General features: G+C 63.1%; 50 protein-coding genes, 1 tRNA gene and 2 pseudogenes (2 of these 53 cut by a window edge). 22 read left to right on the plus strand and 31 right to left on the minus strand.

Annotation, left to right across the window (positions count from 1 at the left end):
• From tauA to LOY69_RS01365, 4 genes are all read right to left on the minus strand, one after another.
• Positions 1–275: the 5' end (the start) of a taurine ABC transporter substrate-binding protein gene (gene tauA, locus LOY69_RS01350; RefSeq protein ID WP_123391789.1), read on the minus strand. It extends 703 nt beyond the left edge of the window; the window shows 275 of its 978 coding nt (coding positions 1–275); the start codon lies at positions 273–275; its stop codon lies off the left edge, out of view.
• Between the two features lie 278 nt (positions 276–553).
• Positions 554–2,137 carry a glutamate--cysteine ligase gene (gshA, locus tag LOY69_RS01355; RefSeq protein ID WP_265074040.1) on the minus strand — a complete coding sequence of 528 codons (1,584 nt, stop codon included), beginning with the start codon at positions 2,135–2,137 and terminating at the stop codon, positions 554–556.
• Between the two features lie 215 nt (positions 2,138–2,352).
• Complete coding sequence (locus tag LOY69_RS01360) at positions 2,353–2,736, minus strand: PaaI family thioesterase (RefSeq protein ID WP_011058654.1); 384 nt, start codon at positions 2,734–2,736, stop codon at positions 2,353–2,355.
• Positions 2,736–5,060, minus strand: coding sequence for a Tex family protein (locus tag LOY69_RS01365; protein WP_102882182.1), 2,325 nt, complete (start codon positions 5,058–5,060; stop codon positions 2,736–2,738). Before LOY69_RS01365 ends, LOY69_RS01360 begins: the two co-directional genes overlap by 1 nt.
• Before the next feature lie 360 nt (positions 5,061–5,420).
• Here LOY69_RS01365 and ompR point away from each other — a divergent pair, with 360 nt between their 5' ends.
• Positions 5,421–6,161, plus strand: coding sequence for a two-component system response regulator OmpR (ompR, locus tag LOY69_RS01370; RefSeq protein ID WP_016966992.1), 741 nt, complete (start codon positions 5,421–5,423; stop codon positions 6,159–6,161).
• 105 nt (positions 6,162–6,266) lie between these two features.
• On the plus strand, positions 6,267–7,580 hold the full coding sequence (locus LOY69_RS01375; protein ID WP_016966991.1) for an ATP-binding protein: 1,314 nt from the start codon (positions 6,267–6,269) through the stop codon (positions 7,578–7,580).
• Between the two features lie 129 nt (positions 7,581–7,709).
• Here LOY69_RS01375 and rimK read toward each other — a convergent pair whose 3' ends face one another.
• The 3 genes from rimK to LOY69_RS01390 are packed head-to-tail and all read right to left on the minus strand — an operon-like array spanning position 7,710 to position 9,891.
• Positions 7,710–8,615 carry a 30S ribosomal protein S6--L-glutamate ligase gene (rimK, locus tag LOY69_RS01380; protein ID WP_007931744.1) on the minus strand — a complete coding sequence of 302 codons (906 nt, stop codon included), beginning with the start codon at positions 8,613–8,615 and terminating at the stop codon, positions 7,710–7,712.
• Positions 8,612–9,076 carry an ATP-dependent zinc protease gene (locus LOY69_RS01385; RefSeq protein WP_370505884.1) on the minus strand — a complete coding sequence of 155 codons (465 nt, stop codon included), beginning with the start codon at positions 9,074–9,076 and terminating at the stop codon, positions 8,612–8,614. The genes rimK and LOY69_RS01385 overlap by 4 nt, the downstream gene beginning before the upstream one ends.
• A gap of 35 nt (positions 9,077–9,111) precedes the next feature.
• Positions 9,112–9,891: an EAL domain-containing protein gene (locus LOY69_RS01390; protein WP_265074041.1), complete on the minus strand. Its 780-nt coding sequence runs from the start codon at positions 9,889–9,891 to the stop codon at positions 9,112–9,114.
• 115 nt (positions 9,892–10,006) lie between these two features.
• Here LOY69_RS01390 and LOY69_RS01395 point away from each other — a divergent pair, with 115 nt between their 5' ends.
• A complete protein-coding gene (locus tag LOY69_RS01395; RefSeq protein ID WP_265074042.1) occupies positions 10,007–10,411 on the plus strand; it encodes an RNA-binding S4 domain-containing protein in 405 nt (134 codons plus the stop codon).
• Between the two features lie 75 nt (positions 10,412–10,486).
• Here the strand turns inward: LOY69_RS01395 and LOY69_RS01400 are convergent, their stop codons facing one another.
• Entirely contained in the window at positions 10,487–11,299 is an 813-nt protein-coding gene (locus tag LOY69_RS01400) for a phosphatase PAP2 family protein (RefSeq protein WP_265074043.1), read from the minus strand.
• A 99-nt stretch (positions 11,300–11,398) separates the two neighbouring features.
• Here LOY69_RS01400 and hslO point away from each other — a divergent pair, with 99 nt between their 5' ends.
• A complete protein-coding gene (gene hslO / locus LOY69_RS01405) occupies positions 11,399–12,301 on the plus strand; it encodes an Hsp33 family molecular chaperone HslO (protein WP_102882179.1) in 903 nt (300 codons plus the stop codon).
• Positions 12,302–12,480: 179 nt separating this feature from the next.
• Positions 12,481–14,025 carry a phosphoenolpyruvate carboxykinase gene (locus LOY69_RS01410; RefSeq protein WP_060837041.1) on the plus strand — a complete coding sequence of 515 codons (1,545 nt, stop codon included), beginning with the start codon at positions 12,481–12,483 and terminating at the stop codon, positions 14,023–14,025.
• A 62-nt stretch (positions 14,026–14,087) separates the two neighbouring features.
• On the opposite strand, the gene LOY69_RS01415 is transcribed toward LOY69_RS01410, so the two are convergent.
• The 3 genes and pseudogenes from LOY69_RS01415 to LOY69_RS01425 all read right to left on the minus strand — a co-directional run bounded on the left by LOY69_RS01415 (position 14,088) and on the right by LOY69_RS01425 (position 15,664).
• Positions 14,088–14,942 (minus strand): DMT family transporter, encoded by an 855-nt coding sequence (locus LOY69_RS01415; protein ID WP_170002099.1) that lies wholly within the window; start codon positions 14,940–14,942, stop codon positions 14,088–14,090.
• A gap of 62 nt (positions 14,943–15,004) precedes the next feature.
• A pseudogene (locus LOY69_RS01420) lies at positions 15,005–15,310 on the minus strand (HipA domain-containing protein); the annotation flags it as partial.
• Positions 15,311–15,664 carry a DUF1493 family protein gene (locus LOY69_RS01425; RefSeq protein WP_110651152.1) on the minus strand — a complete coding sequence of 118 codons (354 nt, stop codon included), beginning with the start codon at positions 15,662–15,664 and terminating at the stop codon, positions 15,311–15,313. It abuts the pseudogene before it with no gap.
• A gap of 233 nt (positions 15,665–15,897) precedes the next feature.
• Between LOY69_RS01425 and LOY69_RS01430 the strand changes: the two genes are divergently transcribed.
• From LOY69_RS01430 to LOY69_RS01445, 4 genes are all read left to right on the plus strand, one after another.
• Positions 15,898–17,070, plus strand: coding sequence for a YfaP family protein (locus tag LOY69_RS01430; RefSeq protein ID WP_265074044.1), 1,173 nt, complete (start codon positions 15,898–15,900; stop codon positions 17,068–17,070).
• A 67-nt stretch (positions 17,071–17,137) separates the two neighbouring features.
• Entirely contained in the window at positions 17,138–18,268 is a 1,131-nt protein-coding gene (locus LOY69_RS01435; protein WP_265074045.1) for a polysaccharide deacetylase family protein, read from the plus strand.
• A gap of 171 nt (positions 18,269–18,439) precedes the next feature.
• Positions 18,440–20,374, plus strand: a complete 1,935-nt coding sequence (locus tag LOY69_RS01440; protein WP_123391778.1) for an ATP-dependent DNA helicase RecQ — start codon at positions 18,440–18,442, stop codon at positions 20,372–20,374.
• Between the two features lie 112 nt (positions 20,375–20,486).
• A complete protein-coding gene (locus tag LOY69_RS01445) occupies positions 20,487–20,921 on the plus strand; it encodes an acyl-CoA thioesterase (protein ID WP_102862668.1) in 435 nt (144 codons plus the stop codon).
• Between the two features lie 179 nt (positions 20,922–21,100).
• Here LOY69_RS01445 and LOY69_RS01450 read toward each other — a convergent pair whose 3' ends face one another.
• From LOY69_RS01450 to LOY69_RS01465, 4 genes and pseudogenes are all read right to left on the minus strand, one after another.
• The gene (locus LOY69_RS01450; RefSeq protein WP_102862669.1) at positions 21,101–21,574 is read right to left on the minus strand and encodes a YMGG-like glycine zipper-containing protein; all 474 of its coding nucleotides are present in this window, start codon (positions 21,572–21,574) and stop codon (positions 21,101–21,103) included.
• A gap of 299 nt (positions 21,575–21,873) precedes the next feature.
• Positions 21,874–24,222, minus strand: coding sequence for an FdhF/YdeP family oxidoreductase (locus LOY69_RS01455; RefSeq protein WP_265074046.1), 2,349 nt, complete (start codon positions 24,220–24,222; stop codon positions 21,874–21,876).
• Between the two features lie 4 nt (positions 24,223–24,226).
• A pseudogene (locus LOY69_RS01460) lies at positions 24,227–24,319 on the minus strand (sulfurtransferase FdhD); the annotation flags it as partial.
• A 181-nt stretch (positions 24,320–24,500) separates the two neighbouring features.
• Positions 24,501–25,388 carry a LysR family transcriptional regulator gene (locus LOY69_RS01465; protein ID WP_265074047.1) on the minus strand — a complete coding sequence of 296 codons (888 nt, stop codon included), beginning with the start codon at positions 25,386–25,388 and terminating at the stop codon, positions 24,501–24,503.
• Positions 25,389–25,524: 136 nt separating this feature from the next.
• Here LOY69_RS01465 and lysM point away from each other — a divergent pair, with 136 nt between their 5' ends.
• The gene (gene lysM / locus LOY69_RS01470) at positions 25,525–25,965 is read left to right on the plus strand and encodes a peptidoglycan-binding protein LysM (RefSeq protein WP_102862672.1); all 441 of its coding nucleotides are present in this window, start codon (positions 25,525–25,527) and stop codon (positions 25,963–25,965) included.
• Positions 25,966–26,036: 71 nt separating this feature from the next.
• Here the strand turns inward: lysM and yrfG are convergent, their stop codons facing one another.
• Positions 26,037–26,699, minus strand: coding sequence for a GMP/IMP nucleotidase (gene yrfG, locus LOY69_RS01475; RefSeq protein ID WP_265074048.1), 663 nt, complete (start codon positions 26,697–26,699; stop codon positions 26,037–26,039).
• Positions 26,700–26,764: 65 nt separating this feature from the next.
• On the opposite strand from yrfG, the gene nudE reads away from it, so the two are divergent.
• Together nudE and cysQ are read left to right on the plus strand one after the other, a co-directional pair.
• Entirely contained in the window at positions 26,765–27,331 is a 567-nt protein-coding gene (gene nudE, locus LOY69_RS01480; RefSeq protein ID WP_102862674.1) for an ADP compounds hydrolase NudE, read from the plus strand.
• A gap of 11 nt (positions 27,332–27,342) precedes the next feature.
• A complete protein-coding gene (gene cysQ / locus LOY69_RS01485; RefSeq protein ID WP_265074867.1) occupies positions 27,343–28,170 on the plus strand; it encodes a 3'(2'),5'-bisphosphate nucleotidase CysQ in 828 nt (275 codons plus the stop codon).
• Positions 28,171–28,312: 142 nt separating this feature from the next.
• Here cysQ and LOY69_RS01490 read toward each other — a convergent pair whose 3' ends face one another.
• From LOY69_RS01490 to rfbB, 7 genes are all read right to left on the minus strand, one after another.
• A complete protein-coding gene (locus LOY69_RS01490; RefSeq protein WP_110651137.1) occupies positions 28,313–28,768 on the minus strand; it encodes a thioesterase domain-containing protein in 456 nt (151 codons plus the stop codon).
• A gap of 37 nt (positions 28,769–28,805) precedes the next feature.
• Entirely contained in the window at positions 28,806–30,212 is a 1,407-nt protein-coding gene (locus LOY69_RS01495; protein WP_102882167.1) for a sigma-54-dependent transcriptional regulator, read from the minus strand.
• Positions 30,213–30,286: 74 nt separating this feature from the next.
• Positions 30,287–32,095: a sensor histidine kinase gene (locus LOY69_RS01500; protein ID WP_102862677.1), complete on the minus strand. Its 1,809-nt coding sequence runs from the start codon at positions 32,093–32,095 to the stop codon at positions 30,287–30,289.
• A 34-nt stretch (positions 32,096–32,129) separates the two neighbouring features.
• Entirely contained in the window at positions 32,130–33,011 is an 882-nt protein-coding gene (gene rfbD / locus LOY69_RS01505; RefSeq protein ID WP_265074049.1) for a dTDP-4-dehydrorhamnose reductase, read from the minus strand.
• Complete coding sequence (gene rfbC / locus LOY69_RS01510; RefSeq protein WP_102862679.1) at positions 33,008–33,553, minus strand: dTDP-4-dehydrorhamnose 3,5-epimerase; 546 nt, start codon at positions 33,551–33,553, stop codon at positions 33,008–33,010. The genes rfbD and rfbC overlap by 4 nt, the downstream gene beginning before the upstream one ends.
• A complete protein-coding gene (gene rfbA, locus LOY69_RS01515) occupies positions 33,550–34,425 on the minus strand; it encodes a glucose-1-phosphate thymidylyltransferase RfbA (RefSeq protein ID WP_102882165.1) in 876 nt (291 codons plus the stop codon). Before rfbA ends, rfbC begins: the two co-directional genes overlap by 4 nt.
• A complete protein-coding gene (rfbB, locus tag LOY69_RS01520) occupies positions 34,422–35,504 on the minus strand; it encodes a dTDP-glucose 4,6-dehydratase (protein ID WP_102882164.1) in 1,083 nt (360 codons plus the stop codon). Before rfbB ends, rfbA begins: the two co-directional genes overlap by 4 nt.
• 241 nt (positions 35,505–35,745) lie before the next feature.
• On the opposite strand from rfbB, the gene LOY69_RS01525 reads away from it, so the two are divergent.
• The 4 genes from LOY69_RS01525 (at position 35,746) to LOY69_RS01540 (ending at position 41,372) form a co-directional block, all read left to right on the plus strand.
• Positions 35,746–38,664 carry an aminotransferase gene (locus LOY69_RS01525; protein ID WP_265074050.1) on the plus strand — a complete coding sequence of 973 codons (2,919 nt, stop codon included), beginning with the start codon at positions 35,746–35,748 and terminating at the stop codon, positions 38,662–38,664.
• 269 nt (positions 38,665–38,933) lie between these two features.
• Positions 38,934–39,812, plus strand: a complete 879-nt coding sequence (gene aguB / locus LOY69_RS01530; protein WP_265074051.1) for an N-carbamoylputrescine amidase — start codon at positions 38,934–38,936, stop codon at positions 39,810–39,812.
• 5 nt (positions 39,813–39,817) lie between these two features.
• Positions 39,818–40,924, plus strand: a complete 1,107-nt coding sequence (gene aguA, locus LOY69_RS01535; protein WP_102862684.1) for an agmatine deiminase — start codon at positions 39,818–39,820, stop codon at positions 40,922–40,924.
• Positions 40,925–41,171: 247 nt separating this feature from the next.
• Entirely contained in the window at positions 41,172–41,372 is a 201-nt protein-coding gene (locus LOY69_RS01540; RefSeq protein WP_102862685.1) for a hypothetical protein, read from the plus strand.
• A gap of 59 nt (positions 41,373–41,431) precedes the next feature.
• Here LOY69_RS01540 and LOY69_RS01545 read toward each other — a convergent pair whose 3' ends face one another.
• The gene (locus LOY69_RS01545) at positions 41,432–43,531 is read right to left on the minus strand and encodes a TonB-dependent receptor (RefSeq protein ID WP_213664568.1); all 2,100 of its coding nucleotides are present in this window, start codon (positions 43,529–43,531) and stop codon (positions 41,432–41,434) included.
• Positions 43,532–43,793: 262 nt separating this feature from the next.
• On the opposite strand from LOY69_RS01545, the gene LOY69_RS01550 reads away from it, so the two are divergent.
• From LOY69_RS01550 to LOY69_RS01560, 3 genes are all read left to right on the plus strand, one after another.
• The gene (locus tag LOY69_RS01550; RefSeq protein WP_265074052.1) at positions 43,794–44,489 is read left to right on the plus strand and encodes a DsbA family protein; all 696 of its coding nucleotides are present in this window, start codon (positions 43,794–43,796) and stop codon (positions 44,487–44,489) included.
• 27 nt (positions 44,490–44,516) lie between these two features.
• Positions 44,517–44,906, plus strand: coding sequence for a nuclear transport factor 2 family protein (locus tag LOY69_RS01555; protein WP_060842195.1), 390 nt, complete (start codon positions 44,517–44,519; stop codon positions 44,904–44,906).
• Between the two features lie 240 nt (positions 44,907–45,146).
• The gene (locus LOY69_RS01560) at positions 45,147–46,430 is read left to right on the plus strand and encodes an OprD family porin (protein WP_102882160.1); all 1,284 of its coding nucleotides are present in this window, start codon (positions 45,147–45,149) and stop codon (positions 46,428–46,430) included.
• An 80-nt stretch (positions 46,431–46,510) separates the two neighbouring features.
• Here LOY69_RS01560 and LOY69_RS01565 read toward each other — a convergent pair whose 3' ends face one another.
• Positions 46,511–47,359, minus strand: coding sequence for a hypothetical protein (locus LOY69_RS01565; RefSeq protein ID WP_102882159.1), 849 nt, complete (start codon positions 47,357–47,359; stop codon positions 46,511–46,513).
• Positions 47,360–47,398: 39 nt separating this feature from the next.
• Here LOY69_RS01565 and LOY69_RS01570 point away from each other — a divergent pair, with 39 nt between their 5' ends.
• A complete protein-coding gene (locus LOY69_RS01570; RefSeq protein ID WP_265074053.1) occupies positions 47,399–48,160 on the plus strand; it encodes a hypothetical protein in 762 nt (253 codons plus the stop codon).
• A 5-nt stretch (positions 48,161–48,165) separates the two neighbouring features.
• The gene (locus LOY69_RS01575) at positions 48,166–48,861 is read left to right on the plus strand and encodes a tetratricopeptide repeat protein (protein WP_265074054.1); all 696 of its coding nucleotides are present in this window, start codon (positions 48,166–48,168) and stop codon (positions 48,859–48,861) included.
• Positions 48,862–48,931: 70 nt separating this feature from the next.
• Here LOY69_RS01575 and LOY69_RS01580 read toward each other — a convergent pair whose 3' ends face one another.
• The 3 genes from LOY69_RS01580 to LOY69_RS01590 form a co-directional block, all read right to left on the minus strand.
• Positions 48,932–50,062, minus strand: a complete 1,131-nt coding sequence (locus LOY69_RS01580) for a lysozyme inhibitor LprI family protein (RefSeq protein WP_170002019.1) — start codon at positions 50,060–50,062, stop codon at positions 48,932–48,934.
• A 31-nt stretch (positions 50,063–50,093) separates the two neighbouring features.
• Positions 50,094–50,480 (minus strand): c-type cytochrome, encoded by a 387-nt coding sequence (locus LOY69_RS01585; RefSeq protein ID WP_110595342.1) that lies wholly within the window; start codon positions 50,478–50,480, stop codon positions 50,094–50,096.
• A 424-nt stretch (positions 50,481–50,904) separates the two neighbouring features.
• Positions 50,905–50,980 (minus strand) — tRNA-Thr (locus LOY69_RS01590).
• Positions 50,981–51,235: 255 nt separating this feature from the next.
• Between LOY69_RS01590 and LOY69_RS01595 the strand changes: the two genes are divergently transcribed.
• Entirely contained in the window at positions 51,236–51,583 is a 348-nt protein-coding gene (locus LOY69_RS01595; protein ID WP_265074055.1) for a hypothetical protein, read from the plus strand.
• A gap of 40 nt (positions 51,584–51,623) precedes the next feature.
• Here LOY69_RS01595 and LOY69_RS01600 read toward each other — a convergent pair whose 3' ends face one another.
• The 3 genes in view from LOY69_RS01600 to LOY69_RS01610 are tightly spaced (each overlapping or abutting the next) and all read right to left on the minus strand, a layout consistent with a single transcriptional unit that may run on beyond the window.
• Positions 51,624–51,845: a formate dehydrogenase subunit delta gene (locus tag LOY69_RS01600; protein WP_265074056.1), complete on the minus strand. Its 222-nt coding sequence runs from the start codon at positions 51,843–51,845 to the stop codon at positions 51,624–51,626.
• Positions 51,842–54,739 carry a formate dehydrogenase subunit alpha gene (fdhF, locus tag LOY69_RS01605; protein WP_265074057.1) on the minus strand — a complete coding sequence of 966 codons (2,898 nt, stop codon included), beginning with the start codon at positions 54,737–54,739 and terminating at the stop codon, positions 51,842–51,844. The genes LOY69_RS01600 and fdhF overlap by 4 nt, the downstream gene beginning before the upstream one ends.
• Positions 54,736–56,113, minus strand: partial view of an NADH-ubiquinone oxidoreductase-F iron-sulfur binding region domain-containing protein gene (locus LOY69_RS01610; RefSeq protein ID WP_265074058.1) — the 3' portion only. It continues 182 nt past the right edge of the window; only the last 1,378 of its 1,560 coding nucleotides appear in the window; its start codon lies beyond the right edge, outside the window; it ends in the stop codon at positions 54,736–54,738. Before LOY69_RS01610 ends, fdhF begins: the two co-directional genes overlap by 4 nt.

Raw genomic sequence — 56,113 nt, forward strand, 5'->3', positions numbered from 1 at the left:
TTGCGGGTGATGGCGGCGGTCAGCGGGCTGGAGCCCAGGTAGCCGATCTGCACATCGCCGGAAGCGATGGCGGCGATGACGTCGGCGCCGTTGTCGAATTTGCGCCAGTTGATCTTGGCCTGGGTGGCTTTTTCATAGCTGCCGTCGGCTTGCGCGACCTTGGCCGGGTCGACGGTGGTCTGGTAGGCGACGGTGACGTCGGCCGCCTGGGCAAAGAAACTCGCAGCGGCCAGGGACGCGGCCGCCAGGAGGCGAAGGGGGAAATGCAGTTTCATGGGGTGCTCCTCATAGGCGGCCGGTGATCGGCGTGGGAGGAGACTAAATGATCTAAGAATGCAGAAATAAATAACTTATTTGCATTAGCTTATGAGGTGAAATTCGTGGCCGTAGCCAGACAAGTGTTACGGCGAGGGCGCCGGCTCTCGCCGGGCTGCAACGCGGCCCCCAGCTCAGGCCACGCGCTTATGCAGGAATACCCGGTCGCCAGGTTTGGGAGGGGCTGCGCCGCGGACGGCCGGCCGGCCTAGCGGGAGCAGGCGCCCTCGCCATGGCCCTAGTTGCTGATGGCCAGGATGCTGGCCTGGTAGGCGCCGACGAACACGTCGAAATCACCCACTTCGTTTTGCTCAAGCTCGGTCTGCTGTTCCAGGGATTTGCGCGCCGCGTCTTCGAAGGCGGCTTGCTCTTCCTTGCTCAGGGCCTGGCTGCGGAAGTGCTCGGCATGCACCTGGCTCTGGCGCAGGGAGAATTGGCTGAAGCTCTCCTTGTGCTCGCTCATGGCCGCCAGCACCTGGGCCGATGGGGTCAGGGACGAATCCTTGACCTTGGCCAGCTGGGCGTCCAGGGCCTTGCTGTGCACGTTGCTGCCGTGGCTCTGGTCGAGCAGGGCAGCCAGTGGCGCGATCTGCTCCAGCAGTTCGGCGGCCCATTCCTTCATCTCCACCGGCTGGCCCTGGCGTTGCAGTTGCAGGCCCGGACGCCGGCCTTCCTTGACCACGGCGAGGAAGTTGGAGGTGGCGTTGCCGCACTCGTTGTTCTCGAGCAGCGGGCTGTCGTTGAGCGCGCAGTACAGCAGGAAGGCGTCGAGGAAGCGGGCTTCCTGCAGGTCGATGCCCAGGGGCAGGAACGGGTTGATGTCCAGGCAACGCACTTCGACGTACTGGATGCCCCGGGCCATCAGCGCCTGGATCGGCCGCTCACCGGTGTAGGTCACGCGTTTGGGGCGGATGTTGGAGTAGTACTCGTTTTCGATCTGCAGGATGTTGGTGTTCAGTTGCACCCACTCGCCATCCTTGTGGGTGCCGACCGCCACGTAAGGCGCGTAGGGCGTGGCCACGGCCTTGCGCAGGCTGTCGGTGTAGCTGTTCAGATCGTTGTAGCAAGGGGTCAGGCCGGCCTGGGCCTGGCTCTGGTAGCCCAGGTCGCTCATGCGCAGGCTGGTGGCGTAGGGCAGGTACAGGGTCTCGGCGTCCAGCTGTTCCAGCTGGTGCGAGCGGCCGCGCAGGAAGCCCGCGTCCAGGGCCGGCGAAGCACCGAACAGGTACATCAACAGCCAGCTGTAGCGACGGAAATTGCGGATCAGCGCGATATAGGCCGAAGACTGGTAGTCCCGGTCGCTGCCGACGAAGCCTTCGGCTTGCTTGAGCAGCGGCCACAGCTGTTCCGGCAGGGAAAAGTTGTAGTGGATCCCGGCAATGCACTGCATGGTCTTGCCGTAGCGCAGGGCCAGGCCCTTGCGGTACACGTACTTGAGCTGGCCGATGTTGGAGGTGCCGTAGTAGGCGATCGGGATGTCTTCCTCGGCCGGCAACGGGCACGGCATCGATGGACTCCACAGGTACTCGTTGCCGAGCTTGCTGTAGGCGAAACGATGAATCTTGTCGAGGCTGGCCAGGGTGTCCGCCGGGTCCGTGAGGGCCGGGGTGATGAACTCCAGCAGCGACTCGGAATAGTCGGTGGTGATCTGTTCGTTGGTCAGCGCGGAACCCAGTTCTTCCGGGTGCGGGGTCTGTGCCAGGCGGCCTTCGCCGGTAACACGCAGGCATTCACGTTCGATACCGTGCAGGCACTGCTCGAGCAGGGAGAGGTTAGCGCGCTCGCCGAGCAGAGCCAGGCGGCGGTTGAGAAGTTCGCTCAAGTTGGATTCCTTCACGCGTCAGTCGCCCCAATATGGGGGTGGGCAGGACGGTCTACAAGGGTGAAGTTAAAACTGGCGTTTTCGCCTGGTTTTTGAGTCAAGCCGACTCGCTTGAAAACGCCAATCCTTCATCCCTGAATCTGGCTTTAGCGCAGGCAAAAAACTCCGACGCCGCTTTCGCAGCGCCGAAATTAACCCAAATTCATGACAGGGAGCTATAGGACGGCGAAGGTGCCTTGTGCTTTTGCGACCAGTTTGTCGCCCTGGATCACGTCCGCTTCCACCACCAGGGTACGGCGGCCGGGGTGGATCACCTTGGCCCGGCACAGCACTTCACCCTCGGCCACGGCGCGGATGTAGTTGATCTTGCACTCGATGGTGGCGCTCTGCTGGTCAAAGCCGTGGGTGCTGGAACAGGCCAGCCCCATGGCAATGTCCACCAGGCTGAAGATCGCCCCGCCGTGCAGCTTTTGCCCGCGATTGCGCAGCTGCGGGGTCAGCTCCAGGGCGACGTCCGCCTCGCCGGTTTCCAGGCGTTGCAGACGGCAGCCGAGTAATTGGCTGAAGGCGCTTTCGGTCAGGCCGGCAGGGATCTGCATCAGCGTTTCTTCAACTGCTTGGCGTTGGCGAACAGCGAGGCCATGGCGTTGTTGCTCGGAGCGGCCGCGGTGGTTTCCTTGCGTGGTGCGTTGCCCTGGGAGGAGCGCGGCGCCGAGCCTGGACGGGAACCGCGAGCGCCGTCGATCTTCTCGCCCGGGGTGTCGCTCATGCGCATCGACAGGCCCACGCGTTTACGCGGAATGTCGACTTCCATGACTTTCACTTTCACCACGTCGCCGGCCTTCACCGCCTCACGCGGGTCCTTGATGAACTTCTCCGACAGCGCCGAGATGTGCACCAGGCCGTCCTGGTGCACGCCGATGTCGACGAAGGCGCCGAAGTTGGTGACGTTGGTCACTACGCCTTCGAGGATCATCCCCAGTTGCAGGTCCTTGAGGTCTTCCACGCCATCCTGGAACTCGGCGGTCTTGAACTCCGGGCGCGGGTCGCGGCCGGGCTTGTCCAGTTCCTGGAGGATGTCGGTGACGGTGGGCAGACCGAAGGTTTCGTCGGTGAATTTCTTCGGGTCCAGGCGCTTGAGGAAGCCGCTGTCGCCGATCAGCGAACGGATGTCACGGCCGGTGTCGGCGGCGATGCGCTGCACCAGCGGGTAGGCTTCCGGGTGGACCGCCGAGGCGTCCAGCGGGTTGTCGCCGTTCATGACGCGCAAGAAGCCGGCGGCCTGCTCGAAGGTTTTCTCACCCAGGCGCGCGACCTTTTTCAGCGCGGCTCGAGTCTTGAAGGCACCGTGTTCGTCGCGGTGGCTGACGATGTTCTGCGCCAGGGTCGCATTCAGGCCGGAGATCCGCGCCAGCAGGGCCACGGAAGCGGTGTTGACGTCGACGCCAACGGCGTTCACGCAGTCCTCGACCACGGCGTCCAGGCCGCGGGCCAGTTTCAGTTGCGACACGTCGTGCTGGTACTGGCCGACACCGATGGATTTCGGATCGATCTTCACCAGTTCCGCCAGGGGGTCCTGCAGGCGGCGGGCGATGGATACGGCGCCACGGATCGACACGTCCAGGTCCGGGAACTCCTTGGCCGCCAGCTCCGAGGCCGAGTACACCGATGCACCGGCTTCGGACACCATGACCTTGGTCATCTTCATGGCCGGGTATTTTTTGATCAGTTCGGCGGCCAGCTTGTCGGTCTCGCGGCTGGCGGTGCCGTTGCCGATGGCGATCAGGTCCACCGAGTGCTTGGCGCACAGCGCGGCCAGGATGCCCAGGGTCTGGTCCCACTTGTTGTGCGGCACGTGCGGGTAGACGGTGGCGTGATCCAGCAGCTTGCCGGTGGCATCCACCACCGCCACTTTGCAGCCGGTGCGCAGGCCCGGGTCCAGGCCCAGGGTGGCGCGCGGGCCGGCCGGAGCGGCCAGCAGCAGGTCGTGCAGGTTGTGGGCGAAGACGTTGATCGCCTCGGTTTCCGCGTTGTCGCGCAACTCGCCCAGCAGGTCGGTTTCCAGGTGGGTGTAGAGCTTGACCTTCCAGGTCCAGCGCACCACTTCACCCAGCCATTTGTCGGCGGGGCGGTTCTGGTTCTGGATGCCCACGTGCTGGCCGATCATGCCTTCGCAGGGGTGCATGGTGCCCGGCAGTTCGTCACCGACTTTCAGCGCGGAGCTGAGAATGCCTTCGTTGCGGCCACGGAAAATCGCCAGGGCGCGGTGCGACGGCATGCTTTTCAGCGGTTCGTCGTGTTCGAAGTAGTCGCGGAACTTGGCGCCTTCCTCTTCCTTGCCGGCGACCACGCGGGCGCTGAGGGTGGCTTCCTGCTTGAGGAAGTTGCGCAGCTTGTCCAGCAAACCCGCGTCTTCGGCGAAGCGCTCCATGAGGATGTACTTGGCGCCTTCCAGGGCGGCCTTGACGTCGGCCACGCCTTTGTCGGCGTTGACGAAGCGGGCGGCTTCGGCTTCCGGAGTCAGGCTTGGGTCGTTGAACAGGCCGTCCGCCAGCTCGCCGAGGCCGGCTTCCAGGGCGATCTGGCCCTTGGTGCGGCGCTTCTGCTTATAAGGCAGGTACAGGTCTTCGAGGCGGGTCTTGGTGTCGGCCAGCTTGATGTCGCGAGCCAGCTCCGGGGTCAGCTTGCCCTGCTCTTCGATGCTGGCGAGGATGCTGATCCGCCGTTCGTCGAGCTCTCGCAGGTAGCGCAGGCGCTCTTCCAGATGACGCAGTTGAGTGTCATCGAGGCTGCCGGTGACCTCTTTCCGGTAACGGGCGATGAAGGGCACGGTGGAGCCTTCATCCAATAGAGCGACGGCCGCTTCGACCTGTTGTGGGCGTACGCCGAGTTCCTCGGCAATGCGGCTGTTGATGCTGTCCATAAAACCACCTGACAAATGTGTGAAAGCAGGCCCGCGGGCACGAAAATAAGGCCCGGCGAGTCTGGTTGAGCGGCCTGGCCCGCGCCGCCACCTGGATCAAAAGGCTGGCTGTTGACCCGTGAAATCGAAAAAATACTGCCGGCCCAGGCAAATAAAAAAACTGGCCGCAGGCGTACTGATCAGATATTGCCCAACACAAAAGGCGGCGCATTATACCCAGCGTTACGGTCTTCGGGGTGATGGCCAGCCTCAGGCCGACAGCGGGTTTGCTGGCGATAGAGGAAAAATCTGCTAACAATGCACACGGTGCGTATAACGGCAGCTACGCCATAATGCGCACCGAGATTAGAGGAGCATCCAATGAGCAGCACTGCACAAACTGCTGAAGGCGAAAAAATTCTTATTGTTGACGACGATCCGGGGCTGAGCAGCCTGCTGGAGCGTTTTTTCGTCAGCAAGGGCTACCGTGCCCGCGCGGTGCCGAACACTGAGCAAATGGACCGTCTGTTGGGTCGCGAAGTGTTCAACCTGGTGGTCCTCGACCTGATGCTGCCCGGCGAAGATGGCCTGACCGCCTGCCGCCGACTGCGCAGTGCCAACAACCAGATTCCGATCATCATGCTCACCGCCAAGGGCGATGAGCTGAGCCGCATCAAGGGCCTGGAGCTGGGTGCCGACGATTACCTGGCCAAGCCGTTCAACCCTGACGAACTGATGGCCCGGGTCAAGGCCGTGCTGCGTCGTCAGTCGGCTCCTGTGCCGGGTGCGCCGGGCAGCGAAGACGAAAGCGTGACCTTCGGTGACTACGAACTGTCCCTGGCCACTCGCGAACTCAAGCGTGGCGATGAAGTGCACATGCTTACCACCGGTGAGTTCGCGGTACTCAAGGCCCTGGTGATGAACGCCCGCCAGCCGCTGACCCGCGACAAACTGATGAACCTGGCCCGTGGCCGCGAGTGGGATGCCCTGGAGCGTTCCATCGACGTGCAGATCTCCCGCCTGCGGCGGATGATCGAGCCCGATCCTTCCAAACCGCGCTATATCCAGACCGTCTGGGGCGTGGGTTATGTCTTCGTGCCGGATGGCACCGCGACCAAGTGATAGGTGATTTGTAGGAGCGAACGCCCGGGCCGGTAACGACCCGGGCGTTCGCATTCTGCCACTCCGCGAGCGCGAGCCGCTCCTGCAAAGTGTGTATTGGCTGTTATGAAAACCCCGCTGTGGTTCCCCCAGAGTTTCTTCTCCCGCACCCTGTGGCTGGTGCTGATCGTGGTGCTGTTTTCCAAGGCATTGACCCTGGTTTATCTGTTGATGAACGAGGACGTGCTGGTGGACCGGCAATACAGCCACGGCGTGGCCCTGACCCTGCGCGCCTATTGGGCCGCCGACGAATCCAACCGCGACCAGATCGCCGAAGCCGCAGGGCTGATCAAGGTGGTGGGCAGCGGTGTGCCGGCCGGCGAGCAACACTGGCCTTACAGCGAGATCTACCAGCGGCAGATGCAGGCCGAGTTGGGCGCCGATACCGAAGTGCGTCTGCGCATGCATGCACCTCCGGCGCTTTGGGTCAGAGCCCCGAGCCTGGGGGATGGCTGGCTCAAGGTGCCGCTGTATCCGCATCCGCTGCGGGGGCAAAAGATCTGGAGCGTGCTGGGCTGGTTCCTGGCCATCGGCCTGTTATCCACCGCCTCGGCGTGGATCTTCGTCAGCCAGCTCAACCAACCGCTCAAGCGCCTCGTCTACGCCGCCCGGCAACTGGGTCAGGGGCGCAGCGTGCGCCTGCCGATCAGCGATACACCGAGCGAGATGACCGAGGTGTACCGCGCCTTCAACCAGATGGCCGAGGATGTGGAGCAGGCGGGGCGTGAACGGGAGCTGATGTTGGCGGGGGTGTCCCACGACCTGCGCACGCCGCTGACCCGCTTGCGCCTGTCGCTGGAGTTGATGGGCGCGCACACCGACCTGACCGACGACATGGTGCGGGATATCGAGGACATGGACGCCATTCTCGATCAATTCCTGGCCTTCATCCGCGACGGCCGCGACGAGTCGGTGGAAGAGGTGGACTTGAGCGATCTGGTGCGTGAGGTGGCCGCGCCCTACAACCAGAACCAGGAACGGGTGCACCTGCGCCTGGAGCCGATCCAGCCGTTCCCGCTGCGTCGGGTATCGATGAAGCGTCTGCTCAACAACCTGATTGGCAACGCCTTGAATCACGCGGGAACGGATGTCGAAGTGGCGGCCTATGTGTCCGGTGACACCAATGCGCCTTATGTGGTGCTGAGTGTGATGGACCGCGGCGCGGGGATCGATCCGTCCGAACTGGAGGCGATCTTCAACCCCTTCACCCGTGGCGACCGTGCCCGGGGTGGCAAGGGCACTGGCCTGGGCCTGGCCATCGTCAAGCGGATTGCCGCCATGCACGGCGGCAACGTCGAACTGCGCAACCGTCCCGATGGCGGCCTGGAAGCGCGAGTGCGCTTGCCTTTGGGCTTGTTGCTGCCACGCGATGCGGACTGAACACCTGTAGCCGCTGCCGCAGGCTGCGATAAGGGCCGAAGGCCCTTGCGCGGCCCGCAAGCGCGACTGCTGCGCAGCCGGCCACAGCCTGCGGCAGTGGCTACAGGGGCCGCCGATCGAGCGTACCCCTTAGCCTTTACCCTTGGTCCGGGTCATGTTCGGCCCGCCATTTTTCTCGATGTGTTCGATGATGATCCCTGCCACATTCTTGCCGGTGGTGGTCTCGATGCCTTCCAGGCCTGGCGAGGAATTGACTTCCATCACCAGCGGCCCGTGATTGGAGCGCAGGATATCCACCCCCGCCACGCTCAGGCCCATGACCTTGGCCGCCCGTAGCGCGGTCATGCGTTCTTCCGGGGTGATCTTGATCAGGCTGGCGCTGCCGCCACGATGAAGGTTGGAGCGGAACTCCCCCGGCTTGGCCTGGCGCTTCATCGCCGCGATCACCTTGTCCCCCACCACGAAGCAGCGAATGTCGGCGCCGCCGGCTTCCTTGATGTATTCCTGGACCATGATGTTCTGCTTCAGGCCCATGAAGGCCTCGATCACCGATTCCGCCGCAGTGGCGGTTTCACACAGCACCACGCCGATGCCCTGGGTGCCTTCCAGTACCTTGATCACCAGGGGCGCGCCGTTGACCATTTCGATCAGGTCGGGAATGTCGTCCGGCGAGTGGGCAAAGCCGGTCACTGGCAGGCCGATGCCGCGCCGCGACAGCAACTGCAGCGAGCGCAGTTTGTCCCGGGAGCGGGCGATGGCCACCGACTCGTTGAGCGGGAAGACTCCCATCATTTCGAACTGGCGCAGCACCGCGCAGCCATAGAAGGTCACCGAGGCACCAATCCGCGGGATCACCGCATCGAAGCCTTCCAGGGGCTTGCCGCGGTAGTGGATCTGCGGCTTGTGGCTGGCGATGTTCATGTAGGCGCGCAGGGTGTCGACCACTACCATTTCATGGCCACGCTCGGTGCCGGCTTCGACCAGACGACGAGTGGAATACAGACGCGGGTTACGCGACAGCACAGCGATCTTCATGCAACACCTGTGGCAGAGGTAGTGGATACCGGGAACACCGGTTTGTCTTGTACGTATTTGATGCCCGGATTGACCACCAACTGGCCGTCGATCAGCGCCTTGGAACCCAGCAGCAGGCGATAGCGCATGGCCTTGCGGCAGGCGAGGGTGAATTCCACCCGCCACACGCGATCGCCCAGGGCCAGGGTGGTGCTGATCACATAGCGCACCTGAGCCTGGCCGTTGGAGCTTTTAATGGTTTTCATCGCCACCAGCGGCGCTTCGCAACGCCGGTGACGCAACTGCACCACACTGCCCAAGTGGGCATTGAAACGCACCCACTGTTCACCGTCGCGTTCGAAGGGCTCGATCTCGGTGGCATGCAGGCTGGAGGTACTGGCCCCGGTATCGATCTTGGCGCGCAGGCCGGCCACTCCCAGATCAGGAAGCGCCACCCACTCGCGCAGACCGACAACGGTCAAATGGTCAAAAGTCTTCAAATAGGGGAAATCCGCAATTAGCTTTTCCAGGCCGCGACCGGAACCTCGGCCAGGGCTTTGAATGCAGGTTTGGCGAACCAGTAACCCTGCATCAGATAAATTCCACAGTCGCTGAGAAAGTCCCGTTCACCAGCGCTTTCAATGCCTTCGGCAATGACTGTAACGCCCAACTCCGCACAGATTGTGACAATCCCACGAACGATCGTCTGGCGTACGCGATCCTGGTCGACATCGCGAATCAGCGCCATGTCGAGCTTGATCAGGTCGGGTTGGAAATTCGCCAGCAAGTTCAGCCCCGAGTACCCCGCGCCGAAGTCATCGATGGCGGTCTTGAAGCCGAATTCGCGGTATTCACGCAGAATATGGGTCAAATGGCGACTGTTATCTACGTGCTGGCTTTCCAGGGTTTCGAAAATCAGCCGGTCCAGGGGAAAGTGCTGGGCGCGGGCGGCTTCCAGGGTGCTGCGGATGCACAGTTCCGGGCGGTACACGGCGTTGGGCATGAAGTTGATCGACAGGTGGCTTTGCATCCCCATCTGCGCGGCCGTGGTGATGGCCAGGGTCCGGCAGCGCTGGTCGAAACGATAGCGGTTGCTGTCGTCGACCTGGTCCAGCACGGTGTGGGCGCCTTCGCCATTGACCCCGCGCACCAGGGCTTCATGGGCAAAGATCGAGCGGTCGCGCAGATCGACTATGGGTTGATAGGCGAAGGAAAAATCGAAGCCCAGTGGCGGGCTTTTTTGGCAGCCTTCGCAGCGGTTGTCCGGCGAGGTCAGGGAAGTGGGGAAATCAGTCACGGGGACTCCTCGCGTGTCAGGACGCAACCTGGGTTATTTTAGGTGAGTGGCAGGATTTATGAGAGCCCGTAGGCGGGCCGTACAGTTGCGACATTTTTCAGCAAGAGGAATTCCAGTGGCGCACAAGCAGGAAGAAGAGGACAAGGTTCGTCTGGATAAATGGCTGTGGGCGGCGCGCTTCTACAAGACTCGCGCCCTGGCCAAGGCGGCTATTGAAAGCGGCAAGGTGCATCACCGTGGTGAGCGCTGCAAGCCGGGCAAGGAGCCGCGGGTAGGCGACGAGTATCAGATTCGCGCCGGCTTCGACGAGCGCACCGTGGTGGTCCAGGCACTTTCCATCGTCCGTCGTGGCGCTCCCGAGGCACAGACGCTCTACACGGAAACCGAAGCCAGCATCGCCAAGCGTGAAACCGCAGCGGCCCAGCGCAAGGCTGGCGCCCTGGGGGTCAGCACGGAAGGCAAACCGAGCAAGAAGCAGCGCCGTGATCTGTTCAAGTTCCACGGCAGCAGCCACGAGTGAAAGCGTAGGAGCCGGCTTGCCGGCGAAGGCGTCCTCAAGGGGCCATTCGCCGGCAAGCCGGCTCCTGCAGGTCTATCAGCGCAGCAGGCTGCTGGAGCGGACCACACTCATGCGCGAGAGCACCGGCATCCGGGTCATCAGCTTGAATAGCGGGTGTGTCAGGCGCAGCAGGAAGTTCGACATCCGCGCCGCATACGGCGTGTAGTAGCCCCAGCCCAGGGCCAGCACTGCCAGCAGCGCGCCGCCGATGTAGTCGTCCTGGCCCCAGTGCGCGCCCGCCACCAGGCGCGGCATCATGAACAGCAGGGTCAGGCCCCAGACGATCAGGAACTGGCCGACGCTGCGGCTGAACATGCCCATGAATAAGCCCCAGATCAGCAGCACCGAAGCGTGGTCGCCGGGGAAGCTCTGGCTGGAGCGGTCCTTGAGTTCCCAGGTCTTTTCCCAGCCGGGGAAGTAGTCGCTCATGTGCACGGCGCCTTCGAGCACCATGGACGGGCTGTTGTGTTGCCAGTTCATCAGCGCCACCAGCTTGGAAAACAGCGCGCGAATCACCACCATAAGAATCAGGATCGACAGGAAGCCGAAAAACGCCCGGCGCACGTCCACCGCCTTGAACACCCAATCACCGCGAATCAGCAGGCCGAGCATGATCAGCCCCACCACGATATCGAAGGGGCGCAGGCTGGCCACGGCCCAGATGTGCAGCCAGGTGGAGTTTGTTGCAAGGGGAGTGTTGAGGTGACGGAACAGCCACTCGTCGAACATCAGGCAGTACATCTGCCCGGTTGGCCACAACCAGAATCCCAGCAGGGCCAAAGGGAGTAAATTGCACAGAACCAGCTTGCCGAGGTTCCACCTTGCTTGGAACAAACCCGGATTGTTCATAAAATATCTCCAATCACCGCAAAAACTGCACCTTCATGGTGCAAAACCGCAATTTTCGGTGCTTGTAACCTTTTTGTCATCATTCAGATACCCAGACCTATGACTGATTTGCCGGATACCGACTTCACTCAACGCTTCATCTTTGATGAGAGCGACGCCCGCGGCGAGCTGGTGGCGCTGGAGCGCAGTTACGCTGAAGTCCTCGCCAAACATTCCTATCCCGAGCCGGTGGCACAACTGCTCGGCGAGCTGATGGCGGCGGCATCGTTGCTGGTTGGCACCTTGAAGTTCGATGGCTTGCTGATTCTCCAGGCCCGCTCCGAAGGCCCGGTGCCGTTGCTGATGATCGAGTGCTCCAGCAACCGCGAGATCCGCGGCCTGGCCCGCTACGACGCGTCGCAGATCGCCCCTGACGCAACCCTTGCCGACATGATGCCCAACGGCGTCCTGGCCCTGACCGTGGACCCGACCCAGGGCCAGCGTTACCAAGGCATCGTCGACCTGGACGGCGCCACCCTGGCCGAATGCTTCACCAACTACTTCGTCATGTCGCAGCAGACCGGCACCCGTTTCTGGCTCTACGCCGACGGCCGCAATGCCCGCGGCCTGCTCCTGCAACAACTGCCTGCCGACCGCCTGCGCGATCCGGAAGAGCGCGAAGCCAACTGGCAGCACCTCACCGCCCTGGCCAGCACCCTGACCGCCGATGAACTGCTGAGTCTGGACAACGAAACCGTGCTGCACCGCCTGTACCACGAAGAAGCCGTGCGCCTGTTCGACGTGCAACCGCTGCGCTTCCGCTGCAGCTGCTCCCGCGAGCGTTCGGGCAACGCGCTGGTCAGCCTGGGGCTCGAAGATGCTCAGGAGCTGGTGGTGGAACATGGCGGCAGCATCGAGATCGATTGCCAGTTCTGCAACGAGCGTTATCTGTTCGATGCCGCCGATATCACGCAATTGTTTGCCGGTGCGGGCGTCGACACGCCGTCAGATACTCGTCACTAAAACGGTTCAGCGCAGGTAAATCACCTGGCAAACGCCGGAATTACGCCGTACTGACGGGAGGACCCTACTATTTTTGGGCTTTTCTGGCATAATCCGGCGCACTTTTTTCGCGGTAGTAGTGCGCGAGTTTCTACTACAAAACGTTTGGAGCACTCGGCCACTGGCCGACGGGGAACCTCATGACGCAAGCCAATAACGCCGTGTACACCGATCTGAGTGTGGATGATCTGGTCAAAGAAGCCCTGAACCGCGGTGAGGGCGAACTGGCCGATACCGGCGCTCTGGTGGTTCGCACCGGTCATCGTACCGGCCGTTCGCCAGTGGACCGTTTCATCGTTGAAGAGCCCACCACCCAGGACGCTATCGCCTGGGGCCCGATCAACCGCAAGTTCCCGGCGGCCAAGTTCGACGCCCTGTGGGACCGCGTTGAAGCCTACCTGGGCGAGCGCGAGCGTTTTGTTTCCCACGTGCATGTAGGTTCCGATCCGGCGCACTACCTGCCAGTGAAAATGACCACCGAGACTGCCTGGCACAACCTGTTCGGTCGTTGCCTGTTCATCAACCCCGAGCAGTACAACGCCGGTGGCAAGGACGAGTGGCAGATCCTCAACGCGCCAAACTTCGTTTGCGAGCCTGAGCGCGACGGCACCAACTCCGATGGCACCGTGATCCTCAACTTCGCGGCCAAGAAAGTGCTGATCGCCGGCATGCGCTACGCCGGTGAAATGAAGAAAGCCCTATTCTCCGTGCAGAACTTCCTGCTGCCAGCTGCCGACGTGCTGCCGATGCACTGCGCCGCCAACATGGGCGAAGACGGCGACGTGACCCTGTTCTTCGGTCTGTCGGGCACCGGCAAAACCACCCTGTCGGCCGACGAAAGCCGTTACCTGATCGGTGACGACGAACACGGCTGGGGCGTGGGCGTGGTGTTCAACATCGAAGGCGGTTGCTATGCCAAGTGCATCGACCTGTCGGAAAAGAACGAGCCGGTGATCTGGAAAGCCATCCAGCACGGCGCCGTACTGGAAAACGTGGTGATCGACCCGGTCACCAAGAAAGCCGACTACGCCGACGACAGCCTGACCCAGAACAGCCGCGCCGCTTACCCGCGCGAGCTGATCGAAAAACGCGCACCGAAGAACCTCGGTGGCGAGCCTAATGCCGTGATCTTCCTGACCTGCGACCTGACCGGCGTACTGCCACCGGTGTCGATCCTCAGCGAAGAACAAGCCGCCTACCACTTCCTGTCCGGCTACACCGCTCTGGTGGGCTCGACTGAAATGGGTTCGGGCTCGGGCATCAAGTCGACCTTCTCCACCTGCTTCGGCGCCCCGTTCTTCCCGCGTCCGGCCGGCGAATACGCCGAGCTGCTGATCAAGCGCATCCGCGGCTTCGGCTCCAAGGTCTACCTGGTCAACACCGGCTGGACCGGCGGTGGCTACGGCGTGGGCAAACGCTTCAACATCCCCACCACCCGTGGCGTGATTGCAGCGATCCAGAGCGGCGCGCTGATCGGTGCCGAGACCGAGCACCTGGACATCGTCAACCTGGACGTACCGAAAGCCGTACCGGGCGTCGAAACCGGCCTGCTCAACCCACGCAACACCTGGGCTGACAAAGCGGCCTACGACGAAGCCGCCAAAGCACTGGCCGGCCTGTTCATCGAGAACTTCAAGAAGTTCGACGTGAGCGACGCGATCAAGGCTGCCGGTCCGAAGCTGTAAGCCTCGACCTGCCATGAAAAAGCCGCCCTTCGGGGCGGCTTTTTTGTGGGCTACAGAAAGCCTCACGTCTTCAGGTGCAACACCAACGCCCCGAGCAACACCAGCACCACGCCGGTCACTTGCACCGCCGTCAGCCGCTCCTTGAAGAACACATAGCCCAGCACCGCAGCGATGCCGCCGGACAGGGTGCTGATCACCGTCACCACCGACACTGAGCCGCTCATGGCGCCCCAGGAAAAGGCGAAGAAGGCGCCCAGGTTCATCAGGCTGGTGGAGGCCAGCAGGCCGCAGTTCTTCAGCGGCGGGATCTTCAGCCCGTCCACGACTTTGAGCACCATCAGTAGCATCACGCCGCTGCCCACCGCGTAGCCCAGCCAGAGCATGCTGATCGGCCCCAGTTGCGGCAGGGTGTAGCGGCCCTGCAGCCAGAAGCTGGTGCCGTACAGAACGGCCGAGAGCAGGGCGAAGAAGATCGAGCGGCCGGCGGCGGTGCTGTGGGGCAGTTTGCTGTCCGAGTGCAGGCTGGAAAGGATGACGCCGATCACGCACAACAGGATGCACATGAGTTGCAGCAGGCTGATCTGTTCGCCGCTGGCCCAGGACAGCAGGGTGGTGACCACGCCGTAGGAGGTCACCAATGGGGCGACGATGGAGGCTTTGCCCAGGGCGAAGGCCTTGCCCAGGGCCAGGGCGCCGGAGACGGTAAAGGCCGCGGCGAGCACGCCCATCAGCCAGACTTGCGCGGGCGCGGCCAGGGCCTTGTAGAGGATGGCGGGAAAGATCACCAGCAGCAGGCTCATCAGGATGAACCCCAGGCTCTGGCTGAAGAACACTGCCCGTTTCACGCCCACGGCGCGGACGTTGAGCCCCACGAGAAAATCGGTGCCGCCCCACAGGAGGGCGGCGAGCAAGCCCATCAATACGTCCACTGACTGTCCTTGTCGATTGACGGGTTGGCGGAGCCCAACGGCCGTGCTGTTTACTGCTGCGCGAGTCGAAACGCCGGGGCCATGCGTTCTTGTTCACGCCGGGACAGCCCCAGGGCCTGGGCCAGGGTGGGCCATTGGCGAACCACGCTCTGGCAGTGTTCGATGATGCCTTCTGCCTCTGCACGGCCGAGGCGGAAATATGCCGCTACTTCCCGTGCCAGTTCAAGGTCCAGTGCATTGTCGGCTTCGCTGATGTTGAGTTTCAGCCCGCTGGCGTGGGCGCAGGGGTTCATGTCGTAGGCCGGGGACAGGCGCCAGCTGCGCCCGGGTTCGAGCATGAAGCCATGGTTGCGCAGTTAGAGCGCTTCCAGCACCTGGGTGTCCCAGCGCTGTTGCCTGATCGCCTGGTACAGCATGCCGATGGTCAGCGGCACCTTGTCGCCCCGGCCCTTGGCCCGGCGTTTCTGAAATGGGTCGAAGCCTTCTGGCTGGAAGTAGCGATAGCTGTCGAAGTCGACAAAATCGATCACGAACTGCTCTTCCAGGGCCTGCAGCAAATGCCGGGCGTCGGCGCCGTCGCAGCCCAGGTCGAGGTTGATGGCGGTGCTCAGGCGCAGGGTCTTGCGCTCGGGCAGGCCGATTTCTTCATGCAGCAACTGCAGCAGTTGGCGCATGGTGGCGTCGTCGGGAAAGCCGGGGGCCAGTTGCATGATCGGAGTTCACTTGCGGCGTTTGAGAAGGTGGAGTGTACGGTGATTCTCCGGCTGAGTTGCAAGTCACCAAGTGGTTGCGCCAGCGGGCCATTTCGAGAGATCGGCACTGTTTTTTTGCCCGGTATTTCCCTGGTTGGACCGAGCATTGGCGGGCAAAACTGTGTATGGTTCGCCGCTGGCTGGTGGGCCGGGGCAGAGGCCCGGTCATCCTTATCTACAGGGATTTTGTTATGGCTTTTTTTCGCCTTGCGGCGCTGTTGTGGCTAGGGATGCTGGCGAGCTCGGTACAAGCTCAGGCGCTGTCGATCCAGGTGCTGGATGCGCTGGCCAAGGGCGCGCCGCTGGCCGATGCCCAGGTGCAGGTGCAACAGGGCGCGACTCAGGTTGCAGGCAGCACCGATGCCCAGGGCCGGGTCACTCTGACGGCCCAGGTGACCGATTCGCCGGCCAGTGAGTTGCTGATCCGTAAAACCGGCTACGCCGACCTGCGGGCCAAGTGCCCGTGCCAGGGGTTGAATTACGCCCTGAGTCCGCTGCTGGACAACCCGGAAAGCCTGCGAATAGTGCTGAGCTGGAGCGAGCCGGGGGAGGACCTCGATGCCCATCTGAGTTATCCCCACAAGCTGTTGTACTTCGCCACCGGCAAGGGGCCCGGAGCTCGCCTGGAATCGGACAGCAGTGACAGCAGCCGCCCGGAAACCATCACCATCGACCAGCGTGTGCCGGGCGACGCCTACGTCTTTGCCGTGCACGACTTCACCAACAGCACCAGCTACGAAGCGTTGCGCCTGGGCCGCAGCCAGGCGCGGGTCTTTGTCTATAAAGGCGCTGCGCTGATCCGCAGCTACCGCGTGCCGCAGAACCGCAAGGGCAATCTGTGGGTGGTGTTTCGCCTGACCGCCGATGGCCGCCTGCATGATATCGATCGGCTGCTGTTAGGCAGCGAGGAGCCGGAATCGGTCATGAGCGTGCTCGACCCGCTGCTGGAAAATGCCAAGTCCATCGATGAAGTGGTGGGCGCGGACTTCGGGCCGGTGGATGCCAAGAGCCTCAACCTTAAAGGCGAGGAGTCCTACCGCAAGGGCGATTTCGGCGGAGCGCGGATCCTCTACAGCGAAGCCATCGAGCTCGACCCGGGCTTTGCCCAGGCCTACAGCAACCTGGCCCTGGCCAATCGCAAGAACAGCCGCCCCGACGACGCCATAGCCGCGGACCGCAAGGCCATCGCCCTGGCCAGTGGCCCGGCCGCATCGACCATTCGCGCCAGTGCCTACTACGACATGGCGCGCATCTATGAAGACGCCGGGCAGTTGGCCATGGCGCTTGAGCACTACCACAAAGCCCGGGAACAAAAGGCCAACCCGGTGTATGACAAGGCCATTGAGCGGCTGCAAAACCGCTGATCACACAGGCAGAAGTTATCTCCACAACGCGCCGACAGTGGCGCGTTGTGCATTTATGGAGGTTGGTATGCGAATTGGTGTTCTCCCCTGGCTGCTGGCGCTGTGTCTGTCCAGCGGCGTGGCCCGGGCGGCCGGGCCGCAGGTGTTCGCCACCATCGACCGCAGTGGCTGGCCGAATGCCCTGACCAGCACGGCGGAATTCGACACCGCCTCACGGGGCGAGATTCTGATGTTCGGCAAAGCGCTGCTGGCCAGCGAAGCCTTGGACGAACAAGCCTTGAAGCAGCGGCTAGGAGTCAGGCAACTGGATCTGAAGTCAGTGAATCAGGTGCGCCAGCGCTTCTGGGAGTTGCTGTTGAACAACTACCGCTTGGCCAGCCGGGACTGTGAAGGGACGCCGTTCTGCCTCCCTGTACGCAATCTCGGTGAGCTGCGGCAACTGGTGGCCAGTTTTACCGGGGAGAGTAAATCCACTTATGGGGCGTGGGCCGAGGCCAGCACCCGGTTTCATCAGCTGTACCTGAACGAGCAACTGCGCCTGGCGGCGCTGTTCCCCATCGTCAGCAGCGAGATCCAGCGCATGGGGCCGACGGAACGCCTGGGGGACGAGCTGGTGGACCGGGAGTTTCTGCTGACCTTCGATGACGGGCCGAGCCTGCGGGGTGGGCATACCGATCAACTGATCGATGTGCTGCGATCCAAGGATCTGCATAGCCTGTTCTTTGTTCTGGGGGACTCGTTTCAGGCGCGCCTGAGTCAATCTTCGGCAGGGCAGATGCGCCAGTTGTACGATGGCCAGTGTGTGGGCGTACACGGTTGGGAACACAAGTCCCACGCCTCGTGGAGCGAGTGGCAGCATTCGGTGATCCACAGCGCAAACCTGGCCAACCGCACTCTGGCGGATGAATACCAGCCGCTGTTTCGTCCGCCCTATGGGCAGCGACGCGCTGACAGTGCCGACTTCTTCAAGGCCCAGGGGCTGCAACTGATGCTGTGGAACATCGACTCCCAGGACTGGAGCAAAAAGGTCAGCGCCGCAGCCGCAGCCCAGCGGGTGCAGACCCTGATGCTGCTCTGGCGGCGCGGCATCATCCTGTTCCATGACACCCACGCCAAGGCCGCCCAGGCGGTGCCGGCACTGCTTGAGGCCAATCGGCACAATGGTGTGCGATGGCTGGACTGCCGAACCTTGCGCTAGGCTCAGGCTCCCTATCGTCGGTAAGCCGACTCCTGGGTAGGAGCCGGCTTACCGGTGAAAGTGCTCCCGCCCGGTATCATCCGGTATCTGTTTTCCTGCGACCTTTTCTCGAACCGCCGACCTGTGCCACTAGTCTTCAAGGACAGGTCAGCGGTCAAAGGAGTGACCCTTATGCACAGCACCCTCGAACAGGTCTTCGGTTATCCACAGTTTCGTCCGGGTCAGGAGGCCGCTGTCAGTGCGGTGCTGGCTGGGCGCTCGGCGGCGGCGATCTTTCCCACCGGCTCCGGCAAGTCCCTGTGCTACCAATTGCCGGCCTTGCTGCTGCCGCACCTGACTCTGGTGGTCTCGCCGCTGCTGGCGTTGATGCAGGATCAGTTGGCCTTTCTCCAGCGTCATGGCATTGCCGCCGCCAGCATTGATTCGGCCCAGAGCCGCGATGCAGCCAATGACGTCATGGCCCGGGCCCGCTCCGGTGAACTGAAGATCCTGATGATCTCGGTGGAGCGTTTGAAGAACGAGCGCTTCCGCAATTTCTTGCAGCAGGTGCCCATCTCCCTGCTGGTGGTGGACGAGGCTCACTGCATCTCCGAATGGGGCCACAACTTCCGTCCCGACTACCTGAAACTGCCGGACTACCAGCGCCAGTTCAACATTCCCCAGGCCCTGCTGCTGACGGCCACGGCGACGCCCAAGGTGATCGCCGACATGCAGGCCAAGTTCGCCATTGATGCTGCCGACGTGGTGACCACCGGCTTCTACCGGCCCAACCTCAACCTGCTGGTGGAACCGGTGCGCGGCGCGGACAAGCGCCGGCGCCTGGTGCAGTGGATGGGTGAACGGGCCGGGCAGCCAAGCATTGTCTACGTGACCCTGCAAAAGACCGCCGAACAGATCGCCGAGCACTTGAGCCGCCAGGGTATCGCCGCCGAGGCCTACCACGCCGGTCTGCCCCACGAGCAACGCGAGTCGATCCAGCGCCGGTTCATGGAGGGGCGCAGCAACTGTATCGTCGCCACCATCGCCTTCGGCATGGGCATCGACAAGAGCGACATCCGTAACGTGGTGCACTTCGATCTGCCCAAGTCCATCGAGAACTACAGCCAGGAAATCGGCCGCGCCGGGCGCGACGGCCAGCCTTCGGACTGCCTGGTGCTGGCCAACCGCGACAGCCTCAACGTGCTGGAGAATTTCGTTTACGGCGACACCCCGGAGCTGAGCGGCATCCGTTGCGTGCTGGATGAGTTGCAGGCGTCGGCGCCGGAAGGGCAGTGGGAGTTCCTGCTCGGGCCCCTGGCGGACCAGAGCAACATCCGCCAGTTGCCGCTCAAGACCCTGTTGGTGCAGTTGGAACTGCGGGGCTTGATCGCCCCACGCTATGCCTACTTCGCCGAGTACCGCTTCAAGTTGCTGCTGGAACCCGAGGCCTTGCTGGCGCGTTTCGAAGGCGAGCGCCGGGACTTTGTCCAGGCCATCATCAACACCTCCAGCCGGGCCAGGACCTGGGCCACGGTGAATTTCGACGCGCTCTACGAGCAGTACCAGGCGCCGCGCAACCGGGTGGTCAAGGCCCTGGATTATTTCCAGGAGAAGGGTTGGGTGGAGCTGGAAAGCAAGCAGATGACCGAGGTCTACAGCCTGCTGCAAACCGACTTCGATGCCGCTGCCTTGAGCACGGATCTGCATGCTTATTTCACCCGGCACGAGGGCAGCGAAATAGCGCGGATTCACGCCATGCTCGACCTGTTCGCCACCGAGCAGTGCCTTGGGCAACGCCTGGCGCAGTATTTTGGTGACGATCAGGCGCCCCAGCGTTGTGGGCATTGCTCGGTCTGTCACGGCCAGGTGGCACGACTGCCGGAGCCACCCGCGTTGCCCGCGCTTGTGGATAAAAACTTCAACGGGTTGTGCGGCGATTTTATCCACAGGCATCAGCAGCACACCGGCGATGTGCCGGGAGCAGAGCGGCTGACGCGTTTTCTCTGCGGCATCAGCGTGCCTTTGTTCACCAAGCTCAAGGCCCGCAGCATTCCCGGGTTCGCGGCACTGGAGGACTATCCATACGCTGCCGTGCGTGAGTGGTGCGAGGCTCATCTGGTCGCCTGACAAGCCACCGGCGCAATGGACGCAAAAGGGTTTGCCCAGGCTTGGCTGTCTGCGGTGAAATGCCGGGCGATCAACCGATCGCCCGGCCTTCAATCCAAGGGAGAGAGCCCCGATGTCCGAGCCTATGCCGCAACGTGGCGACTATCGCCACTTCCAGCCGATCATCACCCGCTGGCACGACAACGACGTCTACGGCCATGTGAATAACGTCACCTACTACAGCTTCTTCGACACGGCGGTGAACACCTACCTGATCGAACAGGGCGGCCTGGATATCCATGATGGCGAGGTGGTGGGATTCGTGGTCAGCTCGGCCTGCGACTACTTTGCGTCCATCGCCTTTCCCGAACGTATCGAGATCGGCCTGCGGGTCGGCAAGCTGGGCAACAGTTCGGTGCAGTACGAACTGGCGGTGTTCAAGGCGGGAGAGGCGGATGCCTGTGCGGCTGGACGTTTCGTCCACGTATTTGTGGATCGGCGGTCGAACCAGCCGGTGCCGATTCCGCCCGCATTGCGAGCGGCTCTGGAGCGCCTGCTGCTGGCGTGAACTTCGATACTCGATCTCAACCCCGGCACTGGCACTTGTAGCCGCTGCCGAAGGCTGCGATCGGCTCCGCAGGAGACGCCAAACCTGAATCCGCGGGGCAACTGACCCACCGCAGCGCCTGGCTTGGCGAGGCCTGCGGCCTCGTGCGCAGCCTGCGGCAGCGGCTACAGGGCGGGGGGTCAGTCGCGATAGTGACGGTGCTTGCGATGCCCGTAGGCATGGCCACGGCCACGGTGGCCGTCGCGGTAGTAGCGGCGGTCATCGCGACCACGGTAGTCGCGATCTTCCCGGGCGCTTTCGTTGCCCATGTAATTGCCCAGTGCACCGCCGGCGCCACCGCCTGCTGCGGCGCCGATCAGGCTGCCGGTATTGCCGCCCATGCTGCGGCCTACCACGTTGCCGCCGGCTGCGCCCAGGGCGCCACCAATGGCTGCCTGGCCACGGCTGCGTTTGTCCGCACCCACCGCGCTACCGCCGGCACCGCCCAGGGCCGCACCAATGGCCGAACCGGTGTTGCCGCCGATCTGCTGACCGACCACCGAGCCTAGAACCCCACCCAATGCGCCGCCCACACCAGCTTCAACGGTGCCACCGGCAGAGGCAACGCCGCTGACCAGGCCAAGGGACAACAAGAGAATCGAGGAGAACTTCATACAGGAGCCTCAAAGGGATGACGGCGCGATCCTGAGGCCGGGCCACGCCGCTTACAAACGAAATCCGACGAATAGCACGAGTTGTACACAATCTCGTAACTTACTGTTTTTATTGTGGAACTTAAGTGAATTTCGCCGGTCTTTAGCTACTTCGGAATGGCCGCTTTGTTAACAAAGCGGCCTTTTTTGTGCCTGCGGTTCGAGGCTGCGCAGCGGCTTTCGCCGGCAAGCCGGCTCCTACGATTCACGCGCTAACTGTAGGAGCTGGCTTGCCAGCCCAGAGGCCCTCAACTCATGAATCAGGCCGAGCGAGCCATGATCAGGCCGTTGTCGCTGGCCGCCTCAAGGCGGATGGCGATGAACTTGGACGTCGGGGTGTGGCTGCCGTCGCCGGTGCTTTCCAGGGGCACTAGCGGGTTCACTTCCGGGTAGTAGGCTGCAGCCTGGCCGGCCGGGATGTCGAAGGCCAGCAAGGTGAAGCCCTTGACCCGACGCTCGCGGCCGTCATCCCACAGGGAAACGATGTCGGCTTTCTGCCCCGGCTTGAAGCCCAGGCGGATGATGTCCGCTTCGTTGGCGAAGAGCACGTCGCGCTGGCCCTTGACCCCGCGGTAGCGGTCATCGAGGCCGTAGATGGTGGTGTTGTACTGATCGTGGGAACGCATGGACTGCAGGATCAGATCCGGCAGTTGGCCGGTGGCCCGGGTGCGTTCGTGGATCAGGTCCTTGGGCAGCAGGTTGGCGCGGAAATTGGCCCGGCCCGAAGGGGTGTTCCACTGGCGCGAACCGGCGCTGTTGCCCAGGTAGAAACCGCCCGGGTGCTTGAGTCGTTCATTGAAGTCCTTGAAGCCGGGAATGGTATCGGCGATCAGGTCGCGGATACGCCCGTAATCCGCCGCCAGCCAGTTCCAGTCCACCGGCTGGCTGCCCAGGGTCGCGGCAGCCATGCCCGCGACGATCCACGGCTCGGAGCGCATCTGCGACGACAGTGGCTGCAATTGGCCGTTGGAGGCGTGGACCATGCTGAAGGAGTCTTCCACGGTCACCGCTTGCGGGCCGCCGGCCTGCAGGTCGATGTCGGTGCGACCCAGGCACGGCAGGATCAGCGCGTCCTTGCCGTGGGCCAGGTGGCTGCGGTTGAGCTTGGTGCTGATCTGCACGGTGAGGTCGCAATTGCTCAGGGCCTGGAAGGTCCGCGGGCTGTCCGGGGTGGCCTGGGCAAAGTTGCCGCCCAGGCCGATGAACACCTTGGAGCGGCCTTCGAGCATGGCGTGGATCGCCTCGACCACGTTGTGGCCGTTGTCGCGCGGCACTTTGAACTGGAAGCGCCGCTCCAGTGCATCGAGGAAGGCCACCGGCGGGCGCTCGTTGATGCCCATGGTGCGGTCGCCCTGCACGTTGCTGTGGCCACGCACCGGGCATAGCCCGGCGCCGGGCTTGCCGACGTTGCCCCGCAGCAGCATCAGGTTGGCGATTTCCTGGATGGTCGGCACCGAGTGGCGGTGCTGGGTGATGCCCATGGCCCAGCACATGATCACGTTCTTGCCCTTGGCGTACATGCGCGCTGCCTGCTCGATTTCCACCAGGGTCAGGCCGGACTGCTCGACGATCTGCTCCCAAGGGGTGTCGTCGAGGGTGCCCAGGTAATCGAGGACGTTGGCGGTGTGGGCATTGAGGAAGTCGTGGTCGAACACCGATTCTGCGCCGGCTTTCTGCGCATCGCGTTCCCATTGCAGGAGGAACTTGGCCATGCCGCGCAGCAGCGCCATGTCGCCGCCCAGGGCCGGGCGGAAGTAGGCGGTGTTGGTCGGGCGATTGCCGTTGGTGAGCATTTCGAGCGGGTTCTGCGGGTGCTGGAAGCGTTCCAAGCCACGCTCTTTTAGCGGGTTGATGCACACCACTTGGGCGCCGCGTTTCACCGCTTCGCGCAGCGGCTCGAGCATCCGCGGGTGGTTGGTGCCGGGGTTCTGGCCCCAGACGAAAATCGCGTCCGCGTGTTCGAAATCGTCGAAGGTCACGGTGCCTTTGCCGACCCCGACGCTTTGCGCCAGGGCTACGCCGCTGGCCTCGTGGCACATGTTCGAACAGTCGGGGAAGTTGTTGGTGCCGTAGGCGCGGACGAACAGTTGATACAGGTACGCCGCTTCGTTGCTGGCCCGGCCCGAGGTATAGAACTCGGCCATGTCCGGGCTGGGCAAGTTGCGCAGGTGCTGGGCGATCAGGCTGAAGGCGTTTTCCCAGCTGATGGGTTGGTAGCGGTCGGTTTCGGCGTTGTAGCGCATCGGCTCGGTCAGCCGGCCCTGGTACTCCAGCCAGTAATCACTTTGTTCCAGCAGGGAGGTGACGCTGTGCTTGGCGAAGAAGGCCGCGTCCACCCGGCGCTTGGTGGCTTCCCAGTTCACCGCCTTGGCGCCGTTCTCGCAAAACTTGACCATGCCGCTTTCCGGCGAATCGCCCCAGGCGCAGCCCGGGCAGTCGAAGCCGCCGTTCTGGTTGGTCTTGAGCATCATGCGGATGTTCTTCAGAGCGTTGTCGCTGGTCAGCCAGGCCTGGGCCACGCTGATCAGGGCACCCCAGCCACCGGCCGGGCCCTTGTAAGGCTTGTAGCGGGCAACGGGTGTCTGATCGGCTTGGTTGTGTGTACTCACAGGGGTTCTCCATCGCGGGGCTGTGGACCCGCGGCGCACGGTTCTGCGGCAGGTGGACAAGGTTGAGGCGGTGATGACGCGGCCATTGCCCGGCCTGGCGGGTGTCTGCGCTGGCGGGCGCTCAAGGCGTCTGTGGGTCTGGCTGGCGCCGAGCGCGAGGGCGGGAGTTGCCGGGGCTGGCATTGAATGAGGGACCAGCGGCCATCGGGTCCCAAGACTAAGCGTGGCATTGTGTCGCGTCTAATTGCTAGTACTGATCTATTGATAGATGGCGTCGATCAAGAAGGGCTGAAGGATTCCTGGTAGAGGGTAAAGCAGGCTTGCGCCAGGGCCGAGCGCGGCGCGCTGCGGCGCATGATCAGGCCCAGGCGGGCCAGGGTCTGGGCGTCGGCGATGGGATGCAGGCGCAAGTGTTCGGTGACGATCTCCAGGCCGCTGTCCAGGGGCATCACTGCGCAGCACAGGCCGCCGTGGACCATGCGCAGTAATTGATGGACGGCGTCGGTCTGCAGTACCGGTTGCGGCTGCAGCCCGCGAATGTGGAAGTGGTGGTCGATGGACTGGCGAAAGTGCATGCCGCTGGTGAGCAGGCCCAGGGGCAACTCGATCAGCGCCTCCCAGCTCAGGGGCTGTTCGCCGAAGCTGAAATACCGCTGGTCATAGAGCAGGCCCATGTGGGTCGGGTCCAGGGTCAGGGAGTCGAAGTGCTCGCTGTCCAGGCGATCCAGGTAGGACACGCCCAGGTCCAGACGATTGCTCGCCAACTGTTCAAGGATCTGCTCCGAGCTCAAGGACGAGAGTTCGAAGCGCAGGTTCGGGTGTTCGGCATGCAGGCGCTGCATCAACGGCAGAGGGTCGAAGCTCGACAGCGGCACCACCCCCAGGCGCAGGGTGCCCACCAGATTGCCCCGGCACGCGGCGGCCTCGGCCAGCAAGCCGTCATAGGCGGTCATGACGCTCCGGGCCCAGGCCAGCACCCGTTCGCCAGGAGCGGTAAAGCCTTCGAAGCGCTGGCCACGGTTGACCAGGGGCAGGTCGAGTTCTTCCTCGAGGCTGCGCAGGCGCATGGACAGGGTTGGCTGGGTGATATGACAGCGCGCGGCGGCCTGGCCGAAGTGGCGGGTTTCGTCGAGGGCGATGAGGAATTTCAGCTGCTTGAGGTCCATCTTCGCTCCGGAGCGGCAAAAGGCCGGGATTCTACCGTGGTGGCTGGGCCTTGGGTCATTGGTCGCCCGGGAACCTCATTGTTCCAGGCTGGTCTAGTCTTTCGCGTCTGGATCTATCAACCAAGGAGTGTGCGACATGAGCATTTTCAGCTTTGTGAAAGAAGCCGGTGAAAAACTGATCGACCTGCTGACCCCGGGCAATGCCAATGCCAGCGAGCAGCTCAAGGAGCACATCGAAAAGGTCGGCCTGGGCAATCCCAATGTCCATGCCACGGTGGAAGGCGACAAGGTGATCGTCAGCGGTGAAGTGGCGAGCCAGGAAGAGAAGGAAAAAATCCTCCTGGCCCTGGGCAACATCGCCGGTGTCAGCAGTGTCGAGGACCAGATTACGGTGACCGGTCCCGTGGTGGTTTCTGCGGTGTTCGTCACCGTGAAGAAGGGCGATACCCTGAGCGCCATCGCCAAGGTGCAATACGGTGACGCCAACAAGTACAACAAGATCTTCGAGGCCAACAAGCCGCTGCTGTCCCACCCGGACAAGATCTACCCGGGCCAGGTGTTGCGCATCCCTGAATGATCGACCCTGTTTTTCGCGGGCAAGCCCGCTCCTACGGGATGGTGTAGGAGCGGGCTTGCCCGCGAAGGGTTTCACAGCCCTTCGATCAGTTCCCGGTAATCTCCCACCGCCGCGAACTCCGCCGTATCCTTCGGCCCTTTGCGGCTGTCCGGCTGGCTCACCGCGAGCAACTGCGCTACGCCGAAATCCCGCGCGCTGCGCAGAATCGGCAGGGTGTCGTCGATAAACAGGCTGCGGGCCGGATCGAACTGAATATCGGCCTGCAGTGCATCCCAGAACTGTGGATTCTCCTTGGGGAACCCGTAGTCGTGGGAACTGATCAGGCGCTCGAAGTAAGGCGCCAGCTCGATCCGTTCCAGCTTCAATGACAAGGAATCACGATGAGCGTTGGTGATCAGGATCACCCGCTTGCCGGCCTTTTTTATCGCCGCGAGAAAGGTGTCGGCATCCGGTCGCAGGGCGATCAGGTGAGCCGTCTCCAGCTTCAGTTCACGCACCGAGAGTTTGAGCTCGGTACTCCAGAAATCCAGGCAATACCACTGCAACTGGCCGGCGTTGCGTTCGAACAGCGGTTGCAGTTCCAGCTCGGCCATGGCCCGGCTGACCCCGTGCAACTCGGCGTAGCGCTGGGGCAAGTGTTCCATCCAGAAGTGGTTGTCGTAGTTCAGGTCCAGCAGGGTGCCGTCCATATCCAGCAGGACGGTATCGATATCGCACCAGGGCAGCAGGGCCATTGAACACTTCTCCAGCGGTAAGAAAACAGCCTGTATAGTAACCCGCTATCGCCAAGGAGCCCGCTATGCGCCAGAAACCCACTGTACTCGCCCGCGAGATCGTCGCCACCAGTCGTCTGTTCTGTGTCGAAGAGGTGCAGTTGCGGTTTTCCAATGGCGTCGAGCGCACCTATGAGCGCCTGGTGGGCAAAGGGGCGGGTTATGGCGCGGTGATGATCGTGGCCATGCTCGATGCCGAGCATGCGGTGCTGGTGGAGGAGTATTGCGGCGGCACCGACGCCTACGAGCTGTCACTGCCCAAGGGCCTGATCGAGCCGGGTGAAGATGTGCTGGCGGCGGCCGAGCGTGAACTCAAGGAGGAAGCCGGGTTTGGCGCGCGGCAACTGGAGCATCTGACCGAGCTGTCGTTGTCCCCGGGCTACATGAGCCAGAAGATCCAGGTGGTATTGGCCACCGATTTGTATGAAGAGCGCCTGGAGGGCGATGAGCCGGAGCCGATGCGGGTCGACAAGGTCAACCTACGCGAGCTGGCCAGCCTGGCGCAGAATCCTCAATTCAGCGAAGGCCGGGCCCTGGCCGCGCTGTACCTGACCCGCGACCTGCTGAGCCAGCGCGGAGCCTTTCCAGCATGAGCATGAACGCGATGAATTTTCCCCATCCTTTATTGGCGCCGGTGGCCGAGCTGGCCTTGCGCGCTGGCGAGGCGATCCTGCCGTTCTGGCGCGCCGACGTGGCGGTCAACCACAAGGCTGACGAGTCGCCGGTGACCGCCGCCGACCTTGCGGCCCATCACTTGATCGTGGCTGGCCTGACGGCGTTGGACCCGAGCATCCCGGTGCTTTCCGAAGAAGATGCCGACATTCCCCAGGCCACTCGGGCCGGTTGGCAGCGCTGGTGGCTGGTGGACCCGCTGGATGGCACCAAGGAGTTCATTTCCGGCAGTGAAGAGTTCACCGTCAACATCGCCCTGATCGAACAGGGGCGTGTGGTGTTTGGCGTGGTGTCGATGCCCACCAATGGCCGTTGTTATCTCGGTGGTGCTGGCCTTGGCGCCTGGCGTGTGGATCAGGGGCAGGCGCCGCAAGCGATCCAGGTGCGTGAACAGCCAGGTGTTGGCGAGGCCTTTACCGTGGTGGCCAGTCGGCGCCATTCGAGCCCGGAGCAGGAGCGCTTGTTGGGTGGCTTGAGTGCTGCCCTGGGTGAATTGCAATTGGCCAATATCGGCAGTTCGCTGAAGTTCTGCCTGCTGGCCGAAGGCGCGGCGGACTGCTATCCGCGCCTGGCGCCGACTTCCCAATGGGACACCGCGGCGGCCCAGGGTGTACTCGAAGGGGCGGGTGGCGAAGTGCTGGATCTTGCCGGTGCGCCGTTCTGCTATCCACCGCGGGAGTCATTGCTCAACGGCTTCTTCCTGGCGCTGCCGGCCAAGGCTCCGTGGCGCGGCAAACTGCTGGAGCTGGCCCGCGCCTGATCGCCCCACGGCGACTTGCCTCTGCCACCTTTTGTGTAGGAGCCGGCTTGCCGGCGAAGGGGCCCTTGAGCCCTGTGCAAGCATTTCCGGCCTCTTCGCTGGCAAGCCAGCTCCTACAGATTTGAGCAGGTTGCGAAACGGGTCAGCGGTGCAGGACGTACTGACCGGCAAAGCGTACGGCGTCGTCTTCGCTGCCGACGTTGACCACACGGCTGTGCAAGGTCAGGCGGGCACGACCGTGGCGCTGGTACATCGCAAGGAATTTCTTCCAGAGCTTGTCATCAGGCGCGGTGCAGATCGCCACGGCATCGCCGGTGACCGGTAGCGGGTAACTGATCTGCCCTTCCTGGATGACGATATGCCCGTCATCTATCCCTTCTTCCTTGAGCCGCAAATGCAGCCAGCCCCAACCGGCCAGCACCGCACCGCAGTACAGGCTGCCGCCGAACATGGTGCTCTTGTGGTTGACGTTGGCGTCCAGCGGCAGTTGCAGGCGCAGTTGCTGCGCCTGCCAGTCGAGCACCTTCAGGCCCATGTCCCGGGTCAGGGGAATGTCGTGGTGAAGGATGGATTCCAGGTAGCGACTGTCGCGGTTCATGCACGGGCCTCAAGGGACGAAGGGTTGACGGTGCGGCTCATTCGGATTCATCGCTGGAGTGGCTGGCGCCGCCGTCGGCGAAGCTCAAGCCGTGTTTGCGCAGCTTGTCGTGCAGGGTCTTGCGTGGAATGCCCAGGGCTTGGGCAAGGCTGCGCATCGAACTGTGGGGTTGCGTCAGTTCGGCGGCGATCAGGCTCTTTTCGAAGTGTTCCACCTGCTCGCTCAGACCGCCGGCAATCAACGTCGGGGAGGCGATGGCAGCCTGCTCCGGCTCGCTGTTGTCCAGGGCCAGTTCCAGACCCAGGGCGAAGCGCTCAGCAGCGTTCTGCAGTTCCCGCACGTTGCCCGGCCAGCTATGGCGCAACAGCAGGGCACGATGCCCGGGTTGCAGTTCCTGGGGTGGCAGGCCGTGGCGGGTACTGGCCTCGTCGGCAAAGTGCTGGAACAGCATCAGTATGTCCTCGCCTCGCTCGCGCAGTGGCGGAATGCGCAACGGGGCCACGTTCAGGCGGTAGTAAAGGTCGGCGCGGAAGCGGCCCTGGTCCGCGGCCTGGCGCAGGTCTTCCTTGGTCGCGGCGATGATGCGGATGTCCAGGGGGATCAGCTGGTTGCCCCCCAGGCGTTCCACCACCCGCTCCTGCAGCAGGCGCAGCAGCTTGACCTGGACATCCAGGCTCATGCTTTCGATTTCGTCGAGGAACAGGGTGCCACCGTTGGCGAATTCGAACTTGCCGATGCGGCGTTTCTGCGCGCCGGTGAAGGCTCCCGGTTCGTGGCCGAACAGTTCGCTTTCCACCACCGACTCGGCCAGAGCGCCCGCATTGATGGCCACAAATGGCCCGTTGCGCCGCCCCGAGAGGTCATGCAGGGCGCGGGCTACCACTTCTTTGCCGGCGCCGGTTTCACCCAGGATCAGCACATCGGCGCGGGTTGCCGCCAGGGCGCCGATCTGCTGGCGCAGACGCAGCATCGGCGCTGACTGACCCACCAGCCGCGCGCTCAGTTCCTGGCGGTCGCTGAGGGCCAGGCGCAGGCTGCGGTTGTCCAGCACCAGGCGCCGCCAGTCCAGGGCGCGGCGCACACTATCGAGCAGGGCATCGCTGGCGAAGGGCTTCTCCAGAAAGTCATAGGCACCGGCGCGCATCGCCTGCACGGCCAGGGGCACATCGCCGTGACCGGTGATCAGCAGCACCGGCAGCTCGGGGTCCTGGGCATGCAATTGGTTGAGCAGTTCCAGGCCATCCATGCCGGGCATGCGGATGTCGCTGACCACCACCCCCGGCCAGTCCCGCTCCAGGCGCGGGGCCAGGCCCTGGGCCTCGGCCAGGGACAGCACCTTGAGCCCGGCCAGGTCCAGGGTCTGGCTCAGGGCCTGACGCAGGTGCGGATCGTCGTCGATCAACACCACTTGCAGCTGAGGGTCGAGGCTGTCGGGACGGGTCATCGGTCACTTTCCAGGTCGTGTCGTGGCCAGCATCGCTGGGCCGGGCGTGGTGGCTAACGAGTTGTCGCTGCGCTTCATACCCCGCGATCCTCGGAGGGCTGCAGGCTCACGCCGGGGGCCCCGGCACGCAGGCGCAGGGTAATCAGGGCGCCGCCTTCACGGTGGTTGGCGAACGACAGTTCACCGCCAAAGGCGCGCATCAGGGTGTCGCAGATCGCCAGGCCCAGGCCCAGTCCCTGGGTCCGTGTCTTGGTGGTGTAGAACGGCTCGCCGGCGCGGCCCAGCGCCTCCATGCAGAAGCCCGGGCCGTTGTCGCGGATGTACAGATTGACGCCTGTGGCGGTGGACTCGGCACTCAGCCAGAGTTTGCGCGGCGGGCCCTTTTCGGTCAGGGCGTCGAGGGCGTTGGCCAGCAGGTTGCCGAGCACCTGGCGCAGGCGGGTTTCCCCGGCCTCGACCCACAGGGTAGCGGCTGGCAGGTCGCGGATCAGTTCCACTTCCATGGCCCGGCGACGCTTGGCCAGCAGGGCCAGGGCATCGTCCAGGGCCGGTTGCAGGGCGACGCTTTCCGGGGCGTGGTGATCGCGCCGGGCGAAGGCTCGCAGGTGGGCGATGATCGAGGCCATGCGCCCGGTCAGTTCGCTGATCAGCTTGAGGTTGCCCCGGGCGTCATCGGTGCGTTGGTGGTCCAGCAGCACTTCGGCGTTTTCCGCGTAGCTGCGGATGGCCGCCAGGGGCTGGTTGAGTTCATGGCTGATGCTCGCCGACATGGTGCCCAGGGCCGAGAGCTTGCCGGCCTGGACCAGATTGTCCTGGGCGCGCACCAGTTCCTGTTGGGCGGTTTCGCGTTCCAGCACTTCCTGTTTCAAGCGCCGGTTGAGGCTCTCCAGATCGCTGGTGCGCTCGGCTACGCGCCTTTCCAGCTCACGCCGGGCCTTGGCTTCGAAGGCGATCCGCTCCAGGTAGTGGCGGCGGCGCTGCATCATCAGACCGAGCAGCAGCATCAGCACCAGCAGCGCAGCGGCGCCGACCGCCACCACGGTGCGCACCGGGCGATCGATCAGGGTGCGCGGGGCGAGGATGCTGACGCTCCAGCGGGTTTCCTCGATCTGCTGGGTCTGGGTCAGCCAGGCATCGGGATTGAGGTTCAGTGGACGCGGGTCCCGGGTTGGGTAGGGCTGGATGGCGACGATGGCCTGGCGTTCCTCGTCGCTCAGTGGCCGGGTCGCACGAAAGCGCCATTCAGGGCGCGAGGTGAGGATCACCACGCCATTGTGGTCGGTCAGCAGCAATTGTTCCGGGGTCTTGCCCCACAGGCTTTCGGTATGGTCCAAGTCCACCTTGACCACCAGCACGCCCAGCATCCGTTCGCCGTCGCGCACTGCAGCGGCGAAGAAGTAGCCACGCTTGGCCGAGGTGGTGCCCAGGCCGAAGAACCGTCCCAGGCGTCCGGCCATGGCTTCGCTGAAATAGGGACGGAAGGCGAAATTGCGCCCGACGAAACTGTCGTGCTTGTCCCAGTTGGACGCCGCCAGGGTCTTGCCGTTGGTGTCCATCAGGTACATGACTTCGGCGCCGGTCTGGGCGCTGATGTTTTTCAGCAGGCGGTTGGCGTTGCCTTGGGTCACGCCGTCGTCCGGGGCCCCCAGCACCGCCCGCAGCGCCGGCAGGTCGCCGAGGATCTGCGGCAGCACTTCGTAGCGGTGCAGGGTGCCCAGCAGGTTGGCCACGTAGAGGTCGAGGGTCTGGCGATTCTGGCTGGTCAGCTCGTTGCGATAGTAGCGCTCGGCCAAGTGCTCCAGCGGCCACAGCAACGGCGCCAGGCACAGGGCCAGCAGGGCCAGGCTGCGCCAGCGGGGACGACGGGGAAGAGGTGCGGTCATGGAAAGGGCGCCTGTGGATACAGGCGCATTATGCCTAGCCCTGCTCGGCAAGACACTCGCGCAGTGCGCTGCGCCAGTCCGGCTGGGTCACGCCCCATTCGCGAGCCAGGCGGCTGCAGTCCAGGCGTGAGTTCAGCGGCCGGGGAGCCGGGGTCGGGTAAGCACTGGAGGGGATGGCTTCGAGCACCGCACAAGGCTTGTCCAGGGCCAGCAACTGCTCGCCGATGGCCTGGGCGAAACCGAACCAGGAGGTCTCGCCGTGGGCGGTGAGGTGATAGGTGCCCCAGGCGCCTTGGTTCCCGGACTGCCAGCGTTCGATCAGGGCGCGCGTGCTGTTGGCGATGGTGCCGGCCCAGGTGGGCGCGCCGATCTGGTCGGCCACTACCCGCAGCTCGGGTCGTTCCTGCAGCAGGCGCTGCATGGTCAGCAGGAAGTTCTTGCCATGGCTGGAATAGACCCAGCTGGTGCGCAGGATCAGGTGCTGGCCCTGTACCAGGTTGATGGCCCGTTCGCCCGCCAGCTTGCTCTGGCCGTAGACCCCCAACGGATTGGGCTCGTCCTCCTCTACGTAGGGCGTGTCCTTGCGGCCATCGAACACGTAGTCGGTGGAGTAGTGAATCAGTGGTACACCCAGTGCCCGGGCTTCCTCGGCGAAGATACCGGGGGCCGTGGCGTTGATCGCAAAGGCCAGCTCCGGCTCGCTTTCGGCCTGATCGACGGCGGTGTGGGCGGCGGCGTTGATGATCAGATGCGGAGCAATGGCGCGGACCTGCTGGCGAATCTGTTCCGGGTGGCTCAGGTCCAGTTGGTCTCGACCAAGGACCACCAGTTCGCCCAGGTCGCCGAGCCGCTGCTGCAGCTCGCGGGAAACCTGGCCGTGCTGGCCGCTGATGAGGATTTTCAGGGAAGTGCTCATGGGAACAGATCGGCTTCTTTCAGACTTTTGCCATTCTGGTCCTTGGCGGAGAGCGTTGGCGGCTCCTGCAACTGCCAATCGATTGCCAGGGTCGGGTCGTCCCAGCGAATGCAGCGCTCAGCGGATGGCGTGTAGTAATCGGTGGTTTTATAGAGGAACTCGGCGAAGTCGCTGAGCACTACGAAACCATGGGCAAAACCTTCGGGTATCCACAGTTGACGATTGTTTTCGGCGGACAGGCGCACGCTGGCCCAGCGGCCAAAGTTGGGCGAACCACGGCGAATGTCCACGGCCACATCCAGCACCTCACCGGCAATGACCCGCACGAGTTTCCCTTGGCTATGTTCGATCTGGTAGTGCAAGCCGCGCAGGACGTTCCTGGCCGAGCGTGAATGGTTGTCCTGAACAAACGGCTGGTTCAGGCCGGTGGCGTCGGCGAAGGCCTTGGCATTGAAACTCTCGTAGAAAAACCCACGCTCGTCGCCGAACACCTTGGGCTCGATGATCAGCACGCCGGGCAGGTCGGTGGGGATGACCTTCATTGCGTCTCCCCGGCCAGGGTGAAGAGGTACTGGCCATAGCCGGTCTTGCCAAAGTAGGCGGCGCGCTCCAGCAGATGCTCACGGCTGATCCATTGGTTCTGGTAGGCGATTTCCTCCAGACAGGCGACCTTCAAACCCTGACGGTGCTCGATGGTCTGCACGTACTGCGAGGCCTCCAGCAGGCTATCGTGGGTGCCGGTGTCGAGCCAGGCAAAGCCCCGGCCAAAGCGCTCCACATGCAGATCGCCACGCTTGAGGTAGGCGTTGTTGACGTCGGTGATCTCCAGTTCGCCACGGGGCGACGGCTTGACTGCCTTGGCGATCTGCACCACGTCGTTGTCATAGAAGTACAGGCCGGTGACCGCGTAGCTGGATTTCGGTTTCTTGGGTTTCTCTTCGATGGACAGGGCGCGGCCTTCGCTGTCGAAGTCGATGACCCCGAAGCGCTCCGGGTCCTTGACCCAGTAACCGAACACCGTAGCGCCGGAATTGCGCTTGGCGGCAGCGCACAGCTGTTCGCCGAAGTACTGTCCGTGGAAGATGTTGTCGCCCAGGATCAGGCACACCGGGTCATTGCCGATGAACTCTTCGCCGATCAGGAACGCCTGGGCCAGGCCATCCGGTGAAGGTTGTTCGGCATAGCTGAAGCGTACGCCGAACTGGCTGCCGTCACCCAGCAGGTTGCGGTACTGCGGCAAGTCCTGGGGGGTGGAGATGATCAGGATGTCCTGGATGCCGGCCAGCATCAGTACCGAGATCGGGTAATAGATCATCGGCTTGTCGTAGATCGGCAGCAGTTGCTTGGAGACACCGAGGGTGATGGGGTGCAGACGGGTGCCGGAGCCGCCCGCCAGAACAATGCCTTTAATCATGCAATCAGATCCTTGATGTCGGTGGAACCCAGGCGTTCGCCCTGGTAGCTGCCGTCCTGTACTCGACGGCACCACTCGAGGTTTTCCAGGTACCACTGCACAGTCTTGCGCAGTCCGCTGGTGAAGGTTTCTTCTGGCACCCAGCCCAGTTCCCGCTCGATCTTGCCGGCATCGATGGCGTAGCGCAGGTCGTGGCCCGGGCGGTCCTGGACGAAGGTGATCAGGTCGGCGTAGTGGGCAACGCCCTGGGGTTTTTGCGGGGCCAGCTCTTCCAGCAGGCTGCAGATGCCGCGTACCACGTCGATGTTCTTCTGCTCGTTATGGCCGCCGATGTTGTAAGTCTCGCCGACCACACCCTCGGTCACCACCTTGTACAGCGCCCGAGCGTGATCCTCGACGTACAGCCAGTCGCGGACTTGCTGGCCATTGCCATAGACCGGCAGCGGCTTGCCTGCGAGGGCGTTGAGAATCACCAGAGGGATCAACTTCTCGGGAAAGTGGAACGGGCCATAGTTGTTGGAGCAGTTGGTGATCAGCACCGGCAGGCCGTAGGTACGCTGCCAGGCCCGGACCAGATGGTCGGACGCGGCCTTGCTGGCGGAGTAGGGCGAACTGGGGGCGTAGGGCGTGGTTTCAGTGAACAGGTCGTCGACGCCATGCAGGTCGCCATAGACCTCGTCGGTGGAAATATGGTGGAAGCGCAAAGCGGCCTTTTCCGCTTCGGGCAGTTTCTGCCAGTAAGCGCGGGTTGCCTCCAGCAGGCTGTAGGTGCCGACGATATTGGTCTGGATGAAGTCGGACGGCCCGTCGATGGAGCGGTCGACATGGGACTCGGCCGCCAGGTGCATGATCGCGTGGGGCTGGAAGCGTGCGAGCACCGCACTCACGGTGGCCTGGTCGACGATATCGGCCTTGACGAATTCGTAGCGGCTGTCGCTGGCGATGCTGTGCAGCGATTCCAGGTTGCCTGCGTAGGTCAGTTTGTCGAGGTTCAGCACTTCGTGTTCTGTGTGCTGGATCAGATGGCGGACCAGAGCCGAGCCGATGAATCCGGCTCCGCCGGTGACGAGAATGCGCATGTTGGAGGGCCTGTGTCCTTGAAAACGATCATTTACTGCAAAAAATGCAGCATAGCTTGTCGACATGACGCCTGAGGTGCAATAGGCGCCATCAGTCGATTTCACCGCGAGCGGTCGGAAATTTCGCAAAGTGCAGGGTTGAGGCGGGGACGGTGCCTGTCTGTTTCCCGTTCTTTGGGCTTGCGTAACGCCTTGGGCAATGGCGATATAAGCGGCTTATAACAATTCCAGGGATCGTTGTATGTTGCTCGCCACCTTGATCCACCGCGCCAGTCTGCCCAGCCCACAGGTCACTGCACAGCAAGCGCTGGAGTTGCTGGAAACCCATTACGGTCTGCAAGGCACCTTGCAGTCTCTGGGCAGCCAGCAGGACCTCAACTATCGCCTCGACAGTCCCCGGGGCCGCTTTGTCCTGAAGATCTGCCGCGGCGACTACTCGGCCCTGGAGTTGCAAGCGCAGCACGCGGGCCTCAAGCACCTGCAGCAATACCCCGATCTGCGAGTGCCCAGGGTGATTCCGGCAAAAAACGGTGCGGACCTGCTGTCCCTGGAGATTGCCGGGCAAGCGCTGCACGTGCGGTTGCTCGACTATATAGAGGGTCGCTCCCTGACCCACCTGCCGCACCTGGGGAACGAGCTGGTGGCGGGCCTGGGCCGGCTCTGCGGGCAGATGGACCTGGCTTTGGAAGGTTTCCAGCATCCGGGGCTCGAACGCACCCTGCAATGGGATGCCCGGCATGCCCAGGCGCTGATCGGGCATTTGTTGCCAGTCATCCAGGACCCGCAGCAACGGGCCTTGATCGCTGACACCGCGCAGCGCGCCGAACGTCGGCTGCAGCCCCTGCAGGAACAGTTGCCGGTACAGGCGATCCACATGGACATCACCGACGACAACGTGGTCTGGCAGCGGGATGCCGCGCGCCATTGGCAGTTGCAGGGGGTGATCGATTTCGGCGACCTGATCCGTACCTGGCGCATCACCGATCTGTCGGTGACGTGCGCCGCACTGCTGCATCACGCCGAGGGCGATCCGCTGCGCATCCTGCCGGCGATCCAGGCCTATCACCAGGTCAACCCGCTGCAACGGGCCGAGCTGCTGGCGCTCTGGCCATTGATCGTGGCCCGCGCCGCGGTGCTGGTGCTCAGTGGCGAGCAGCAGGTCAGCATCGATCCGGGCAACGCCTACAGCCGCGCCAATTTGCACCACGAGTGGGAGATTTTCCGGGTCGCCAGCTCCGTGTCTTTCGAGTTCATGGAAGCGGCCATTCTCAGCGCTGTCGGGGAGTCGCTGCCGACCATTGGCAGTGACGGCTTCGTCCCGCTGCTGCCGAGCCTGGTAGGGCGCGAGTTCGCCCTGATCGACCTGGGCGTGCTCAGCCCGCACTTCGAAGCCGGCAATTGGGAGCAGCCGGGGATCGATGATCGCCTGTTGGCCGAAGCCGCTGTTGCCCATGGCCTGGCCGCCAGTCGCTATGGCCAGTACCGCTTGTCGCGGACCTGCCCCGACAGCGCCCTGGAGCCGCAAACCTGCCCGTTGCATGTGCAGTTGCAAGTTCCGGCAGGCACGCCGGTAGAAGCACCGTTCGCCGGTGTGCTGCACCGTGCCGAGAACGGCCTGCTGCGCCTGGATGGCCCGGCGTTGAGCGTGCGCTTGTGGGGCGTCGAGCCGTCGTTGCACCCGGGGGCGGCCCTGGTCAAGGGGCAGGTGCTGGGGGCCGTGGTAGCCGACGGTCGGCTCAAGGTACAGCTGTGTCGAGCGGCCGAGCTGGATCCGCCGCTGTTCTGTACCCCTTCCCGGGCGCCTGCCTGGCAGGCGCTGTGCCCTTCTCCGGCCACGCTGCTGGGGCTGGCCTGTGATGCCGAGCCGGAGCTGGACCCGCAGACCCTGCTGGAGCGTCGCGATGCCAGCTTTGCCCGCTCGCAAAAGCACTACTACGTCGACCCGCCGCGGATCGAGCGCGGCTGGCGCAATCACCTGATCGACATGCAAGGGCGGTCCTATCTGGACATGCTCAACAACGTCGCGGTGCTCGGCCACGGTCACCCACGCATGGCCGCCGAGGCTGCGCGCCAATGGTCGCTGCTCAATACCAACTCGCGTTTTCACTATGCTGCGATCGCCGAGTTCTCCGAGCGCCTGCTGGCCCTGGCGCCGGACTCCATGGATCGGGTGTTTCTGGTCAACAGCGGCACCGAAGCCAACGATCTGGCGATTCGCCTGGCCTGGGCCTACAGCGGCGGGCGCGACATGCTCAGCGTGCTGGAGGCCTATCACGGCTGGTCGGTGGCGGCCGACGCGGTGTCGACCTCCATCGCCGACAATCCCCAGGCCCTCACCAGCCGTCCCGACTGGGTGCACCCGGTGACGGCGCCCAATACCTATCGCGGCGAGTTCCGCGGCCAGGACAGCACGCCGCAGTACCTGCGCAGCGTCGACCAGCAGTTGCACAAGCTGGATGAGCAGAATCGCCAGTTGGCCGGGTTTATCTGTGAGCCGGTGTACGGCAATGCCGGGGGCATCTCGCTGCCGCCGGGTTATCTGCAGGAAGTCTACGAACGGGTTCGGGCCCGGGGTGGCGTGTGCATCGCCGATGAGGTCCAGGTGGGCTATGGCCGCATGGGCAAGTTCTTCTGGGGCTTTGAAGAGCAGGGCGTGGTGCCGGACATCATCACCATGGCCAAGGGCATGGGCAACGGTCAGCCCCTTGGGGCGGTGATCACCCGTCGCGAGATTGCCGAGGCGCTGGAGGCCGAGGGCTATTTCTTCTCTTCATCCGGTGGCAGCCCGGTCAGTTGCCGCATCGGCATCGCCGTGCTGGATGTGATGCAGGAGGAGGGCCTCTGGGAGAACGCCCGGGTGGTGGGTGAACATTTCAGGCAACGCCTGGAGGCGCTCAAGGATCTGCATCCCCTGGTGGGTGCGGTGCATGGCTCCGGTTTCTACCTGGGGCTGGAGCTGATCCGCAATCACCAGACCCTGGAACCGGCCACCGAGGAGACCACCCTGCTGTGTGATCGCCTGCGGGAACTGGGGATCTTCATGCAGCCCACCGGCGATCACTTGAACATCCTCAAGATCAAGCCGCCGATGGTCACCAGCCGGCAGAGCGTGGATTTCTTCGTCGACATGCTGGACAAGGTGCTGGGCGAAGATCTGTAAGGGCTCGTCGTTCGCTTGCGTTCATCTCCATTCGCCGGCAAGCCGGCTCCTACACCTTTCTGTGGGGGCCGGCTTGCCGGCGAATGTGTTTGTGATTATTCGATTGTTATCGGTATTTTGTCGGATATTTTTCGCGGTTAAGAATTCTTCGGCTTCTAAAGTCGATATTTATCGGATATAAAGTGGCCGTCGTCAGGCGCGACCTTGTCGTGCCCCGTCCTTTTCCTATCCGTTGTCATCGACCGCGTCCATTGCCCGGGAGTTGTTCCATGAGCCGAATCGTTACCGTCGCCGCTACCCAGATGGCTTGTTCCTGGGACCTTGAGGCCAATCTGGAAACCGCCGAAAAACTGGTCCGTGAAGCCGCCGCCAAAGGTGCGCAGATCATCCTGATCCAGGAGTTGTTCGAGGCCCCGTATTTTTGCCAGAAGCCCAACCCGGACTACCTGCAACTGGCCACCACGGTCGATAGCAACGTCGCCATCGCGCACTTCCAGAAAGTTGCCAGGGAGTTGCAAGTGGTGCTGCCCATCAGCTTCTACGAGCTGGCGGGGCGTGCGCGATTCAACAGCATCGCGATCATCGATGCCGATGGCAGCAACCTGGGGATTTATCGGAAAAGCCATATCCCGGACGGTCCCGGTTACCACGAGAAGTACTACTTCAACCCGGGCGATACCGGCTTCAAGGTGTGGAACACCCGCTACGCGAAGATCGGCGTGGGCATCTGCTGGGACCAGTGGTTCCCCGAGTGCGCCCGCAGCATGGCGTTGCAAGGCGCGGAAATCCTCTTCTACCCGACCGCCATCGGCAGCGAGCCCCATGACCAGAGCATTTCATCCCTCGACCACTGGCAGCGAGTGCAACAGGGGCATGCCGGGGCCAATCTGATGCCGTTGATCGCCAGCAACCGCATCGGCAACGAAGAGCAGGACGGTTACGACATCACCTTCTACGGTTCGTCCTTTATCGCCAATCAGTTCGGCGAGAAGGTTCAGGAGCTCAACCAAACCGAAGAAGGTATCCTTGTGCACAGCTTCGACCTCGACGAGCTCGAGCACATCCGCAGCGCCTGGGGCAGTTTCCGTGACCGTCGTCCGAACCTCTATGGCGCGCTGAAAACCCTCGACGGTTCCCTGGAGTCCTGAACACTATGAGCACTTTGCACAGCACGCCGCGCGCCGACGGTTTCTACATGCCGGCCGAATGGGCGACCCAGACCCAGACCTGGATGATCTGGCCCGAGCGTCCGGACAACTGGCGCCTGGGCGGCAAGCCGGCCCAGGCCGCCCACGCGGCGGTGGCCAAGGCCATTGCCCGCTTCGAACCGGTGACCGTGGCCGTCTCCGCGGGCCAGTATGAAAACGCCCGGGCGCGCCTGGACGTACCCAACATCCGCGTGGTGGAGATGTCCAGCGACGACGCCTGGGTCCGCGACACCGGTCCGACTTTCGTCATCAACCACAGCGGCGAAGTGCGTGGTGTGCACTGGGGCTTCAACGCCTGGGGCGGCTTCGAAGGCGGCCTCTATGCGCCGTGGAACCGTGACGAGCAGGTGGCCAGCAAGGTGCTGGAGATCGAGCGTTGCCAGGAGTACCGCACCGAAGGCTTCGTGCTCGAGGGCGGTTCGATTCACGTCGACGGCGAAGGCACGCTGATCACCACCGAGGAATGCTTGCTCAATCACAACCGCAACCCGCATCTGTCCCGTGAGCAGATCGAGGCGGTATTGCGCGAGCACCTGGCGGTGGAGCAGATCGTCTGGCTGCCGGATGGCTTGTACAACGACGAAACCGACGGCCATGTGGATAACTTCTGCTGCTACGTGCGCCCGGGCGAAGTGCTGCTGGCCTGGACCGACGATCCCCAGGACCCGAACTACCCCCGCTGCCGAGCGGCCATGCAGGTGCTGGAAAACACCCGCGACGCCAAGGGCCGCACTTTCAAGGTGCACAAGATGCCGATTCCCGGTCCCTTGTATGCCACCGAAGAGGAATGCGCCGGTGTCGATGCCGTGCAAGGCAGCCAGGAGCGTAATCCCTCCGTGCGCCTGGCGGGTTCCTACGTGAACTTCCTGATCGTCAACGGCGGGATCATTGCGCCGAGTTTTGACGACCCGATGGATGCACCGGCCAAGGCCATCCTCCAGGAATTGTTTCCCGAGCATGAAGTGGTGATGGTGCCGGGGCGCGAACTGTTACTGGGTGGCGGCAATATCCATTGCCTTACCCAACAGCAGCCCGCGCCGCAGCGAATTTGAGTGCCGTTGTAACAGATGGTGTTGCCTGTTTGACGGCGTCGGACCGATTCCGCACCTGGTGCTTTTCAGCAAGCCCGCAGCCCAGATGGGTTGCGGGCTTTTTCATGGCCGTACGTCGAGCCACCTGGCACTTTGGCATAGCTCTTGTATCTGCTTCGTGGTGATTCTGAGACAGGTGGAACTTTTGTTGTTCTGTCATAAACCTTGGATAAGTTAGGCCGCTCAGATACCAGGAGAGAGCGCTGGAATGAATATGGTCAGCGAGCGGGCACCCCATCCCTTGGCAATGAATAACGAGTCGCTGCAGGTTCTGGCGCAATGGTTGAAGTCCAATGGAACGCGTCAGATCAGGGAACCTGATCCGCGCCGGATCATCGTTGAGCGTTACCCCGCTGGATTGCTCAGCGAGGCGGAACTGCAGGCACTGTGGGATGTGGTGAAAGGATAGAAAACGACGGATTGTAAAAAGCGCTGCCGGGATGGCAGCGCTTTTTTTTGGCCGGTCGTTTAGAAGCGGTAGTTGCCAGTGACCACTAGGCTACGGGGCTCCCCCGGCTGGATCTGGAAGGCACTGGTGGCGGAGCTGTAGTACTCGCGGTCAGCGATGTTGTTCAGCGCCGCGCGCACGTCCCAGTCCTTGTGCCGGTAGCCGGCCAGGGCGTCCCAACGGCCGTAGCCCGGCAGCACCACGGTGTTGGCGCCATCGGCGTAGCGGTCGCCCACCAGGGTCAGGCCGGTCTCGGCGTACCAGCCCAGTTCCGGTTTCCAGGTGATGAACAGGCTGCCGTTGCGCTTGGCCACGTTGTTCACGCGCTTGTCTTCGAAACCGTTGTTGTCCTTGACCACCACCGCGTCCTGCAGGCCGATGCCGCCGCGCAGGTACCAGTTGCCGACGAGCTTGCCGTTGGCAGTCAACTCGATACCCCGGGAGCGTTGCAGGCCGGTGAGCAAGGTGATACTGGGGTCCCGCAGATCGCGGGTGCGACGGTTGTAGAGCTCCAGCTCATACACCGCCAGGGTGGTGCTCAGGCGCTCGCCCAGCCAGTCGCTCTTGACCCCGACTTCCTTCTGCCGCGTCAGCTCCGGACTCAGGTCGTTGCCGTTGCCGGTGGCATTCGGGGTGATACCGATCAGGCCGCCGCCCACCGGCGAGAACGACTTGCTCCACGAGGCATAGAACGAGTGGTGCTCCAGCGGCGTCCAGACTACCCCCAGGCGCGGGCTGACGCTGTGGCTGTCACGGCTGTCGGAGACGCCGTTCTTGCGATTGGTGGTCTCGACATCGAAGTTGTCGTAGCGCAGGCCGGCGAGCAATTGCCATTGATCGTTCAGGCGCAGTTGGTCCTGCACGTAGAGCGCCCGGCTTTCGACCTCGGTGTGGTTGTTGCTCCAGACTTGCATGCGCCCGGTATGGCTCTGGTATGGGTTGGGGTTGTACAGGTCGACGGCGGGCACGTCCTGGCTGCCGGGGCCTGTGGTGGCAGGGTTGTAGAGGATCGGGTCGCGGCGCTGGCTGCCGATCTCGATGCCGGTGAGCAGGCGGTGTTCCAGGCCAAAGGTGTCGAAGCGGCCTTCGAGTTCGGTGTTGTTGTAGATGTTGCGCGTCTTCAGATCCTGCTGCCAGCGCTGGCGCTGCACTTTGCCGGTGTTGGCGTTGTAGCCGGTCTGGTAGGTGTTGTCGAAGTCGCTGTCGAGCTTGAACACGGCCAGGGTGTGGCGCAGTTGCCAGCTGTCGTTGAGCTCGTAGGTCAGCTTGGAGCGCAAGGACTGGGATTTGTCGTCGATGTAGTCGCGGTGGTCGCCGTAGGTGGTTTCCCGACCGACGTTCGCCGGGCGTCCGTTGAGGCTGGTGATGCCGCGGTCCGGGGTGCGGTTGTAGCGGCTGTATTCGTACTGCACCAGCCAGTTCAGCTCCGGGGTCAGTTGCCAGCTCATGGACGGTGCGAACAGCTGGCGATTGCCACTGACGCCGTCGCGGAAACTGTTCTGGTCCTGATTGCCCAGGTTCAGGCGCAGGCTGAGGTTCTCCGTCGGATCGGCACTGAGGTCGGCGTACAGGCTGCGCAGGTCCTGGCTGCCGCCCTGGACTTCGACGCTGGAGCGGCGGCCGAACTCCGGCAGCTTGCTCACCCGGTTGACGATGCCACCCTGGCTGCCACGGCCGTAGAGCACGGCCGCCGGGCCCTTGAGCACTTCGATGCGCTCGATGTTGTGCAGGTCGCGCACGTACTGGCTGTCGTCGCGGATGCCGTCCAGGTAGAAGTCGTTGCTGGCATCGAAACCCCGAATCCGCAGGCTGTCGAAGCGGGTGTCGGAGCCGCTGCTGACGTTGGGAATGCCGCTCAGGGCGCTGCCCAGATCGTTGTGGCCGTAGTCCAGGACGTTGGCGGTCTTGATCGTGTCGATGGCCTGGGGCACATAGCGCGCGGCGGTGGCGGTGCGGGTCGCGGTGCTGACTTCCTTGACCCGGGGATCGTCGGGGTCGGCCTCGGCTTCGGCGCTGATGGAGGTCGTTGGCAGGGTGGTGCTGGCAGCACAGGCAAAACCGGCGGTCAGCAGGGTGCAGAGTCCCAGTGACAGGGGCGTAAGGCGGAAATGGGCAGGCATCTGAAGCGCATCCGAAAGGAAGGTGAGTCAAGGGGTGCGAATGATAATGCGTGCTATTTACTTATGTTAATTATTCGCTAAAAGTTCCTTTGCACTATTGTTTCTAATTATGTCGGCGCCGTATCTGCCCGCATACACAGGCTAAACAGACTGATTCGACCGGATACAGCAACAGACTAAAAGCCATTTCGAGGTTTTTCCCCTGGCGTGCGGGGCATAGTCTGCGGGCCATCGAATGCTCAAGATCCTGTTGGAGTCCCTTATGTCCTCGGCCACCCTTCACTACATTTATGACCCGCTGTGCGGTTGGTGCTATGGCGCCAAGCCACTGGTCCAGGCTGCCCAGGCAGTGGTGCCGGTGGTGGCCCATGCCGGTGGCATGATGACCGGTCGCAACCGCCAGCCGGTGTCGCCGCAGTTGCGTGATTACGTCATGCCCCATGACCGACGCATTGCCGAGTACACAGGGCAACCTTTTGGCGAGGCCTATTTCGAGGGTCTATTGCGTGACCACACGGCAGTGTTCGACTCGGCACCGCCGATCGCCGCTGTATTGGCCGCCGAGGCCCTGGGCGGTCGTGGACTGGAATTGCTGGGGCGCCTGCAGACGGCTCATTACCTGGAGGGCCGGCGGATTGCCGATCGCGACGTCCTGCTGGAACTGGCGCAGACCCTGGGGTTTGCTCCACAACCGTTCGCCGTCGCCTACGATCAGGCGGTGGCCCTTGAGCTGGACGAGCATATAAAGAGCAGCCGGGCGCTGCTGGCCAAAGTTGGCGGCCAGGGTTTCCCAACCCTGGCGCTGGAGCGGGACGGTCGCTATCAGTTGCTCGACATCAGCCCCTGGCTGGGCAAGCCCGAGGCCTTCGCGCAGTGGCTGAAGGCTTCCCAGGGGGCCAGTAGCGACCCTCAACATGGCGCGCTCCAGGCCTGTGGCCTGGACGGTTGTGCGCTTTGATCTCACCTGACCTGCGTGGAGTCACCCATGGATAACCTAGCGTTGATCAAAAGCACCTATGAAGGTGCCAACTCCCAGGAAAATGCGCGCAACACCGCTGCGGCCCTGGCCCCGGATGCGCGTTGGACCGAAGCGGCGGGCTTTCCCTATGCCGGCACCTACGTCGGTTTCGAGGCGGTGCTGGAGCATGTTTTCAAGCGCCTGGGCTCGGAATGGCAGGACTTCACCTTCAAGGTGGAAAACTATGTGGCCCAGGGCGACAAGGTGTTCGCCTATGGCAACTACCAAGGCATCTACAAGGCCTCGGGCAAGCCGATCGATGTGCGAGTGGCCCATTTGTGGACCCTCAAAAACGGCAAAGTCACCCACTTCGAACAATTCGTCGACAGCCATAGCGTGCAGCTGGCAATGCTCTAGCCCGCAGTTCTTAGAACATTTTCAGCTATTCAAAGACGATTCACGAAATTGACACGTTGTTCAGGGCGCAGATAGGATTCGCCCCCAACGCCTGTGGCCAAGAGCCATATTTAAGAATAATAAAAGGCCCGCCGCGATCACCCGCGGTCGGGCTTTTTTGTTTCGACGGTAGAAGAGCGTTCAAACGCCATAGCCGAAAGAGCTCACAGCGCGTCATCAAACCGTAATAAGGAAAATAAAATGTCGAAACAGCGGATCTGCTTGATTGCACTGGGGATTTTGAGCGCTACACAGGCCATGGCCGACGGCCAGGCCGATGCCAAGGGCTTCGTCGAAGACAGCAGCCTGAAAGTGCTGCTGCGCAACGCCTACATCAACCGTGACTACAAAGACGGTAACAAGGACAAGGCCGAGTGGGGCCAGGCTGCCATCGGCACCTTCTCCTCGGGTTTCACCCAGGGCACCGTGGGCGTGGGCGTTGACGCCTTCGGCCTGTACGCACTGCGCCTGGACGGCGGCAAGGGCCGCAGCGGCGCTGGCGGTATCGACTTCTTCAAGCAAGGCGACAGCGGCAACGCCGCCGATGACTTGAGCAAGTTCGGTGCGGCGGTCAAGTTCCGCCTGTCCAACACTGTGCTGACCTACGGTGACCAGATGCCGGCCCTGCCGGTACTCAACTACGACAGCTCGCGTCTGCTGCCGGAAAGCTACACCGGCACCCTGATCACCTCCAAGGAGATCAAGGGCCTGGAGCTGAACGCCGGTCACTTCACCGCCGAATCGCGCAAGAGCGCCGAAGGCCGTGACAGCGGTGGTCTGAAGTCGATCAACGTATTGGGCGGTAGCTACCAGTTCACCGAACAGTTCAAGGGCGCGCTGTACGCTTCCGACGTCGAAGACGTGCTGAAGAAACAATACGTGAACCTGAACTACGTGTTCCCACTGGCCACCGATCAGTCCCTGACCCTGGACTTCAACGGTTACCGCACCAAGCTGGACAAATCCTTCGCCAAGGACCTCAACGCCGGCGGCCAGGACAACAAGATCTGGAGCCTGGCGGCGACCTTCGCCACTGGCCCGCACTCGTTCACCGTCGCCCATCAGCGCAGCACCGGCGACAGCCACCTGGGCTACGCCTATGGCGGTTATCAGAAGTCCGGCTATGTGGGTGATGGCGGCAACACCATCTACCTGGCCAACTCCTACTGGTCCGACTTCAACGCGGAAGACGAACGCAGCTGGCAACTGGGCTACGGTCTGGATTTCGGCGCCTTCGGCGTACCGGGCCTGACCTACAACGTGGCCTACGTGCGTGGCGACAACATCACCACCGTCAACAGCACGGGTGGCAGCGAGCGAGAAATCTTCAACCAGCTCAAGTACGTGGTGCAGAGCGGCCCGGCCAAGGACCTGAGCGTCAAAGTGCGCAGCTCGGTTCTGCGTGTGTCGCAGAAGTCGTATGAGTACAACAAAGGTGGCAACGAACTGCGTGTGTTCGTCGACTACCCGATCAACGTGTTCTGATGAGCGTTTGATCACCACCTGACTCTGGGTGGTTGTCGTGCAAAAAAGCCCCGACTGGTTCGGGGCTTTTTCATGTTCGGTTATCGCTTGCGGGGTTTTGCCAGAGAGGGCAGGTGGATGTTTTCGTACCACTGTCTTTTCAAGGCGTCGCCTTCGCGCTTGTAGGCAAACATTTCTTGCCAATGTTCACTGGCGAGCTGGAGCATTTTCCCTGGAATGTGTTCCGTCAGGTAGGTGAAGTAGCGCAGGTGGTGAGGGGCCAGAACCTTCATGAGCTTGTTGAGCTGTATGGTTTCCGCGTTTTCGCCAGTGTCTTTCAAGGCTTCATTCAAGATGAAGGTCGGGATCACCATGATGTAGGTGCCGGTAGCGCCCGTGAAGTCCGGAATACCGTCGTCGAGTTGGTAGAGGATATAAACGTAGAGGTCTGCCCAGCGTCGTTTGAGCTGATTACTGCTTAATTCCTTGCCATTGCGGGTCTGCATCCAGGCTGCCTTGGGAGACACCGGCAGCGCGGTTTTCAGTTTGTTGGCATAGGCCAGGTGACGAAGAGGTCGCTCTGTCTTGTCGACGAGCTTGGTTTTGACCTCCACCGCCCAGCCGTTCCAGGTGGTTCGGCAGAACCAGTCTTTGTCTTCGTTCAGGGGGTCAGTAGTGACCTTGCACGAATCCAGGAGCGGTTGCGGATAGCCAAAGTAAATATCCGCCACATCGCTTTCGCCATTGTCTTCGCTGACCGGGTCGAACAGCTTGTTGTGCAGGTAACCGTAAGGCCTACGGTTGGTCTCTGGCTTAAAGTCAGGGCTATGGGCCGGCGGATTGTTGCGCTCGAAGTCCTTGATCGCCGAAATGATGAATGACTCATACACCCGCCCGATCCAGCTGGGGTTGTTCTTGAGGATTTTCAGTAGTCTTTCTGACAGTTCCATCTGCGGGTGGTCCTTGGGGGCAGGGAGGTCTGGCCATGAATGGCCTGGTCACGGGGCACCGGGATTTTCGGCGAGTGGTTGGTCGATATCAATCTTGCTACAGTCCGCGGCTCCTTCCTGTCACGGATGATTTCGATGTTCCGTACCCTGTTATCCGGCCTGTGCCTGCTGAGCGTCGCCAGCATCGCCCTCGGCCAGCCAGCGACTGCATCCGTGCAGTTGCTCAGCCAGTTCTCACGCTGCGATGCGCAGTTTTTCCAGAGCCTGAACACCGCCCAACTGCCGGCCGCGACCTTGACCGTGGCCAAGTACGGCGCGGTGAGTGCGCCCAAGGTCCTGAACCCCTTGCAGGAAGGCGGACGCTACCAGGCGTTCGAACAGCCGCTGCTGGTCAACGGCGTGCGCCTGGTGGGTTACTACAACGAGGCCCAGTCGCTGAAATCGGTGGGTAACCTGCTGTTCTGGGGGTTTATTGCCGAGGGTGAGCCCCGTGAAGTGGCCGCAGCGCTCAAACCTCTGCTGGTGGACAACCACCGCCTGAAGGCAGACCGCAGCGCCATGGTCCGGGTGGAGATCCGCCGGGTGGGCGACCCTATCGACAGCTGGCGCACCGAAGGTCTGGTCGGCGGCGGCGTGGCCACGCCGTTCGGTTTCGTCGAGCGGGTATTGAGCATCGACAAAGGCATCGCCAGCGCGCCGATCTCAGGTCGCACCACGATCTTCTGCAGCCTGCAGGGCACGGTTACCGCGCCACTGCTGCAGGTCTATCGCCCTGACCTCAACGCTCACCTGCTGGATTGAAAAACATGCCTTCATTATCTGTTCGCGGGTCGATCCTGCTGCTGTGCATTCTGGCTGTCACCGGCTGCGCCAGCCTGCAGAGCCAGGACCAGATCAACTACGCCCATTGCCGCCTGGTGGGCCAGGCCTCCAAGGCCGAGAAGTTCGATGTGGTGCTGCAAGAGGCCGACCTGTGCCTGTCGAAAAACCAACTGTCCAAGCCGATGCAGAGCCTGGTGTACTGGCTGAAGTCCGACGCCTACGCCAGCTTCAAGCGTTACCCGGAAGCCATCAGCGCCAAGGAAAAATCCATCGAGCTGGGCCCCAAACCCGATGCCCGTGCGGTGCTGGACCTGAGCCGTCTTTATCGTGAGTCGGGCAACCCGCAAAAGGCCCTGGAACTGGTGCAGTCCAACCTCGACGCCAACCTGGGCGAGGCGGGCAAGGGCACCGGCTTCAACATGCCGACCTACTACCACCTGGGCCAGACCCTCTACGACCTGGGCCAATACCGTGAGGCGGCTGAAGCCTACAGCGCCGGCCTGCTGAAGCAGCCGGACTACGCCTGGGCCTTCTACCACCGGGGTTTGGCCTACGAAAAACTGGGCCTGACCGACGATGCCCGCGCCGACTTTACCCAGTTCGCCAAGCGGGTGGACCAGAAGTACGTCGAACCGCAGCACCAGGCCAAACTGGCCGAATACAAGATCAGCCTGCCCTGAGCAGAGCCTTGCCGACGCAATGAAAAAGGCTCGCCGTATGGCGAGCCTTTTTGTTCAGCAACCTTGCCCGTCAGTCATCCGGATTGATCGCGAACTTCAGCTGATCGCCTTCCAGGTACACCACCGCCTCGCGTCCATGGATGTCCACAGGACGGGCTGAAATCGCCTCATGCTCCGGGACGATCTTGGACAGCACCTTGTGCTGCACGTCGACCCGCCAGATACAGGCCCGCGGCCCTTCGTTATCGAAGTACATCACCGGGCGGGTTTCGCTCCAGGTGGGATTGACGATGCTCCAGCCGGCTTCGACCTCATTGTGCTCGGTGACGTTCTCGGAGTAGGTGTTGTTGCTCTGCCGGTCGTAGTCCAGGGACAGGCTGTAGTTCTCCTGATTCAGATCCTGGCCGACCCGCGCCCGGGCATGGCGCAGGGTGTTGGAGAGCGACTGGAACAGCTGCTGGCTGGCTTCGGGAGCACTGCGCGAGCCCAGGCGATAGCGCATGCCTTGCTGCAGTTCGCCGCCGCTGCGCTGGCGGTAGTAAAACACCCCGTCGACGATGCCGGCGAAGCGCTGGCCCTGATCGTTGGACCCCGGAGAGGCCCAGCCGACAAAGCCGATATCCCGGGCAATGGGATGCAGGCCGGGCTGGTCATCGGCATATTCGTAGAGGGTGCCGACATAGCCTTCCCGCCCCCTCTGGTACTGACCGACGAACAGCACCACATGCAGCACGCCATCCAGCACCTGGGCGTCGACGATCTGCTGATCGCCTTGCGCTGGAGCGGCGGTGAACTTGGCCAGGGTGAAACGCTGCCAGTCATCAGGGTCCTGCAGGCGGTACTGACGGGTGGGGTCCATTGGCAGCAGCTCGCCTTTGCCGGGAGCCGGAGGGATCGGCAACAGCGTGAGCATTTTCACCTGGGCCCGATAGGCCGACTCCAGGCAGTCGCTGTCGATGCAGGTGTCGCGTACTTCCCGCAGCCACTGGGTTTGCAACAAGCGAAACACCTGCAGGTGCTTGAGCTCCTTATAGCGGCGGTTCAACTCATCGTCCTTGGCGGACAGGGTCGGCGTATCGCAGACGGTTTTCTCCACCCGGGTAGAGGCCTTGGCGCAGTCGAAACCGGCGGCCTGCAACTGGGGCATGAATACAGCCAGGGCCAGGCCCGTGGCGGCAAGCGACAGCAGAGGAAACTTCATCAAAACATCCTTGTAGGCAAACGAGCTTGAATCAGGGGGAAGGGAAGGTCTGCAGATAGGCCAGCAGATTATCGATTTTTTCTTCATCGCTCAGCCCCCAGAAAATCATCCGCGTACCGGGCACCACGGCTTTTGGGTCTTCCAGGTACTGGATGAGTTTGTCCCGGGTCCAGACGATGCCCGACGACTTCATGGCCGTTGAGTATTGATAGTCCGTGGCACTGCCTGCTGGCCGGTCGATGATGCCGTTGAGCTGCGGCCCGAACGAACTGCGCACCGAAGGCCCGATATTGTGGCAGCCGCTGCACAAGCGCTTGAACAGCTTGCCACCGGCTTCGGCATCGCCGGCCAGGGCCGGAGCGCTGAACAGCAGGGAGTGGAGCAACAGGGTCAGGATCGATAGGGAAATGGGCTTCATGGGCGGCCTGTGTACAACGGGAACGGCGGGTATTGGAGCATGAAGTGCGGTGATTTGGGGATGTTGCGGTGATCCAATTCATTGGTTTCGGTAACAGTGCTTCAGCTCGATTTCGATACGTGCTGTTGGTCAGCCACGGCTCTGCCTTAGCGATGCGATGCGAAATTTTATGAGTGATCGAAGGCGCAGGAGGGCAGTGGCTTTATGTGTCGGCAAAATCTGCGTTTCTGGTGAATGAGCAGACAACGTTCACAAGAAAGCAGGCTTTTGAGTGCATGACGAGACGCTCAAGAAAAATGTGCAGGCCAGGAAGCGAAAGCGTAGGTGTGGACAATTTGTGGACGCTCTCACGACATGACGTGAGGCTTTTCGGAAGTACGGAAACAACAAAGCCCCTGCATTTCTGCAGGGGCTTTGTTTTGTATGGTGCCGGCACCAGGAGTCGAACCCGGGACCTACTGATTACAAGTCAGTTGCTCTACCAACTGAGCTATACCGGCGTGTTAGGGCGACGATTATAGCGATTGGCGGGGTTCTGTAAACCCCTGAAATCTGACTATTTTTGCGTGGGCCTATGCGGGCTCTATACCTAGCGTTCCCAGGCACTCTGGGGCTCGAGCGCGAGGAGGCTTTGAATCATCGGCGGATAGCCGATGATTCAGTGCAGACGGCCCCCACTCGGCCGATAGCCTGCTCAGCCGCTCATACCGCTTCAGACAAAGGAAAGATCAGTCACGAAACCTGGAAATATTCCCTTGCTGGCGCTGCTGTCGTTGCTCGGCGCCTGTAGCGTCAAGTCGGTGGAGCCTTATTCGGAGCCGCCCCTGGGTGTGCCGACGGCGCAGTTGCGGGTGATCACCAATGGCGAGGTGCGCGGTGAGGTCTATGCCGGTTGCCAGGGTGACAGCAAGCGCTTGGCCAAGGCCGGGCGCTTCGGCAGCGATCAACAGGCGAACATCAACTATCCGCAGTTTCCACTGCCGCCAAGGCAGATCGACATGCTGCCGCGTTTCGCGCCGAAGCTGCCGTCCTACGTGGGGGCAACCCTGCCGCTGGCGGTCCCGTCCAGGCCTCCAGCGGAGCGGCGTTGCCCCGGTCAGTGAGTGTCCCTGGCCGGGGGTTAGCCGGCCAGGGAGCTTTTGCCTAGGCCTCCCAGCCCGCGTCACGTACTGCTTGCTGGACCAACGGATGCAGCTGTGCGCCTTGCTGCTCGGTCTGCCAGGCCAGCAGTTCCTTGCGCATGGCCGGGGTCCAGAACATCTGCATGTGATTGCGCACGCTGAGCACCGCCTGCGCCTGATCCGGCTCGTTGGCAAAATACGCGGCGATCTGGTTGGCCATCTTGATCAGGTTGGCGGTACTCATCGACGCACCTCCGCCTTGCCGCCCCGGGACCGGCCGCGCTTGTCCAGCAGACTCTGCTGTTCTTCACTGAAGGCCTGGTAGCGCTTCTGCCATTCGGAAGGGTGGTAGACGCGGCTGACTTCCACCGCCGTGACCTTGTACTCCGGACAGTTGGTGGCCCAGTCGGAGTTGTCGGTGGTGATCACGTTGGCCCCCGATTCGGGGAAGTGGAAGGTGGTGTAGACCACCCCCGGCGCTACCCGCTCGGTAACCCGGGCCCGCAGCACGGTCTGCCCGGCGCGGCTGCCGATGCCCACCCAGTCGCCTTCATTGATGCCCCGGCTCTCGGCGTCGGTGGGGTGGATTTCCAGACGGTCCTCAGCGTGCCAGGCAACGTTGTCGGTACGCCGGGTCTGGGCGCCGACGTTGTACTGGCTGAGGATGCGGCCGGTGGTCAGCAGCAGCGGGTAGCGGCCGTTGACCTTTTCGTCGGTGGGCACGTAGCCGGTGAGCATGAAACGGCCCTTGCCGCGCACGAACTCGTCGATGTGCATGGTTGGCGTACCGTCCGGCGCGGCGTCGTTGCACGGCCATTGCAGACTGCCGTGGCGGTCCAGGCTGGCGTAGCTGACACCGGTGAAGGTCGGGGTCAGGCGGGCGATCTCATCCATGATTTCCGAGGGATGGTTGTAGTGCATCGGGTAGCCCAGGGCCGCGGCCAGGGCCAGGGTGCCTTCCCAGTCGGCCTTGCCGCCCAGGGGCTCCATGACCTTGCGCACCCGGGAGATGCGCCGTTCGGCGTTGGTGAAGGTGCCGTCCTTTTCCAGGAACGAGGAGCCCGGCAGGAACACGTGGGCGAACTTGGCGGTTTCGTTGAGGAAGATGTCCTGCACCACCACGCATTCCATGGCCGACAGGGCCGCGGTCACGTGCTGGGTGTTGGGGTCGCTCTGGGCGATGTCCTCGCCCTGGCAGTACAGGCCCTTGAAGCTGCCGCCCAGGGCCGCTTCGAACATGTTGGGAATGCGCAGCCCGGGGTCGGCTTGCAGGGTGACGTTCCAGGCCTGCTCGAACTCCTGGCGCACCGCCTGGTTGGAGATGTGCCGGTAGCCCGGCAGCTCGTGGGGGAAGGAGCCCATGTCGCAGGAACCCTGGACGTTGTTCTGCCCCCGCAGCGGGTTCACCCCGACCCCTTCGCGGCCGATGTTGCCGGTGGCCATGGCCAGGTTGGCGATGCCCATCACCGCGGTGCTGCCCTGGCTGTGTTCGGTGACGCCCAGGCCGTAGTAGATCGCCGCGTTGCCGCCGGTGGCGTACAGACGCGCGGCGGTGCGAATGTCGGCGGCGGGCACGCCACAGATCGCGCTGAGCACTTCCGGAGAGTTGTCGGCGCGGCTGACGAAGGCGCTCCACTGGGCGAAGGCTTCCGGCTCGCAGCGGGCGGCGACGAACTCTTGATTGACCAGCCCTTCGGTGACGATCACATGGGCCAGGGCATTGAGCATGGCCACGTTGGTGCCCGGACGCAGGGCCAGGTGCAACTCGGCGCGGGCGTGCACCGCGTCCACCAGGTCGATGCGCCGTGGGTCGATGACGATCAGCTTGGCCCCTTCACGCAGGCGCCGTTTGAGCTGGGAGCCGAACACCGGGTGGGCGTCGCTGGGGTTGGCACCCATCACCAGGATCACGTCGGCCTGCATCACCGAGTCGAAGCTCTGGGTCCCGGCGGATTCCCCCAGGGTCTGCTTGAGGCCGTAGCCGGTGGGCGAGTGGCAGACCCGGGCGCAGGTGTCGACGTTGTTGTTGCCAAAGGCCGCCCGCACCAGCTTCTGTACCAGGTAGGTTTCTTCGTTGGTGCAGCGGCTGGAGGTGATGCCGCCGATGGAGTCGCGGCCGTACTTGAACTGGATGCGCCGCAGCTCACTGGCGGCGTAGGTCACCGCCTCGTCCCAGCTGACTTCCTGCCACGGGTCGTTGATGTGCTTGCGGATCATCGGCTTGGTGATGCGATCCGGGTGAGTGGCGTAGCCCCAGGCGAAGCGGCCCTTGACGCAGGAATGGCCGTGGTTGGCCTGGCCGTTCTTGTCCGGAACCATGCGCACCAGTTGCTCGCCCTTCATCTCGGCGCGGAACGAGCAGCCCACCCCGCAGTAGGCGCAGGTGGTGATCACTGCCCGCTCCGGCTGGCCCATTTCCACCACGCTTTTTTCCATCAGGGTCGCCGTCGGGCAGGCCTGCACGCAGGCGCCGCAGGACACGCATTCGGAGTCCAGGAAGTTGTCGCCACCGGCCGCCGCGACCCGGGACTCGAAGCCGCGGCCGCTGATGGTCAGGGCGAAGGTGCCCTGGGTTTCCTCGCAGGCGCGCACGCAGCGGTTGCAGACGATGCACTTGCTGGGGTCGTAGTCGAAGTAGGGGTTGGAGCTGTCTTTCTGATCGTCCAGGTGGTTGGCGCCGTCATAGCCGTAGCGCACTTCCCGCAGGCCCACCTGGCCGGCCACGGTCTGCAGTTCGCAGTTGCCATTGGCCGAGCAGGTCAGGCAGTCCAGCGGGTGGTCGGAGATGTACAGCTCCATCACGTTGCGCCGCAGAGTCGCCAGCTTCGGCGTTTGGGTATGCACCACCATGCCTTCGCTGACCGGGGTGGTGCAGGAGGCCGGGTAGCCGCGCATGCCGTCGATTTCCACCAGGCACATGCGGCACGAGCCGAAGGCTTCCAGGCTGTCGGTGGCGCAGAGTTTGGGAATGGTGGTGCCCATCAGCGCCGCGGCGCGCATCACCGAGGTGCCCTGGGGCACGCTGATGCTGCGCCCGTCGATGTTCAGGCTGACTTGCACCTGGCTGTCGCGGGCCGGGGTGCCGAAGTCCACGGCGTTGAGGTCGATGTCTGTGGCAGGGTCGAAAATACTGATCATTGGTCGGCCTCCGAGGGCTGCAGACCGAAGTCGGCGGGAAAGTGCTTCAGGGCGCTGGCCACCGGGTAGGAGGTCATCCCGCCCAGGGCGCACAGCGAACCGTATTGCAGGGTGTCGCACAGGTCTTTGAGAATCAGCGCCTGCTCGTCGCGGCGGCCTTGATCGGGGGCTGCCAGCAGGCGGTCGATGACCTCTACGCCGCGGGTCGAGCCGATGCGGCACGGGGTGCATTTGCCGCAGGATTCCTCGGCGCAGAATTGCAGGGCGAAGCGCGCCATGTGGGCCATGTCCAGGCTGTCATCGGCCACCACCACGCCGCCGTGGCCGAGCATCGCGCCCATGGCGGCGAAGGCTTCGTAATCCAGCGGTGTATCGAACTGCGCCGGTGGCACCCAGGCGCCCAGCGGGCCGCCCACTTGCGCAGCCTTCAGCGGCCGGCCGCTGGCGGTGCCGCCGCCGTAGCCTTCCACCAGCTCGCGCAGGGTCAGGCCGAAGGCCCGTTCCACCAGGCCACTGTGACGCACATTGCCCGCCAGTTGGAAGGGCATGGTGCCCAGGGAGCGGCCCATGCCGTAGTCGCGATAGAACGCCGCGCCCTTTTCCAGGATCAGCGGCACCGAGGCCAGGGTCAGCACGTTGTGCACCAGGGTAGGCTGGCCGAACAGGCCTTGCAGCGCCGGGATCGGTGGCTTGGCGCGAACGATGCCGCGCTTGCCTTCCAGGGAGTCCAGCAGCGCGGTTTCCTCGCCACAGATATAGGCCCCGGCGCCGACCCGTACCTCCATGTCGAACGCCTGGCCGCTACCGCCGGCATTGGCCCCGAGGTAACCGGCATCCCGGGCGATGTCCAGAGCCTCGCGCAGGGTTGCCACCGCCTGGGGATATTCCGAGCGCACGTAGATGTAGCCGTAGCTGGCGCCGACTGCGATACCGGCAATGGCCATGCCTTCGATCAGCAGGAACGGGTCGCCTTCCATCAGCATGCGGTCGGCGAAGGTGCCGGAGTCGCCTTCGTCGGCGTTGCACACCACGTACTTTTGCTGCGGCGGCGTGTCGCGCACGGTGCGCCATTTGATCCCGGCGGGAAACGCCGCGCCGCCGCGGCCGCGCAGGCCGGAGTCGAGCACCGCGGCCACGGTCTGCTCACCGCCCAGGGCGATGGCGCGGCTCAGGCCCTCGAAGCCGCCGTGGGCCCGATAGTCCGCCAGGGACAGCGGCCGGGTGATACCGGCGCGGGCGAACAGCAGGCGTTGCTGGCTCTTCAGGTAGGGCAGGTCTTCGACTCGGCCCAGGGCCAGGGGATGGCTGGTGGGGGCGTCTTGCAGGGCTTTCAGCAGCGAGGGCACGTCGGCGACGCTCACCGGGCCGAAGCCC

It is taken from the genome of Pseudomonas sp. B21-059 (genome assembly GCF_026016285.1).
Classification (GTDB): domain Bacteria; phylum Pseudomonadota; class Gammaproteobacteria; order Pseudomonadales; family Pseudomonadaceae; genus Aquipseudomonas; species Aquipseudomonas danubii.

Excerpts from the sequence above, each read along its gene's own strand:
- LOY69_RS01360 (WP_011058654.1), bottom strand. The coding sequence starts at position 2,736 with ATGCAGATCCCTGCCGGCCTGACCGAAAGCGCCTTCAGCCAATTACTC.
- LOY69_RS01365 (WP_102882182.1), bottom strand. The coding sequence starts at position 5,060 with ATGGACAGCATCAACAGCCGCATTGCCGAGGAACTCGGCGTACGCCCA.
- ompR (WP_016966992.1), top strand. The coding sequence starts at position 5,421 with ATGAGCAGCACTGCACAAACTGCTGAAGGCGAAAAAATTCTTATTGTT.
- LOY69_RS01375 (WP_016966991.1), top strand. The coding sequence starts at position 6,267 with ATGAAAACCCCGCTGTGGTTCCCCCAGAGTTTCTTCTCCCGCACCCTG.
- rimK (WP_007931744.1), bottom strand. The coding sequence starts at position 8,615 with ATGAAGATCGCTGTGCTGTCGCGTAACCCGCGTCTGTATTCCACTCGT.
- LOY69_RS01400 (WP_265074043.1), bottom strand. The coding sequence starts at position 11,299 with ATGAACAATCCGGGTTTGTTCCAAGCAAGGTGGAACCTCGGCAAGCTG.
- hslO (WP_102882179.1), top strand. The coding sequence starts at position 11,399 with ATGACTGATTTGCCGGATACCGACTTCACTCAACGCTTCATCTTTGAT.
- LOY69_RS01410 (WP_060837041.1), top strand. The coding sequence starts at position 12,481 with ATGACGCAAGCCAATAACGCCGTGTACACCGATCTGAGTGTGGATGAT.
- LOY69_RS01415 (WP_170002099.1), bottom strand. The coding sequence starts at position 14,942 with ATGGGCTTGCTCGCCGCCCTCCTGTGGGGCGGCACCGATTTTCTCGTG.
- LOY69_RS01425 (WP_110651152.1), bottom strand. The coding sequence starts at position 15,664 with ATGCAACTGGCCCCCGGCTTTCCCGACGACGCCACCATGCGCCAACTG.
- LOY69_RS01430 (WP_265074044.1), top strand. The coding sequence starts at position 15,898 with ATGGCTTTTTTTCGCCTTGCGGCGCTGTTGTGGCTAGGGATGCTGGCG.
- LOY69_RS01435 (WP_265074045.1), top strand. The coding sequence starts at position 17,138 with ATGCGAATTGGTGTTCTCCCCTGGCTGCTGGCGCTGTGTCTGTCCAGC.
- LOY69_RS01440 (WP_123391778.1), top strand. The coding sequence starts at position 18,440 with ATGCACAGCACCCTCGAACAGGTCTTCGGTTATCCACAGTTTCGTCCG.
- LOY69_RS01445 (WP_102862668.1), top strand. The coding sequence starts at position 20,487 with ATGTCCGAGCCTATGCCGCAACGTGGCGACTATCGCCACTTCCAGCCG.
- LOY69_RS01450 (WP_102862669.1), bottom strand. The coding sequence starts at position 21,574 with ATGAAGTTCTCCTCGATTCTCTTGTTGTCCCTTGGCCTGGTCAGCGGC.
- LOY69_RS01465 (WP_265074047.1), bottom strand. The coding sequence starts at position 25,388 with ATGGACCTCAAGCAGCTGAAATTCCTCATCGCCCTCGACGAAACCCGC.
- lysM (WP_102862672.1), top strand. The coding sequence starts at position 25,525 with ATGAGCATTTTCAGCTTTGTGAAAGAAGCCGGTGAAAAACTGATCGAC.
- yrfG (WP_265074048.1), bottom strand. The coding sequence starts at position 26,699 with ATGGCCCTGCTGCCCTGGTGCGATATCGATACCGTCCTGCTGGATATG.
- nudE (WP_102862674.1), top strand. The coding sequence starts at position 26,765 with ATGCGCCAGAAACCCACTGTACTCGCCCGCGAGATCGTCGCCACCAGT.
- cysQ (WP_265074867.1), top strand. The coding sequence starts at position 27,343 with ATGAATTTTCCCCATCCTTTATTGGCGCCGGTGGCCGAGCTGGCCTTG.
- LOY69_RS01490 (WP_110651137.1), bottom strand. The coding sequence starts at position 28,768 with ATGAACCGCGACAGTCGCTACCTGGAATCCATCCTTCACCACGACATT.
- LOY69_RS01495 (WP_102882167.1), bottom strand. The coding sequence starts at position 30,212 with ATGACCCGTCCCGACAGCCTCGACCCTCAGCTGCAAGTGGTGTTGATC.
- LOY69_RS01500 (WP_102862677.1), bottom strand. The coding sequence starts at position 32,095 with ATGACCGCACCTCTTCCCCGTCGTCCCCGCTGGCGCAGCCTGGCCCTG.
- rfbD (WP_265074049.1), bottom strand. The coding sequence starts at position 33,011 with ATGAGCACTTCCCTGAAAATCCTCATCAGCGGCCAGCACGGCCAGGTT.
- rfbC (WP_102862679.1), bottom strand. The coding sequence starts at position 33,553 with ATGAAGGTCATCCCCACCGACCTGCCCGGCGTGCTGATCATCGAGCCC.
- rfbA (WP_102882165.1), bottom strand. The coding sequence starts at position 34,425 with ATGATTAAAGGCATTGTTCTGGCGGGCGGCTCCGGCACCCGTCTGCAC.
- rfbB (WP_102882164.1), bottom strand. The coding sequence starts at position 35,504 with ATGCGCATTCTCGTCACCGGCGGAGCCGGATTCATCGGCTCGGCTCTG.
- LOY69_RS01525 (WP_265074050.1), top strand. The coding sequence starts at position 35,746 with ATGTTGCTCGCCACCTTGATCCACCGCGCCAGTCTGCCCAGCCCACAG.
- aguB (WP_265074051.1), top strand. The coding sequence starts at position 38,934 with ATGAGCCGAATCGTTACCGTCGCCGCTACCCAGATGGCTTGTTCCTGG.
- aguA (WP_102862684.1), top strand. The coding sequence starts at position 39,818 with ATGAGCACTTTGCACAGCACGCCGCGCGCCGACGGTTTCTACATGCCG.
- LOY69_RS01540 (WP_102862685.1), top strand. The coding sequence starts at position 41,172 with ATGAATATGGTCAGCGAGCGGGCACCCCATCCCTTGGCAATGAATAAC.
- LOY69_RS01545 (WP_213664568.1), bottom strand. The coding sequence starts at position 43,531 with ATGCCTGCCCATTTCCGCCTTACGCCCCTGTCACTGGGACTCTGCACC.
- LOY69_RS01550 (WP_265074052.1), top strand. The coding sequence starts at position 43,794 with ATGTCCTCGGCCACCCTTCACTACATTTATGACCCGCTGTGCGGTTGG.
- LOY69_RS01555 (WP_060842195.1), top strand. The coding sequence starts at position 44,517 with ATGGATAACCTAGCGTTGATCAAAAGCACCTATGAAGGTGCCAACTCC.
- LOY69_RS01560 (WP_102882160.1), top strand. The coding sequence starts at position 45,147 with ATGTCGAAACAGCGGATCTGCTTGATTGCACTGGGGATTTTGAGCGCT.
- LOY69_RS01565 (WP_102882159.1), bottom strand. The coding sequence starts at position 47,359 with ATGGAACTGTCAGAAAGACTACTGAAAATCCTCAAGAACAACCCCAGC.
- LOY69_RS01570 (WP_265074053.1), top strand. The coding sequence starts at position 47,399 with ATGGCCTGGTCACGGGGCACCGGGATTTTCGGCGAGTGGTTGGTCGAT.
- LOY69_RS01575 (WP_265074054.1), top strand. The coding sequence starts at position 48,166 with ATGCCTTCATTATCTGTTCGCGGGTCGATCCTGCTGCTGTGCATTCTG.
- LOY69_RS01580 (WP_170002019.1), bottom strand. The coding sequence starts at position 50,062 with ATGAAGTTTCCTCTGCTGTCGCTTGCCGCCACGGGCCTGGCCCTGGCT.
- LOY69_RS01585 (WP_110595342.1), bottom strand. The coding sequence starts at position 50,480 with ATGAAGCCCATTTCCCTATCGATCCTGACCCTGTTGCTCCACTCCCTG.
- LOY69_RS01600 (WP_265074056.1), bottom strand. The coding sequence starts at position 51,845 with ATGAGTACCGCCAACCTGATCAAGATGGCCAACCAGATCGCCGCGTAT.
- fdhF (WP_265074057.1), bottom strand. The coding sequence starts at position 54,739 with ATGATCAGTATTTTCGACCCTGCCACAGACATCGACCTCAACGCCGTG.